General features: G+C 60.5%; 55 protein-coding genes (1 of these 55 only partly in view). 20 read left to right on the plus strand and 35 right to left on the minus strand.

Features of this window, described 5'->3' with window-relative positions; all coding sequences use genetic code 11:
• Positions 1-41: 41 nt before the first annotated feature.
• The 7 genes from RHM62_RS18005 (at position 42) to RHM62_RS18035 (ending at position 5,875) form a co-directional block, all read left to right on the plus strand.
• On the plus strand, positions 42-2,015 hold the full coding sequence (locus RHM62_RS18005) for a S9 family peptidase (protein ID WP_322123398.1): 1,974 nt from the start codon (positions 42-44) through the stop codon (positions 2,013-2,015).
• Between the two features lies 1 nt (position 2,016).
• On the plus strand, positions 2,017-2,391 hold the full coding sequence (locus RHM62_RS18010; RefSeq protein WP_322123399.1) for an MAPEG family protein: 375 nt from the start codon (positions 2,017-2,019) through the stop codon (positions 2,389-2,391).
• Between the two features lie 23 nt (positions 2,392-2,414).
• On the plus strand, positions 2,415-2,642 hold the full coding sequence (locus RHM62_RS18015) for an RNA-binding S4 domain-containing protein (protein WP_322123400.1): 228 nt from the start codon (positions 2,415-2,417) through the stop codon (positions 2,640-2,642).
• A complete protein-coding gene (locus RHM62_RS18020) occupies positions 2,639-3,262 on the plus strand; it encodes an alpha-ketoglutarate-dependent dioxygenase AlkB (protein ID WP_322123401.1) in 624 nt (207 codons plus the stop codon). Before RHM62_RS18015 ends, RHM62_RS18020 begins: the two co-directional genes overlap by 4 nt.
• A gap of 37 nt (positions 3,263-3,299) precedes the next feature.
• Positions 3,300-4,172, plus strand: coding sequence for a neutral zinc metallopeptidase (locus RHM62_RS18025; RefSeq protein ID WP_322123402.1), 873 nt, complete (start codon positions 3,300-3,302; stop codon positions 4,170-4,172).
• A 363-nt stretch (positions 4,173-4,535) separates the two neighbouring features.
• Positions 4,536-5,099, plus strand: a complete 564-nt coding sequence (locus tag RHM62_RS18030) for a hypothetical protein (RefSeq protein WP_322123403.1) — start codon at positions 4,536-4,538, stop codon at positions 5,097-5,099.
• A 77-nt stretch (positions 5,100-5,176) separates the two neighbouring features.
• The gene (locus RHM62_RS18035) at positions 5,177-5,875 is read left to right on the plus strand and encodes a hypothetical protein (RefSeq protein ID WP_322123404.1); all 699 of its coding nucleotides are present in this window, start codon (positions 5,177-5,179) and stop codon (positions 5,873-5,875) included.
• Here the strand turns inward: RHM62_RS18035 and RHM62_RS18040 are convergent.
• From RHM62_RS18040 to RHM62_RS18050, 3 genes are read right to left on the minus strand one after another with little or no spacing between them, the layout of a single operon-like run.
• Positions 5,865-6,329 carry a DoxX family protein gene (locus RHM62_RS18040; protein WP_322123405.1) on the minus strand — a complete coding sequence of 155 codons (465 nt, stop codon included), beginning with the start codon at positions 6,327-6,329 and terminating at the stop codon, positions 5,865-5,867. The two genes, RHM62_RS18035 and RHM62_RS18040, sit on opposite strands and share 11 nt — an antisense overlap.
• Before the next feature lie 25 nt (positions 6,330-6,354).
• On the minus strand, positions 6,355-7,980 hold the full coding sequence (locus RHM62_RS18045) for a DUF692 family multinuclear iron-containing protein (protein ID WP_322123406.1): 1,626 nt from the start codon (positions 7,978-7,980) through the stop codon (positions 6,355-6,357).
• 13 nt (positions 7,981-7,993) lie between these two features.
• Positions 7,994-8,257, minus strand: a complete 264-nt coding sequence (locus RHM62_RS18050) for a DUF2282 domain-containing protein (protein ID WP_322125444.1) — start codon at positions 8,255-8,257, stop codon at positions 7,994-7,996.
• A 279-nt stretch (positions 8,258-8,536) separates the two neighbouring features.
• Here RHM62_RS18050 and RHM62_RS18055 point away from each other — a divergent pair, with 279 nt between their 5' ends.
• Positions 8,537-9,181, plus strand: a complete 645-nt coding sequence (locus RHM62_RS18055; RefSeq protein ID WP_322123407.1) for a DsbA family protein — start codon at positions 8,537-8,539, stop codon at positions 9,179-9,181.
• 64 nt (positions 9,182-9,245) lie between these two features.
• Here RHM62_RS18055 and phbB read toward each other — a convergent pair whose 3' ends face one another.
• Both phbB and RHM62_RS18065 read right to left on the minus strand, forming a co-directional pair.
• Positions 9,246-9,986 carry an acetoacetyl-CoA reductase gene (phbB, locus tag RHM62_RS18060; protein WP_322123408.1) on the minus strand — a complete coding sequence of 247 codons (741 nt, stop codon included), beginning with the start codon at positions 9,984-9,986 and terminating at the stop codon, positions 9,246-9,248.
• A gap of 63 nt (positions 9,987-10,049) precedes the next feature.
• Positions 10,050-11,225, minus strand: coding sequence for an acetyl-CoA C-acetyltransferase (locus RHM62_RS18065; RefSeq protein WP_322123409.1), 1,176 nt, complete (start codon positions 11,223-11,225; stop codon positions 10,050-10,052).
• Positions 11,226-11,708: 483 nt separating this feature from the next.
• Between RHM62_RS18065 and RHM62_RS18070 the strand changes: the two genes are divergently transcribed.
• Complete coding sequence (locus RHM62_RS18070) at positions 11,709-11,888, plus strand: hypothetical protein (protein WP_322123410.1); 180 nt, start codon at positions 11,709-11,711, stop codon at positions 11,886-11,888.
• Positions 11,889-11,909: 21 nt separating this feature from the next.
• Here RHM62_RS18070 and RHM62_RS18075 read toward each other — a convergent pair whose 3' ends face one another.
• From RHM62_RS18075 to RHM62_RS18100, 6 genes are all read right to left on the minus strand, one after another.
• Entirely contained in the window at positions 11,910-12,887 is a 978-nt protein-coding gene (locus RHM62_RS18075; protein ID WP_322123411.1) for a peptide ABC transporter ATP-binding protein, read from the minus strand.
• Complete coding sequence (locus RHM62_RS18080) at positions 12,884-13,891, minus strand: oligopeptide/dipeptide ABC transporter ATP-binding protein (protein WP_322123412.1); 1,008 nt, start codon at positions 13,889-13,891, stop codon at positions 12,884-12,886. The genes RHM62_RS18075 and RHM62_RS18080 overlap by 4 nt, the downstream gene beginning before the upstream one ends.
• A 5-nt stretch (positions 13,892-13,896) precedes the next feature.
• Positions 13,897-14,775, minus strand: a complete 879-nt coding sequence (locus RHM62_RS18085) for an ABC transporter permease subunit (protein WP_322123413.1) — start codon at positions 14,773-14,775, stop codon at positions 13,897-13,899.
• Positions 14,772-15,782, minus strand: a complete 1,011-nt coding sequence (locus RHM62_RS18090) for an ABC transporter permease subunit (RefSeq protein WP_009665801.1) — start codon at positions 15,780-15,782, stop codon at positions 14,772-14,774. The genes RHM62_RS18085 and RHM62_RS18090 overlap by 4 nt, the downstream gene beginning before the upstream one ends.
• 202 nt (positions 15,783-15,984) lie before the next feature.
• Complete coding sequence (gene can / locus RHM62_RS18095) at positions 15,985-16,656, minus strand: carbonate dehydratase (protein ID WP_322123414.1); 672 nt, start codon at positions 16,654-16,656, stop codon at positions 15,985-15,987.
• 38 nt (positions 16,657-16,694) lie between these two features.
• On the minus strand, positions 16,695-17,858 hold the full coding sequence (locus RHM62_RS18100; RefSeq protein ID WP_322123415.1) for an FAD-dependent oxidoreductase: 1,164 nt from the start codon (positions 17,856-17,858) through the stop codon (positions 16,695-16,697).
• A 249-nt stretch (positions 17,859-18,107) separates the two neighbouring features.
• Between RHM62_RS18100 and RHM62_RS18105 the strand changes: the two genes are divergently transcribed.
• Positions 18,108-19,028 carry a crotonase/enoyl-CoA hydratase family protein gene (locus RHM62_RS18105; protein ID WP_322123416.1) on the plus strand — a complete coding sequence of 307 codons (921 nt, stop codon included), beginning with the start codon at positions 18,108-18,110 and terminating at the stop codon, positions 19,026-19,028.
• A 9-nt stretch (positions 19,029-19,037) separates the two neighbouring features.
• On the opposite strand, the gene RHM62_RS18110 is transcribed toward RHM62_RS18105, so the two are convergent.
• From RHM62_RS18110 to RHM62_RS18150, 9 genes are all read right to left on the minus strand, one after another.
• Entirely contained in the window at positions 19,038-21,158 is a 2,121-nt protein-coding gene (locus RHM62_RS18110; protein WP_322123417.1) for an ATP-binding protein, read from the minus strand.
• Positions 21,159-21,164: 6 nt separating this feature from the next.
• Positions 21,165-22,271 carry an HD-GYP domain-containing protein gene (locus RHM62_RS18115; protein WP_322123418.1) on the minus strand — a complete coding sequence of 369 codons (1,107 nt, stop codon included), beginning with the start codon at positions 22,269-22,271 and terminating at the stop codon, positions 21,165-21,167.
• A 132-nt stretch (positions 22,272-22,403) separates the two neighbouring features.
• The gene (locus RHM62_RS18120) at positions 22,404-23,024 is read right to left on the minus strand and encodes a chalcone isomerase family protein (protein ID WP_322123419.1); all 621 of its coding nucleotides are present in this window, start codon (positions 23,022-23,024) and stop codon (positions 22,404-22,406) included.
• A gap of 88 nt (positions 23,025-23,112) precedes the next feature.
• Positions 23,113-24,267, minus strand: a complete 1,155-nt coding sequence (gene dnaJ / locus RHM62_RS18125; RefSeq protein ID WP_322123420.1) for a molecular chaperone DnaJ — start codon at positions 24,265-24,267, stop codon at positions 23,113-23,115.
• Between the two features lie 104 nt (positions 24,268-24,371).
• A complete protein-coding gene (dnaK, locus tag RHM62_RS18130; RefSeq protein WP_322123421.1) occupies positions 24,372-26,312 on the minus strand; it encodes a molecular chaperone DnaK in 1,941 nt (646 codons plus the stop codon).
• A 113-nt stretch (positions 26,313-26,425) separates the two neighbouring features.
• Positions 26,426-26,962 carry a nucleotide exchange factor GrpE gene (gene grpE / locus RHM62_RS18135; protein WP_322123422.1) on the minus strand — a complete coding sequence of 179 codons (537 nt, stop codon included), beginning with the start codon at positions 26,960-26,962 and terminating at the stop codon, positions 26,426-26,428.
• Positions 26,963-27,098: 136 nt separating this feature from the next.
• Complete coding sequence (gene hemH, locus RHM62_RS18140) at positions 27,099-28,205, minus strand: ferrochelatase (protein ID WP_322123423.1); 1,107 nt, start codon at positions 28,203-28,205, stop codon at positions 27,099-27,101.
• Positions 28,206-28,257: 52 nt separating this feature from the next.
• Complete coding sequence (gene recN, locus RHM62_RS18145; protein ID WP_322123424.1) at positions 28,258-29,913, minus strand: DNA repair protein RecN; 1,656 nt, start codon at positions 29,911-29,913, stop codon at positions 28,258-28,260.
• Between the two features lie 52 nt (positions 29,914-29,965).
• Positions 29,966-30,886 carry an NAD kinase gene (locus tag RHM62_RS18150; protein ID WP_322123425.1) on the minus strand — a complete coding sequence of 307 codons (921 nt, stop codon included), beginning with the start codon at positions 30,884-30,886 and terminating at the stop codon, positions 29,966-29,968.
• A gap of 88 nt (positions 30,887-30,974) precedes the next feature.
• Here RHM62_RS18150 and RHM62_RS18155 point away from each other — a divergent pair, with 88 nt between their 5' ends.
• Both RHM62_RS18155 and hrcA read left to right on the plus strand, forming a co-directional pair.
• On the plus strand, positions 30,975-31,697 hold the full coding sequence (locus RHM62_RS18155; RefSeq protein ID WP_322123426.1) for an HAD family hydrolase: 723 nt from the start codon (positions 30,975-30,977) through the stop codon (positions 31,695-31,697).
• A gap of 9 nt (positions 31,698-31,706) precedes the next feature.
• On the plus strand, positions 31,707-32,729 hold the full coding sequence (gene hrcA, locus RHM62_RS18160; protein ID WP_322123427.1) for a heat-inducible transcriptional repressor HrcA: 1,023 nt from the start codon (positions 31,707-31,709) through the stop codon (positions 32,727-32,729).
• Positions 32,730-32,814: 85 nt separating this feature from the next.
• Here hrcA and fur read toward each other — a convergent pair whose 3' ends face one another.
• Entirely contained in the window at positions 32,815-33,246 is a 432-nt protein-coding gene (fur, locus tag RHM62_RS18165; RefSeq protein WP_322123428.1) for a ferric iron uptake transcriptional regulator, read from the minus strand.
• Positions 33,247-33,322: 76 nt separating this feature from the next.
• Here fur and RHM62_RS18170 point away from each other — a divergent pair, with 76 nt between their 5' ends.
• Both RHM62_RS18170 and dapB read left to right on the plus strand, forming a co-directional pair.
• A complete protein-coding gene (locus tag RHM62_RS18170; protein ID WP_322123429.1) occupies positions 33,323-33,946 on the plus strand; it encodes an outer membrane protein assembly factor BamE in 624 nt (207 codons plus the stop codon).
• 19 nt (positions 33,947-33,965) lie between these two features.
• Positions 33,966-34,772 carry a 4-hydroxy-tetrahydrodipicolinate reductase gene (dapB, locus tag RHM62_RS18175; RefSeq protein WP_322123430.1) on the plus strand — a complete coding sequence of 269 codons (807 nt, stop codon included), beginning with the start codon at positions 33,966-33,968 and terminating at the stop codon, positions 34,770-34,772.
• Positions 34,773-34,791: 19 nt separating this feature from the next.
• Here the strand turns inward: dapB and uraH are convergent, their stop codons facing one another.
• Entirely contained in the window at positions 34,792-35,145 is a 354-nt protein-coding gene (gene uraH / locus RHM62_RS18180; protein WP_322125445.1) for a hydroxyisourate hydrolase, read from the minus strand.
• A gap of 133 nt (positions 35,146-35,278) precedes the next feature.
• On the opposite strand from uraH, the gene puuE reads away from it, so the two are divergent.
• The 3 genes from puuE to RHM62_RS18195 are packed head-to-tail and all read left to right on the plus strand — an operon-like array spanning position 35,279 to position 39,329.
• The gene (gene puuE / locus RHM62_RS18185) at positions 35,279-36,241 is read left to right on the plus strand and encodes an allantoinase PuuE (protein WP_322123431.1); all 963 of its coding nucleotides are present in this window, start codon (positions 35,279-35,281) and stop codon (positions 36,239-36,241) included.
• On the plus strand, positions 36,238-37,983 hold the full coding sequence (locus RHM62_RS18190) for an allantoate amidohydrolase (RefSeq protein WP_322123432.1): 1,746 nt from the start codon (positions 36,238-36,240) through the stop codon (positions 37,981-37,983). The genes puuE and RHM62_RS18190 overlap by 4 nt, the downstream gene beginning before the upstream one ends.
• A complete protein-coding gene (locus tag RHM62_RS18195; RefSeq protein ID WP_322123433.1) occupies positions 37,980-39,329 on the plus strand; it encodes an 8-oxoguanine deaminase in 1,350 nt (449 codons plus the stop codon). Before RHM62_RS18190 ends, RHM62_RS18195 begins: the two co-directional genes overlap by 4 nt.
• 193 nt (positions 39,330-39,522) lie before the next feature.
• Here RHM62_RS18195 and RHM62_RS18200 read toward each other — a convergent pair whose 3' ends face one another.
• From RHM62_RS18200 to RHM62_RS18215, 4 genes are all read right to left on the minus strand, one after another.
• Positions 39,523-40,593: a BMP family ABC transporter substrate-binding protein gene (locus RHM62_RS18200; protein ID WP_322123434.1), complete on the minus strand. Its 1,071-nt coding sequence runs from the start codon at positions 40,591-40,593 to the stop codon at positions 39,523-39,525.
• Positions 40,594-40,731: 138 nt separating this feature from the next.
• Complete coding sequence (locus tag RHM62_RS18205; protein ID WP_322123435.1) at positions 40,732-41,649, minus strand: ABC transporter permease; 918 nt, start codon at positions 41,647-41,649, stop codon at positions 40,732-40,734.
• Positions 41,649-42,710, minus strand: coding sequence for an ABC transporter permease (locus RHM62_RS18210; RefSeq protein WP_322123436.1), 1,062 nt, complete (start codon positions 42,708-42,710; stop codon positions 41,649-41,651). Before RHM62_RS18210 ends, RHM62_RS18205 begins: the two co-directional genes overlap by 1 nt.
• Complete coding sequence (locus RHM62_RS18215; protein WP_416172338.1) at positions 42,697-44,226, minus strand: ABC transporter ATP-binding protein; 1,530 nt, start codon at positions 44,224-44,226, stop codon at positions 42,697-42,699. The genes RHM62_RS18210 and RHM62_RS18215 overlap by 14 nt, the downstream gene beginning before the upstream one ends.
• Before the next feature lie 295 nt (positions 44,227-44,521).
• On the opposite strand from RHM62_RS18215, the gene RHM62_RS18220 reads away from it, so the two are divergent.
• Both RHM62_RS18220 and RHM62_RS18225 read left to right on the plus strand, forming a co-directional pair.
• Positions 44,522-45,049: a DUF4164 family protein gene (locus RHM62_RS18220; RefSeq protein ID WP_322123438.1), complete on the plus strand. Its 528-nt coding sequence runs from the start codon at positions 44,522-44,524 to the stop codon at positions 45,047-45,049.
• 292 nt (positions 45,050-45,341) lie between these two features.
• Positions 45,342-46,193: an outer envelope protein gene (locus RHM62_RS18225; protein WP_322123439.1), complete on the plus strand. Its 852-nt coding sequence runs from the start codon at positions 45,342-45,344 to the stop codon at positions 46,191-46,193.
• Positions 46,194-46,316: 123 nt separating this feature from the next.
• Here the strand turns inward: RHM62_RS18225 and RHM62_RS18230 are convergent, their stop codons facing one another.
• From RHM62_RS18230 to RHM62_RS18240, 3 genes are all read right to left on the minus strand, one after another.
• Complete coding sequence (locus RHM62_RS18230) at positions 46,317-47,204, minus strand: dienelactone hydrolase family protein (RefSeq protein WP_322123440.1); 888 nt, start codon at positions 47,202-47,204, stop codon at positions 46,317-46,319.
• 78 nt (positions 47,205-47,282) lie between these two features.
• Positions 47,283-50,027, minus strand: coding sequence for a DNA polymerase I (polA, locus tag RHM62_RS18235; RefSeq protein WP_322123441.1), 2,745 nt, complete (start codon positions 50,025-50,027; stop codon positions 47,283-47,285).
• Between the two features lie 386 nt (positions 50,028-50,413).
• Positions 50,414-51,916, minus strand: a complete 1,503-nt coding sequence (locus RHM62_RS18240) for a M48 family metalloprotease (protein WP_322125446.1) — start codon at positions 51,914-51,916, stop codon at positions 50,414-50,416.
• A 134-nt stretch (positions 51,917-52,050) separates the two neighbouring features.
• Between RHM62_RS18240 and moaC the strand changes: the two genes are divergently transcribed.
• A complete protein-coding gene (gene moaC / locus RHM62_RS18245; protein WP_322123442.1) occupies positions 52,051-52,563 on the plus strand; it encodes a cyclic pyranopterin monophosphate synthase MoaC in 513 nt (170 codons plus the stop codon).
• A gap of 24 nt (positions 52,564-52,587) precedes the next feature.
• Here moaC and tfpZ read toward each other — a convergent pair whose 3' ends face one another.
• The 6 genes from tfpZ to sucD all read right to left on the minus strand — a co-directional run.
• A complete protein-coding gene (tfpZ, locus tag RHM62_RS18250) occupies positions 52,588-53,349 on the minus strand; it encodes a TfpX/TfpZ family type IV pilin accessory protein (RefSeq protein WP_322123443.1) in 762 nt (253 codons plus the stop codon).
• 192 nt (positions 53,350-53,541) lie between these two features.
• On the minus strand, positions 53,542-54,075 hold the full coding sequence (locus tag RHM62_RS18255; protein ID WP_416172339.1) for a pilin: 534 nt from the start codon (positions 54,073-54,075) through the stop codon (positions 53,542-53,544).
• 205 nt (positions 54,076-54,280) lie between these two features.
• Positions 54,281-54,961 (minus strand): FHA domain-containing protein, encoded by a 681-nt coding sequence (locus tag RHM62_RS18260; RefSeq protein WP_322123445.1) that lies wholly within the window; start codon positions 54,959-54,961, stop codon positions 54,281-54,283.
• Positions 54,962-54,997: 36 nt separating this feature from the next.
• The gene (locus RHM62_RS18265; RefSeq protein WP_322123446.1) at positions 54,998-55,816 is read right to left on the minus strand and encodes a Stp1/IreP family PP2C-type Ser/Thr phosphatase; all 819 of its coding nucleotides are present in this window, start codon (positions 55,814-55,816) and stop codon (positions 54,998-55,000) included.
• Between the two features lie 18 nt (positions 55,817-55,834).
• Complete coding sequence (locus RHM62_RS18270) at positions 55,835-56,569, minus strand: TerC family protein (protein ID WP_322125447.1); 735 nt, start codon at positions 56,567-56,569, stop codon at positions 55,835-55,837.
• A 125-nt stretch (positions 56,570-56,694) separates the two neighbouring features.
• A protein-coding gene (sucD, locus tag RHM62_RS18275; RefSeq protein WP_322123447.1) for a succinate--CoA ligase subunit alpha crosses the window boundary here: on the minus strand, positions 56,695-57,048 show its 3' portion. It continues 528 nt past the right edge of the window; 354 of the gene's 882 nt are visible here — the last part of the coding sequence; its start codon lies off the right edge, out of view; it ends in the stop codon at positions 56,695-56,697.

The raw sequence follows: 57,048 nt of genomic DNA on the forward strand, positions 1-57,048 counted from the left end.
CGCAGTCCAACAAAAAACCGACCCAGTCACAGGAAACCCCGATGAGCACAGCACCGCACAACAGCCAGCACACCATCACACCGTACGGTGCCTGGCTTTCGCCGATCACCTCGGCCGCCATCGTCGCTGAATCGGTCGGGCTGGACCAGCCGGCCATCGCCGGCAATGCAATTTACTGGATCGAAGGACGCGCGCGCGAGCAGGGCCGCAGCGTCATCGTCCGGCATGCCGCCGATGGCAGCACGGCCGATCTGACTGCGGCCGGGTTCAATGTCCGCAGTCGCGTCCATGAGTACGGCGGCGGTGCCGTGTGCATCGATGGTGACGTGCTGTACTTTTCGAATCACGCCGACCAGCGCTTGTACCGGCAGCAAGGTAACGATGCCCCGCAAGCGCTGACTACCAGCGGCGCAATGCGCTTCGCCGATGCGGTCCTCGATCGCTCCCGCCATCGCCTGATCGCGATCCGCGAAGACCACGGCGATACCACCCGCGAAGCCATCAATACCCTCGTCGCGATCAGCCTCGCCAATGGCAGCGAAACCGTGCTGCTGGAAGGTCATGATTTTTACGCATCGCCACGCCTCAGTCCCGATGGCAGCCAGCTGGCATGGCTGAGCTGGGATCATCCGAACATGCCGTGGGATGGCACTGATTTATGGTGCGCCAGCGTGGCCGTCGACGGCAGCCTCGGCACGCCGCGCAAGATCGCCGGCGGCATCGATGACCCGATCTTCCAGCCGGCCTGGTCACCGTCGGGCGAACTGCATTTCGTCTCCGAGCAAAGCCGCTGGTGGAACCTGTATCGCCTGCACGATGACACGGTGCAGGCACTGTGTCCGATGGCCGCCGAATTCGGCCGGCCCTTGTGGAATGTCGGTATCTCGACCTATGGCTTTGATGGCAGCGGCCGGATTGTCTGCAGCTATGTCCAGGACGGTGACTGGCAACTGGCCGTGCTGGATCCGGATAGCGGCATATTGACCAACATCGCCACGCCGTTTCGCAAGATCAGCGACTTGCAGGTTGGTCCCGATTTTGTGGTCTTCATCGGCGGCGCACCGGACCGGTCGGATGCCATCGTGCGGCTTGATCTGCAGACCGGCGAGCACCGGATTCTCAAGCGCGCAATTTCTCTCGATGTCGATGCCGGCTATCTGTCGGTGCCGCGCGCCATCACGTTCCCGACCACCGGCGGGCGCCACGCCCACGCGTTTTACTACGCGCCGGCCAACCGCGATTACGCCGCACCGGCCGGCCGCAAGCCGCCGCTGCTGGTGTTCAACCACGGTGGTCCCACCTCGGCAGCGGGTGCCACGCTAAACCTCGCGATCCAGTTCTGGACCAGCCGCGGCTTCGCGGTAGTCGATGTCAATTACGGCGGCAGCACCGGTTATGGCCGCGCCTACCGTCACCGGCTCAATGGCAACTGGGGCGTGGTCGATGTCGACGATGCCCTCAATGCCGCGCGCTTCCTGGTCGCCGACGGCGCGGCCGACGAACAGCAACTCGCCATTCGCGGTGGCAGTGCCGGCGGCTATACCGCGCTGGCAGCGCTGACCTTCCATGAGCTCTTCAAGGCCGGTGCCAGCTATTACGGCGTCAGCGATCTCGAAACGCTGGCGCGCGATTGTCACAAGTTCGAATCGCGCTACCTCGACAGCCTGGTCGGTCCGTATCCGGCACGTCAGGATATTTATGTGGCGCGCTCCCCTATCCATTTCACGGACCGGCTGACCAGTCCGCTGATTCTGTTTCAGGGCATGGAAGACCGTGTAGTCCCGCCGGCACAAGCACAACTGATGTTCGATGCCGTGCGCGAGAAGGGCTTGCCGGTCGCCTATATCCGCTTCGAAGGCGAAGCCCACGGATTCCGGCGCGCCGAGAATATCCGCCGTGCGCTCGAAGCCGAACTGTATTTTTATGGCCGCCTGTTCGGCTTTGTGCCGGCCGATGAGTTGGTGCCGGTAGCCATCGAGAATTTACCTGATTCACCTTCCACAAAAAAAGGCTGACATGACTATCGCTTACTGGTGTGTACTGATTGCCGGCCTGATGCCGGTGCTGACCACGGCCATCGCCAAGGCCGGACTGCGCGGCTACGACAATGCCGAGCCGCGCGCCTTCATGGAAAAGCAGACCGGCTTTCATCGCCGCGCCGATTACGCCCATCGCAATCACTTCGAAGCGTTCCCGTTTTTCGCCGTCGCGGTGCTGATCGCCGAGCAGCTCGATGCCAATCCACTGCAGGTCGACGGCTTAGCGATGGCCTTCATTGCCGCGCGCATCCTGTACACGGTGCTCTACCTTGCTAACAAGCCGACCCTGCGCTCGCTGGCCTGGGTGGTCGGCTATGGCTGCGTGATCGCGCTGTTCGTGATCGCTGCCTGACTCTCACGTTTGATGGAAACACGATGCAAAAAATTGATTTTGAACTGAACGATGAATTCGTCGAACTGAACCAGCTGCTGAAACTGGTAGGTATTTGCGACAGCGGCGGTGCCGGCAAGATGGTCGTCGCCGGCGGCAATGTCTCGGTCGATGGCCAGCAGGAATTGCGCAAGACCTGCAAGATCCGCGCAGGCCAGGTGGTCAGTCTCAGCGGCGTACGCATCCACGTGAAGCCCGGCCAATCGGAATGAACGATCTGTTTGCACAGGCCGGTCGCGGCCTTGAGCAACTGCCCTTACCGGATGCGGATGTGCGCTTCCAGCGCGATCTGTATCCGGCCGCGCACTGCAACTTGCTGCTGCGCGAACTGATCGATAGCACCGACTGGCGCCACGAACAGATCACGCTGTTTGGCCGGCAGCACTGGCAGCCGCGACTGGTCGCCGCGCACGGGGATGCCGGACTGGCCTACACGTATTCCGGACTGACCTTGCCGATGCAGCCATGGACACCGCTCCTGGCGCAGCTCCGGCAAGACATCGAACACCTCGCCGGCGTGCGCTTCAATAGCGTGCTGCTGAACTGGTATCGCGATGCGCAGGACAGCATGGGCTGGCATAGCGATGATGAAGCCAGTCTCGGTCCGGCACCGGTGATTGCATCATTGAGCCTAGGTGCAACGCGGGTCTTCAAGCTCAAGCACAAGACCCGGCCGGAACTGAAGACCACGCTGCTGGCACTGACCGATGGCAGCCTGCTGCTGATGGCGGGGGCAACACAGCGCTGCTGGAAACACGCTGTCGACAAATCACGCGCGGCGTGCAGCGCACGCGTGAACCTGACGTTCCGGCGGATCATGCCGGCGTCGTGACCCGTACCATCACACAATCACCCGGAAGGATATCGTCATGAAATGGGATGGCAATCGCGAGAGCGACAATGTGGAAGACCGCCGTGGCGACAGCGGCGGTGGCGGCTTCGGCGGACGCTCGGTCGGCATCGGCACCATTGCCATTGCACTGGTGGCGTCCTATTTTTTTGGCATCAATCCGGCCACCGTGATCAACCTGCTCAGTGGTGGCGGCGGTGGCGGCAGTGCGCCCAGCCAGCAGGCACCTGCCAAAGCACCACCTGCCAACGACGAAGCCGCGCGTTTCGTGAAGGTCGTGCTGGCCGATACCGAAGACGTCTGGACGGCGCAGTTCCGCGCGCAGGGCGGCAACTATGTCAAACCCAAACTGGTCCTCTTCAGTGGCAGGACATCGACCAGTTGCGGCCAGGGGGAAAGTGCTACCGGTCCGTTCTATTGTCCTGCTGACCAGAAGGTCTACATCGACCTGAGCTTTTACAAGCTGATGCGCGAGCGCTTCAAGGTCGAAGGCGAATTCGCCCAAGCCTATGTCATTGCCCATGAGGTCGGCCATCACGTCCAGAACCTGATGGGGATTTCAGGCAAGGTCGATGCGGCCCGCCGCAAGGCGACCCAGACCCGCGCCAATGCGCTATCGGTCCGCATGGAATTGCAGGCCGACTGCTTCGCCGGCGTCTGGGCCTTCCATGCCAACGAGGCACGCGGCATTCTCGAACGCGGCGATGTCGAGACCGCGCTCAATGCCGCCACCGCCATCGGCGACGATGCGCTGCAACGCCAGGCGCAGGGACAAGTCGTCCCCGATTCGTTCACGCACGGCACCTCGGCACAGCGGGTACGTTGGTTCAAGCGCGGCATCGCTACCGGTATCGTGAACGATTGCGATACCTTCAAGGCGCGCCAGCTGTAATTGCTCTATTTGCATTCACCGGCGGAACAGGCCCCGATTGACACCGATCAATCCCCTGTTCTGGCTGCAGAAAAATTGCACAACCGACCGAACCAACCCGGCAACATCGCCACCTAAAGCTGCAACTAGCACTTACGGCTTGAATCCAACCATTCCACATGCGCTGATTGCGGTTTATCAAAATAAGTTCTGCCTAATTTACTTATAAATAAGCAATCGTTCGAACCAATAGTTGGCGGTGACCGGAAAAGGAGTCGTGCTCCGAACCCTGCCGGTGTCGTCACTGAAAATGCAATCACACGTCGCACGTCACCTTCTTTCAGGCGGCAGCGATCATCCTTTATATTTTTCGATGGGAATGTCATGTCAATTAAGGTCGGTGAAGAGATGGATTCTTCCACCAGCAAGGCACGTGTCGTGGTGTCGGCACGCGAAGGAATCATAGAAATCGAAGGCAGCGAATCATTCGTCGCTGACCAGTTGAACCGGCTGAAAACCGTGATTTGCCAAGTCGTCGCCACGGGTGCCAAATGGCGTAACGGCATCGACACCATCGGTACGACCAGCCCGGCTAGCGCGACGCTGGCACCGCAAGCGCTGGAAAAATTCGCCAACCTGTACACGCAGGCCGATGGCAAATTGCAGCTACTAAAAAATCTTCCAGGTAACAACATGGCCAACAAGACCGTCAATGCAGCGCTGCTGGTGGCCCATGCTCATGCGCTGATGGGTGCCGACCACACGACGCTCGATACCATACGCGCAGTCTGCAAGGAACAAGCTTGCCATGACTCGAACAATTTTTCGGCAACACTAAAACGTGAAAAAACCTTGTTCGTCCATAGCGGCAGCCTGCACATCACGCTCAGCCCGGCAGGCCGGGAGCGCGCCGCCTCGCTGGCCAATCAGCTCAATGGTGGTAACTAAACAGACCGGATGACACATTGTGGTTTCAGGAATGTCTCCTAGACTGACTCATCGAAACCCTCTTTTTGGAGTCGTTGATGAAACCCGAAGCTGCCCGGAAATCTGCACCTGAGCTCGAAGAATTAAACGAAAAATTACGTCGCGACGTGATGCGTGCACTGGAACCATACGGCACGCAAGCGCTGTCCGCATTGGCGCACATGTCGGACGCGGAACGCACGCGATGGCTGTTCTGGAATCTGCATGAAAACCTCGATACCGTGCGCGCCCACGAGCCATCGCTGGTGGGGCAGATTATCCGTACCCAGTTGACCGTCAGCGATGGTCTGTCCATGTGGAGCGAAAAATACGGACTCGAAAAACGCGCCGAATTCAGCTGCAAATGGCAACTGTTGCTCAAGCCATCGAGCTATGAAAGCGAACAGGCGTACCCGCTCAACGATGGCTGGATCGACCTGTCTATCGGCGATGGGCCGCCGCCCCATCCCGCGTTGCAGGCCGGCCAGAAAGGCTATCTCGATTCGGATAGCGCGCTATATCCGAACCAGTTGTTCCTGTACGGATGGGTCAGCGAAGCGGTCTGGCAGGAAATCAAACCGCAGTTGTACAACGCCAGTGCGAACTGCCACACCGATATTTACCTGCGCGATAATTTTTTATTCCCGGTCAAACCTGGCCTTGCTTTTCTGACCGGTCCGGCCGGTGCGCTGGGCATCACCAACCTGGAATTTCGTACCTCGACCCAGCCACGCCTGACCTCCTGGGTCAGGTCTTGACACGACCATCGAGCCAGCCATCGACCGATGCCTTACCGGGACCATACGCAATCAGCACCAGCAATAGCGCACCCCAGTAAGCGTGGTCGTTCACCGCGGCAGGACATTCAAACATGAAAAGTTGTGGATACGACAGAACGGCCATCAGGTTCACCACGAACAATCCGATGGCAGCCGGTCTCGAAAACAGCCCTAGTAACAAGAGCACCGGAAAGACCAGCTCGCCGCCTGCCCCCATCACGGCGGCCAGTTCGGGTGGCAGCAAGGGCACGTGGTACTCATCCCGGAACAGCGCTAGCGTGGCATCCCAGTCACCGATTTTCACGAGACCGGATTTAAAGAACTGCCAGCCGACATACAGGCGGATGGCCAGTGCGATCAGCGCGCCGCCAAGCGTAACAAGGACCTGATCAAAACTCGCGATACGGCGATGCAGACGAAAGAAACTTTCCATGATTCATGACTCCATTGAAAAGGGATTAGGGATCGATGGCCACCAGCACTGCCTGTTGCAGCCATTGCTGCAAGTGCGCGCCCAGATCAAAACCAGCGTCAATCTCCAGCGCCGCATCCACTGCTGCACCCAGCGTGGCGCCTTGCTGCAACAGACTTAATGCAGCGTGGGCAGCCGGACTGAGTGGCAGCAACACCACGCGCCACTGCGGCCGCGCGACCAGCATCAAGCAAGGCACATCGAGCGCCTCCGGAAACGGCGTTGCACTGTCGGGTTGATGGGCCTGCCACAGATCGGCAATCGCCCAGCGCGACGCCAGCAAACGGCAGGCCGGATGCAAGTGGCAACGGGCCTGATCGAACTGATCGGGTGTCCAGGTCGCCAGCACGACAGGATCGAAGGGGGCCGCGGTTGCGGCGTAATGGGCGCGATGCACCGCCCATTCGGTACGTGCCATATCGGGAAAATACGGGTAAGCGGCAACATGCTCAAAATCCGCAAGGAAATCGGCAAAGCCTTCACCGACCTGATTCAGATCACCGCTGGTGGACGGTTGCTGCTTGCCATAGGCACGCGCGAGCGCCGCAAAAAATTCTTCGCCGACGAGTGCCTGCAAGACCGGGTACGCCGCAGCGAGCGCCTTGTCCCAGGTCGCTGTGAGATTGCCACGGTACAACGCAAGACGCTGTCTCACCAGTTGGGCATCTCCATTGAACAGCGAAATGGCGTCGGCTTCGACCGTATGGTCCAGCAAAGCGGCTGCCATCCGGCCCTGGCTGACGGAGAGCGACGGATACGGCGGTGGCAAGTGCATCTCTGCAACGATGTCCTGCGCGCGTCGGGCTTCATCCAGCAGCACGGTAATGTCCGGAATGTCGGTGTCCCATTCGATCAAGGTGGCGATCGGGCCGAAGCGCTGCAGTGCCGCGCGGTACAACGCCCAGACCGGTGCCGCAACGCGATCACCATGGTGGTCGATCACGGCATCCGGCGTCACCAGATGTCCGGCCAGATGAAATTCGCCAATGCTGCCGGCCGACACCTCGGCCAGCGCCGCCAGCGCATCTTCGCCGTGGTTGCACTGGTTGACGTAGAGATTATTGAGGTCCAGCAGAATGCCGCAACCGGTGCGACTGACCAGTGCGGCAAGGAATTCGGTCTCGGTCATCGTATCGGCGCGAAAGCGCAAATACGTCGAGACGTTTTCAATGAGCAGGCGGCGACCGAGCGCTTGCTGGATCCGGTCGACCCGCTCCGACACCAGCTGCAATGCGGCAGGCGTCAGCGGCATCGGCAGCAAGTCATTGAGATGCCGGTCATCGACGGCACCCCAGCACAGATGCTCGGACACCAGCACCGGGTCGACGCGGCGCACCGTGTCGCAGACCCGCTGCAAATGCTGCTCCGAAAAGCCCGCTGCCGACCCGATACCCAGGCCGACACCATGCAAACTGATCGGATAATCCTGCCGCAGCTGGTCCAGTACATGCGCATCCCAGCTGCCGGCATCAAGATAATTTTCGGTGTGGACTTCCAGCCAGTCGACCTTGGGACGCTGCGCCAGAAAATCCCGGTAGTGCGGTGCCCGCAATCCGATCCCGACACCGGACGCGCCAAACAGGGCCTGGCCCGGAGCAGGATAGGATGACATCGGAACGGGGGGATTACTTGGGAGCAGCGAGTGTACCGCCGGCTTTTTCGCAGGTGCCCTTGGCGACGTATTTCCACTCACTGGCGTCCATATCCTTCTTGGCCTGGCCTGCGCAGGAATGGCTACCGGTGACGGAGGCGCAATCGTTTTGGCCGGCTTTGGCGATACCAAAACATTTTTCCTTGTCAGCCGCAGCAGTGGCGGCGTGAACGGTAGAAAGGCCGGCAACACACATTGCGGACAGGGCAGTAGCGAACAGGGCTTGACGAGCATTCATGATTATTTCCTTTAAAAGTGAAGTGGAGTAATTCAACAGGGCTTGCGGTGAAACTGAAGCGTAGTCGCGGAGCATGATGGATTGCTTACACCTGAAACCCATCATTTTTCCGGATTTTTAATGCTAGTCGAACCAGAGACCAAAAATCAATACCGGGTAGCCGCAGCACAACGGTGCACCACGTACCATCAGCCACAGGTTAACCTGCCTCAAATTATTCTGCCGGCAGAGGCACCGTCCCGTACACTTCGCTGACCTCCCTTCTGAAAGAGCATGTCGATGCCCAACCTTATTTATATCGCTGATCCGATGTGTTCCTGGTGTTACGGATTCGGTCCTGAACTGACCGCCCTGCTCGACGGTTTGCCTGGCCTGCCGGTCGAGATTGTGCTCGGCGGACTGCGCGCTTATAACAGCGACCGCATGGATGCGCCCATGAAAGCCGAGCTGATGACGCACTGGAAAAAAGTCCACGAGACCAGCGGCTTGCCGTTTTCCGACCATGCCATCGAGCAGCCCGGTTTTGTCTACAACACGGAACCTGCTTGCCGCGCCGTCGTCGCCGCCCGCACGCTGGCACCGCAGGTAACGCTAGCCGTATTCACGGCCATCCAGCAGGCGTTTTATGTCGACGGGCGCGATGTGACACAGAGCGCCGTACTGGCCGACATTGCCAGCACTGCGCTAACAAACGCCGGTGTACCAACCGACACCGACGCCTTCGAAACCCTGTGGGCATCGGAAAAAATCGTGCTCGCCACACATGCCGATTTTGTCCAGACCAAGGCCTGGAAAATCGATGGCTTCCCAATGCTGGTACTGGAACGCAATGGCCAGCTCGACATGGTCACCGCCGGCTATCTGCGCATGCCGGCACTGGTCGAACAATTGCAGGCGCTGGTCGACAATCCCCGTCAGGCCTGATCCGGGCCATAAAAAAAGGCGTCACCCCGTTCAGGGTGACGCCTTTTTTATGTCTGCTCAGCCATCAACACATGTGCTGTCCGCCATTGATCGCGATATTCGCACCGGTCAAAAATGCGGCTTCATCCGACGCCAGATAAGCCACCAGTCCGGCAACTTCTTCGGGCTTGCCCAGGCGCGCCATTGGAATTTGCGGAATGATCTTGCTGTCGAGGACTTCCTGCGGAATCGCCATCACCATCTTGGTACCGATATAGCCCGGCGAGATCGTGTTGACGGTGACGCCCTTGCGCGCCACTTCCAGCGCCAGCGCCTTCGTAAAACCATGCATGCCGGCTTTGGCGGCCGAATAGTTGGTTTGCCCGAATGCGCCCTTCTGACCATTGACCGACGAGATATTGATGATGCGACCCCAACCGCGATCGACCATGCCATCACACACCGGCTTGGTCATATTGAACACGGAATCGAGGTTGGTGCCGATCACCGCATCCCAGTTCGGCTTGTCCATTTTCTTGAAGGTCATGTCACGCGTAATGCCGGCATTATTGACCAGCACATCAATCGGCCCGATCTCGGCCGCGACCTTCGCTGCACAGGCTGCCGCCGAATCATAATCGGCGACATCACACGAATAGGCACGGAAGTTGTAGCCCAGCTTTTCCATTTCTGCCAACCAGGCAGCCGACTTGTTATTGCCAGGTGAATAGGTCGTCACGACCTGATATCCAAGTGCCGCGAGCTTGACGCAAACGGCCTCGCCCAACCCCCCCATACCGCCAGTAACCAGTGCTACACGTGCCATTTTTTGTCTCCTGTTGTTTTACGTTTAAAACCATTAGGTTTTGGATTGTAACTGACTGAAGTCTTAGCGCTCGATGGCCAGTGCCACGCCCATGCCGCCGCCGATACACAGGCTGGCCAGTCCACGCCTGGCATCGCGACGGATCATTTCGTGGATCAGCGTCACCAGGATGCGGCAACCTGATGCGCCAATCGGATGACCCAGGGCAATCGCGCCACCGTTGACATTGATCTTGCTGGTATCCCAACCCATCTGCTTGTTGACCGCAATGGCCTGGGCAGCGAAGGCTTCGTTGATTTCCATCAAGTCGAGGTCGGCGTGCGTCCAGCCGGCTTTTTTGAGACACAGCTGCGCGGCAGGGACCGGACCCATGCCCATGATGCTCGGGTCGAGACCAGCCGACGAATACGCCTTGATGCGGGCCAACGGCGTGAGGCCAAGTTCCTTGGCCTTGGCGGCCGACATCATCATCACGGCGGCCGCGCCGTCATTGAGGCCGGAGGCATTGCCGGCGGTAACCGTACCGTCTTTGGCAAAGGCAGGACGCAAGGCAGCCAGCGATTCGAGCGTGGCACCGGCCTTGATGTATTCATCGGCATCAAACTGGAAATTACCTTTTTTGCTGGCGATCTCGAGGGACAGGATTTCATCCTTGAACTTGCCGGCTTTCTGTGCGGCTTCGGCCTTGTTTTGAGAAGCCACCGCGAAGGCATCCTGCTCGGCGCGCGTAATTTCGTATTTCTTGGCGACGTTCTCGGCAGTGGTGCCCATGTGATACTGATTGAAGGCATCCCACAAGCCATCGACGATCATCGTGTCGACCAACTTTGCATCACCCATGCGGAAACCGTCGCGCGAACCGTTGAGCACATGCGGCGACGCGCTCATGTTTTCCTGGCCACCGGCGATGATGATGTCGGCGTCGCCGCAGAAGATCGCCTGGGCGGCAAGATGCGTGGCCTTGAGGCCGCTACCGCAGACCTTGTTGATGGTCATGCCCGGCACCATGTCCGGCAGGCCGGCATGGATCAGCGCCTGACGCGCCGGGTTCTGTCCGCAACCGGCGGCCAGCACTTGTCCCATGATGACTTCGCTGACCAGCCGCGGATCGATGCCGGTCTGTGCCAGCAAACCCTTGATGACATGCGCGCCCAGATTGACGGCAGGAACTTTGGCCAACGTGCCGCCGAATTTACCAACCGCTGTTCTGAGGGCTGCGACGATGACGACTTCATTCATTGAGTTCTCCAAAAGGGGTAATGGGGGCGATGCATGCCGGATGAACGCGCCGAAAAGGGCACTTGTGTCGCGCCAACCGGACTTTGCCTGTCTTTACGCAAACGCGACGAGTATTACGCATTTTATAATCTTCGCATAGGGGGTCGGCGTTGACGCAGCAGAAGATCGCGTGCAATTGTTTTGCCTGCAATTCATTGCGACGCAATCTATTTGCACTGAAAAGAAAATTAACACGCGCAATGGCACGGATAACGGCGGTGCCGCAGCGCGGTAATTTCAGGCGCGGCCTGAAGGCCGGCGCGGATGGCGGGCCACCAGTCGTCACACTGCAATGGCGCAGTATTGGTGCTGTTCTTTGTGGCAGAATAGGCCTGTCCAAGAAATTCCCTGGCCAATGCAGGCAAACGGACAGGCTGACGAAGTGACTCCCGCTGCAGCCTCGCGGGCAATTATTGCAGATCGACTTTCAATGGAGTCTTTGAATTGAACCATCTCAATAAGAACAACTACATCAACACCGCGCAGCTCAAGGAAATCATGACTGCGCCGCCGATGACCGCCGAACAGCATGCGATCATTATCCGCAAACGTATCAAGGACCGCCGCATGATCGAAGAAGCGCGCGAAAAAAGAACCGGTGAAGACGACCTGTTCGGCGACTGACGCCGGTTTGGCCGCAACGCGCTAGCTGATCTCGGCAACCCGATGACAAGCCACCAGCCGGCCATCGAACGGTACCAGCGCAGGGACTTCGACGCGGCAGCGCTCCTGCGCAAACGGACAGCGGGTGTTGAAGGCGCAGCCGGGCGGCGGCGCTATCGGTGACGGCAACTCTCCGGTAAGAATAATTTTTTCCTGACGCTGCGCCGGATCGATGCGCGGTGTGCTGGCCAGCAAAGCGCGCGTGTACGGATGCAGCGGACGGGCAAAAATGGTTTCCTTGCTGCCGTGTTCCACGGCCTTGCCCAGATACATCACCATCACGTCGTCGGCGATATGTTCGACCACTGCCAGATTGTGGGAAATGAACAGATACGCCACGCCGCTGGCTTGCTGCAAATCCATCAGCAGGTTCAGCACCTGCGCCTGGATCGAGACATCCAGCGCCGACACCGGCTCATCGGCAACAATCACTTTCGGATCCAGCATCAGGGCGCGCGCAATCGCAATGCGTTGGCGCTGGCCGCCGGAAAACATGTGCGGATAACGGTTGATGTGCTCGGGCCGCAAGCCAACCTGCGCCATCATCGATAGCGCCCTGGCTGTCCGTTCGGCCTTGTTCAGACGGGTATTGATCTCGAGCGGTTCGGCCAGCATCGCGCCGACTTTCTTGCGCGGATTGAGGCTGGCATACGGATTCTGGAACACCATCTGCACTAGCGGACGCACGCGCTTGAGCGTGGCGCGATCGGCCGTGGCGACGTTGGCGCCATCCATCCACAACTCGCCGCCGCTGGGCGGTTCGATCATCGTGATCTGGCGCGCCAGCGTCGACTTGCCACAACCGGACTCGCCCACCACGGCCAGCGTCTTGCCGGCCACCAGCGTGAACGACACGCCGTCGAGCGCACGCGCCCAGGCTTTCGGCCTCAGGAAACCCTGCGATACCGGGTAATGTCTGGCCAGATTTTTTGCTTCGAGCAGTGCCACGGCATCTGTCATGGTGCGACCTCTTCCTTGTGCCAGTTGTTGGTGGGCTGGCCGCTGGCGTCCAACGGAAAATGGCAGCGCACTTGCGCCTCAGCCGGACCCGTTAGCTCCGGCCGCTGGTTGCGGCATAACGCGGTTGCATAGGCGCAGCGCGGGCTGAGCAGGCAGCCGTCGGGCCGGTCGTACTGACCCGGCACGACACCGGGAATGGTCTGCAGGCGCGCACGGCCGATATTGTGTTCGGGCAGCGCTGCCAGCAAAGCCTGCGTGTAAGGATGGCGCGGCGCACTGAAAATGTCGGGCACGCGGCCGGTCTCGAACACCTGTCCGGCATACATCACGACGACCCGCTGCGCGGTCTGGGCGATCACGCTCAGGTCATGCGTGATCAGCATCAATGCCATGCCACGGTCACGCTGCAATTGCAGCAGCAATTCCAGCATCTGCGATTGCACGGTGACGTCGAGTGCCGTGGTTGGCTCGTCGGCGATCAGCAGGCGCGGATTGCAGGCAATCGCCATGGCCACCATCACGCGCTGGCTCATGCCGCCGGAGAGCTGATGCGGATACGCATCGAGGCGGCGTTCAGGGTCAGGAATATCCACTTGCTGCAACAGCGCCAGCGCCTTGGCACGCATCACTGCATTGCTGCCGCCCTGATGCACGCGCAAGGTTTCGATCAGCTGATAGGCCACCGTGAAGCACGGATTGAGGCTGGTCATCGGATCCTGAAAAATCATCGCGATATCCTTGCCGAGCAGGCTGCGCCGTTCGCGCCCGGGCATGCTCTGCAGTTCGCGACCGTCGTAGGCCATGCGCGTCGCCGTGACCCGGCCCGGATAATCGATCAGTCCCATCAGCGCCAGCGAGGTCACGCTTTTGCCGGAGCCGGACTCGCCGACGATGCCGACGACTTCGCCTTCGGCAATCGTCAGGTCGAGGCCATCGACAGCCGTGAACGGGGATTTTTCCGAGCCGAATTCGACCCGCAGGTTCTGTAGTTCAAGAAGCGCCATCGTGGTCACCGTTTCAGTTTCGGGTCGAGCGCGTCACGCAAACCGTCGCCCATCAAATTGAAGGCCAGCACCGAGACCAGGATCGCCAGGCCGGGGAAGGTCACGACCCACCACGCGCTCTGGATAAACTCAAGCGCACTGGCCAGCATCGAACCCCATTCCGGTGTCGGCGGTTGTGCGCCCAGTCCCAAAAAACCCAGCGCGGCGGCATCAAGGATCGCGCTCGAAAATCCCAGCGTAGCTTGCACGATCAGCGGTGCGGCACAATTGGGCAGCACGCAATTGAACATCAACCGGACCGTGCCGGCACCGGCGATGCGCGACGCGTTGACGTAGTCCTTCTGCATTTCGCCGATGACGGCAGCACGGGTCTGGCGCGCATAATGCGGCAGCATCACGATGGCAATTGCGTACATCGCATTCATCAGGCCCGGTCCGAGGATGGCCACCACGGCGACTGCCAGCAGCAGGCTGGGCAGCGCCAGCATGATGTCCATCAGCCGCATCAGCGCCACTTCGACGACGCCGCGAAAGAAGCCGGCGACCAAGCCGATGATCACGCCGATGGTCAGCGACAGCGTCACCGAGACCAGCCCGATAACCAGCGACAAGCGCGTGCCGTGGATCAGCCGCGACAGCATGTCGCGCCCGACCGGATCGGTGCCGAGAATGAACTTGCTGCTGCCGCCGGCCTGCCACATCGGCGGCACAAGCGTCGCATCACGGTATTGCTCGATCGGTGAATACGGCGAAATCACATCCGCCAGCAGCGCGGTCAGGACCAGTACGATCACCACCGCCAGGCCGATGACGGCACCGCGATTCTGACTGAAGTAATTCCATAGTTCGCGCAGCGGATGCGGCTGCAAGTCAGGGGCGCTCATGCACCGTGCCGTATGCGTGGATTGATGACGCCGTACAGCACATCAACGATCAGGTTGACCACGATGATGATGGTGGCCGACAGCAGGATGCCGCCCTGCACCACCGGATAATCGCGTCGCCGGATCGCCTCGACCAGCCACTTGCCGATGCCCGGCCACGAAAAAATCGTCTCGGTCAGAATCGCGCCGGCCAGCAGTGTGCCGACCTGCAGACCGATGACGGTGATGACCGGAATGAGCGCATTGCGCAGCGCATGCACGCCGACCACGCGCCAGCGCGACAAGCCCTTGGCACGCGCGGTGCGGACGTAATCTTCGCGCAGCACTTCGAGCATCGACGAGCGCGTCATGCGTGCCACGACTGCCAGCGGAATGGTGCCCAGCGCGATAGCCGGCAGGATCAGGTGCGACACGGCGGATTTGAACGCACCCGGCTCGCCCGAGAGCAGGCTATCGATCAGCATGAAGCCGGTTACCGGCGGCAGGTCGAACAGGATATCGATGCGGCCCGACACCGGCGTCCAGCCCAGCGTCACCGAGAACAACATGATCAGCAGCAGCGCCCACCAGAACACCGGCATCGAATAACCGGTCAGCGACACACCCATCACCGAATAATCGAGCACGGTATTGCGCTTGAGTGCGGCCAGCATCCCGGCCGGCACACCAATGACCAGCGCCACCAGCATCGCGCAGATCGACAGCTCGATGGTGGCCGGGAACAGCGTGAGGAATTCTCGCAGCACCGGTTCCTGCGTCGTGATCGAGCGGCCAAGGTCGCCTTGCAGCACATGCCACAGGTAATCGAAGTACTGCACATACAGCGGCCGGTCGAGACCGAACTCATGCAGCAGGCGGGCGTAGCGGGCGGCATCCATACCGCGCTCGCCGGACATCGCCTCGACCGCATCGCCGGGAATCATGTGGATCAGGGAAAACACCAGCAGCGTAATGCCGAGAAAAGTCGGTATCACCAGTCCTGCGCGGCGCAAGAGAAATCCAAACATGGGGTGCCTGTTCGTTCAAGTAAGGGGAGCGGAAACGGTCTTGTGAACCGGATGGCGAGGCATTGTAACGCGGTGGGGTGAACGGGCAATACTGCGGAGCAAATTAGGTTTTTTAACCATGTCGCGGGAGGGCCGAAGGCGAAGCTGGCTTGCACCTGACGTTGGGGGTCGATCCAGGCTCAGACGAACAGTGGGCAGACGGTCAAGCCAGTTCATACCTCACCAGACTAGCCGGCATCTTGACCGCCAGCTCTTCCGGAGAACTGACCGTAACACCAAGATCGCGCAGCAAACCATCCTTGATGCCATAAATCCAGCCGTGAATGGTCAGGTCCTGGCCGCGCTCCCACGCATCCTGCACCAGCGTGGTCTGGCACACGTTGCCGACCTGCTCGATCACATTGAGTTCGCACAGACGGTCGAGCTGCTCGCCCTTCGGGATCACGTCGCCGAAATAGCGACCGTGTTTCTGGTGCACGTCCTGCACGTGGCGCAGCCAGTTGTCGGCCAAGCCGACGCGACGGCCGGTCATGGCGGCATGCACGCCTGAACAGCCGTAATGACCGGAGACAATCACATGCTTGACCTTCAGCACATCAATGGCGAACTGCAGCACCGACAGGCAATTCAGATCCGAATGGCAGACCACGTTGGCGACATTACGATGGACGAATAATTCACCCGGCAGCAGGTCGACAATTTCATTGGCCGGCACGCGGCTGTCGGAACAGCCTATCCACAAATATTGGGGCGATTGCTGCGCTGCCAGCTTGCGGAAAAAATCCGCATCCTGCTCGATCATCGACGCAGCCCAACGACGATTTTTCTGGAACAGGTGCTCCAGTGCGTCGCTACTCTTGATGGGATTTGTCATGGAAATACTTTCTGGAAATGTCGGAAACGCGCGTGATTCTACCTTCTTGGGGGCACAGGCAGGTCGTCAGCGTCAAAAGGACGGCTGAAGCGCTGCATGAAGCGCTGGTCAATCCGGTTTTTCCACTGCCAGACCCAGCCGCCCTGCCACGACAGGCCGTACCACGATGCCACCGCATGCCGGCCACCGGCGGACATCAGCGACAGATATTGACGCTGGGCGCGATACGCCAACAGCGGCTGTCCGCTGGCATGGCGCAACAGGTTTTCGGCCAGCACCGGGCCCTGCCGGACGGCGAACACGCCGGCTTTCGGACGTCGCTGCGTCACATCGGTGGCCATGTCGCCGGCCGCAAATACATGCGGATGACTGACCGATTGCAAATGCTGGTTGATGCTGATGAAGCCGTCATCGACACAGGCCAGCCCGGCCGCTGCGGGCCATTGCTGCGCAGCCGAACCGGTCGCCCACAGCACCTGGTCACAGGCCGCGATGCTGCCATCGGCGAAGACCAGCTGGCCGCCGTCGACCCGTGCGATCGGGCTGCCGGTACGTATCGCCACACCGGCGGCGACCAGCCGGGCCGCCATCATCCGCGCGACGCGACGCGGATAGCCGGGCAGCAAATCACCGCGGCTGACCAGCGACCACTTGACCCGGTCCTTGTGAGCGCGCAAGCGATACGCCATCGCCAGCACCAGCTCGACGCCACCGGCACCACCGCCCACCATCACCATATGCACCGGCCGGACCAGCTGATCGATCCGGCTTTGCAACTCATTCCATTGCTGCAAAAAACGATCGATCGGCTTGACCGCCAGTCCGGCACCGGCAGCACCGGGAATACCCTCGACCGGCGGCGTCGAGCCGATGTCGAGCGAGACCAGATCGAACTCCCAACTGCCCTCGCCGGTGTAAGCGCGGTTGCCGGTCAGGTCGAGCCGGCTGACCGTCGCCTGCACCAGCCGCACGCCGGCGGCTGCGGCCAGTGCCCGCAGATCGACATGGCATTCCCTCGTGCGATAGTGGCCGGCGACCAGTCCGGGCAACATGCCGGAATACGGAGTGTCGAGTTCGCGGCTCAACAGGGTCACATCCAGTTGCGCCCGGGTGTCGGCGGATTGCCTGCACAAGGCCTCCAGCACGAACAGATGCGCATGGCCGCCACCGATCAACAACAGGCGTTTGGGGGTTGAGGTCAAGGAAAGACTCGCTAAAAATTTGACGTCGCACGATACCACGCCCTCCGCGCCGTCAGCCCGAACCGCCGCAACCCGCAGCCAGCCTGAATACTCACGAATAGCCCTGAAAATCAATGAGCAAGAAGTTATTTATCTTAAAGAAAAGTCATTCTTTTCTGTGTTTTGATAGGCCATCCGGGTGCCTACACTCGGTTCTATCCGGCATGCGACCGCGCATTCCGCGTCCCATCACTCAAGAGGCGAACCATCATGAATGCAATGACCGAGCTGAAACACCTGCGTCTCCCGTTGACTGCGAATGGCATTCCGGTCAATCCTTTTCACCAGATCGAGCTGGAGTACGACCAGGAAAACAAGGTCCTGTGGACCTTCATGCAAGCGGCCGGCGTACCGTGTTTTAACATCGGTCTGCTCAATGAAATCCGCAGCAGTAGCAGCCTGCTTAAAGCCAACCACGGTCAGATCGAAATCGACGATGCGTTATACCCGGTCGAGTTTCATGTCGGCGCCTCGCGCACGACGGACATCTTCAGTTATGGCGGCGACCTCGCGCTATTCATGCACCTGATCGGCACGCACGATCGCGCCGGCCTGCTGCATTACGCGCGCCTGTGCATCGATACGCTGCAAGACCGTCTGACCAGTTTCGATACCAACATCACGACCATCACGCTGTTGCAAGGCGAGGCGCTGGGCGGTGGTTTTGAAAGTGCACTGGCGAGCCACGTGCTGATCGCCGAAGAACATGCGCGCATGGGTTTTCCTGAAATCCTGTTCAATCTGTTTCCCGGTATGGGTGCTTACAGCCTGCTGACGCGCCGGGTCGGCGCGCGCCTGGCCGAAGAGATCATCCTGAGCGGAAAAATTTATACGGCACAGGAAATGCGCGCGCTGGGACTGGTCGACCTGGTGGTCCCGACCGGCCAGGGTGAAGCCGCTGTCACCGATTACGCCCGTCGCAACAGCCGACGCCGCAACGGCCAGCGCGCCCTGTTCGAATGCCGTCGTCACACCACGCCGGTGTCGTATGACGAACTGGTTGGCATTACTGAAGTCTGGGTCGAGGCCGCGCTGCGTCTCGAAGACAAAGACCTGAAAATGATGGGGCGGCTGGTACGGTCACAACTGCGCCAGCAGGAAGCCGCACGGCAGGAAATCGCCCTGGCCTGACCCGACCGGTCACGCGCGGCAATGACTGCGCGTGTGGCGGTATCGGTCGAGCGCATCAAGCAACTGGTCAACCGCCTGCTGTAACTGCGTGAGCAGTGCACGCCCTTCGCGACGCAAATCGGCATCGCTGCGTTCTTCAAGCTGCGCGCAGGTAGTGCACAGCGCCTGCGCGCCGATACTCATGGCCGAGCCCTTGAGCGCATGCAGCAAATCGCGTAACGCCCCAAGCTGCTGGTTGCCAATCGCCACTGCGATCTGTGCCATCAGCACCTGCGTGTCGGCAATGAAACCGGCCACCAGCCCGTCGACAAACATCACGTCATGTCCGATCGCCTCGAGTTCGGCCAGCGCTGCCGCATCCAGTACCGTATCCAGTACCGTATCCAGGCTGACCACTGGCGGCGGCACGATGCGCAACGGTGCCCCGCCGGCATGCGGTCCCGGCGCGCCGGGACCGGCAATCAACCGGTCCAGTGCATCCAGCAAATCATCGATACGGATCGGCTTCGGTAAAAATTGATCAATACCGGCCAGGCGGCATTCTTCCCGGGTCTCGGCACTGACGTCGGCCGACAGCATGATCAGCGGCAGATGGCGACCCGGCAGCGTCGTGAAGCGGATCGCCCGGGTCGCTTCCAGACCGTTCATGTGCGGCATGTTCATGTCGAGAATGACCGCGTCGAAGCTGTGTTCTTCAAGCAAGTCGAGCACTTGTTCGCCGTCTTCGGCCAGCGTGCACTGGTGGCCGGCGCGTTCGAGCATCATGCGCAGCACGGTGCGGTTGGTGGCATTGTCGTCAGCGACCAGTACCGCATAGGCGCAGGCTGACGGCAACCGGCGCGGCGGTGCCACGACCTCGACTGCCCCGGCCGGGCCATGTGGCCGCAGCGCCAATGCGAACCAGAAGGTGCTGCCGACACCGACGCTACTGCGCAAGCCCAGCTGGCCGCCCATCGATTCGACCAGCTGGCGTGAAATCGTCGTGCCCAGCCCGGTGCCACCGTAGCGCCGCGTGGTCGATGCATCGGCCTGCGTGAAACTATCAAAGATCCTGGCCTGTGCCGCGGGAGCGATGCCGATGCCGGTGTCTTCGATATCGAAGCGCACACGCACGCACTCGCCGTCATCCGGCAGCAAGGCGATGCGCAACACGACGTGGCCCTGCTCGGTGAACTTGATCGCATTCGACATCAGGTTGACCAGCACCTGGCGTAAATGATGCGGGTCACCGTACAAGCCATGCGGCAGTGCCGGGTCAATCTCGAGACGCAGCTGCAAGTCGCGCGCAACAGCCTGATAGCGGAACAGATCGATGATGTCGCCGGCCAGCCGGTGCGGGTCAAAGGCGGTATCTTCGATGACCAGCTTGCCGGCTTCGATTTTGGAAAAATCCAGCACATCCTCGACTAACGCCAGCATCAACTGTGCGGCCGTATCGAGACTGCCCAGCATGGCTTGCTGCTCGCGATCCAGCCGGGTTCCCTGCAACAGATCGGTCATCCCGATGATCGCGTTGAGCGGCGTGCGCATCTCATGGCTGACCGACGAAATGAAATTTCGCTTGGCCTGGTTGGCCGCTTCTTCCCGCTGCAGCGCACCGGTCAGGCGCGTCACCAGCGTACTAAAATACAGCCCGAGCAACGCCAGCCCGCACCACAAACCAACCCCGAGTGCGCGATGCTGCGCCCAGTAATCGACCTGCCACAGCACCACCGACAAACCTGCCAGCGAGGCCAGCAAAGTCCCGTACAGGTATGGCTTACCGAAGCGAAAACCGTTGCCGAACGTGATCCACAAATAGAAAAGATAGATCGGCATGCCCAGCTCGCCGGCGAACAGCATGCCGCAAGTGATGCCACCGGCATCATTGAGGATAGCGATGATCCGGCGTGTCCGCACCGGCTGCGGCCGTCGCCGGACGTCGGCCAGGATCAACGCACTCAGGCATAGAAAAAAACCGATCAATGCCAGCATCAGGTCCGAGGTATGTACCCGCACGCTCTGCCACACCACCAGCAGGCAAATGAGCGACGCCATCGCCATGCGCACCAGCGCCTGTTCGTGTTCGCTATTGCGGTGACGCGCAAACAGTCTCAGTGCGACCACGACGGTGGCGAGGCGCATCAGCATGGACGGCTAGGCGGGTGACGAATCGGCCGGGCTGCGGTAAATCACCGCCGCCTCGTCGGCATGACGAAGAAAAACATCGACCAGTGCGGGATCGAAGTGCAGCCCTTTTTGCGCCACCAGAAAATCAAGTGCGACACCCCATTCCCAGGCGGCCCTGCCCGGCCGCGCCGACGTCAGCGCATCGAACACATCGGCCAGCGTGGCGATGCGCGCCTCGAGCGGAATGGCGGTACCGGCCAGACCGAACGGATAACCGCTACCGTCGAATTTTTCGTGGTGATGCAGGGCGATGCTGGCAGCCACTTGCAAAAAACGCGACGGGCTGCCTTTGAGGATGTCATGGCCGCTGCGGGGATGCGTGTGCAGGATCGCCATCCCGGCCGTATCGCGTTCCTCGTGCTGTTGCAGGACCGCATCCGGGAGGCAAAGCTTGCCGATGTCGTGCATCGGTGCGGCCAGCTCGATGGCTTCGATTTCGTCATCCGGCAGGCCGAGTCCGCGCGCAATCAGGCCTGCATAACGGGCCATGCGCTTGAGGTGCGCGCCGGTGACGGCATCGCGCAGATCGGCGGCACGGGCCAGCCGCACCAGCGTTTCGATCTCGCTCAGGCGCAGTTCACGCGTGACTGCCGCCACGCGCTCTTCGAGCGTGCGCGCGTGATTGCTGTTGATCAGGTATTGCTGGCGCAGATTGAGCAAGTTCTGGCAGCGCGCGCGGCACTCGATCGGATCAACCGGCCGGATCAGGAAGTCGGTCGCCCCGACCTCAAAAGCACGATGACGCACTTCGCGATCGCTGACGACGGTCGTCATCACGATCGGCAATTGTTCGTAGGTGTAGAGCGCGCGCAGCTGGCGGATGGTCTCGATGCCATCGAGCACCGGCATCTTGAAATCGGTCAGAACAAGGTCAACCGGATGCTGCCGCACGTAATCGATGGCCGCGACCGGATCGGCAAACATCGCGATATGAATGCCCCGGTCTATCCCCTTGATTACCTCGGCCAGGATCAGTCTCCCGGTACTCTGGTCATCGAGTACCACGACGGTAGGCGTGATGGTATCGGCGTGTGGCGCTTCGGCAGGAGCAACAGAAGAGTGAGGTTCAGACATGGTGGCTTACGGCAGATTGCATGGGCTCAAAGTATGCCGTAGTTTAAGTGCTAATGTGAAATTATCACCGGCAATAATTAACAAAATCCTGCGCCCGACGCGCGACGCCAAAGCCACCTCCTATCGCCCGGATCACTGGCGCTCTTCGAGCATGTCATCAGGGATTTCGCCCAGCATCAAACGCTTGAGCCCGGCATCCACCGGCTTGTCGCCGAGCCAGATTCGCAGTACAGCATTAAAAAAAGCCAGGTCGGGCAAGGGCTCGCCAAATGGTTGTCCATTGCGCAGGAAGGTCGTGCCGATACCCGGAACCCAGTCGGCGACGAGCACATCCCCGCTCTTCAAGTCAGCGCCTGCACTGAGCTGTTCGCTGAGCCGGATCAGGTGCAAAGCCAACCGGGTTTTTTCGCTGCGCTCGTTATTGCTCTGGATGGCCCCCAGAAAACTTTGCCGGAAATCCTCGCTGCCGATATCGCGCAGCAGCACAATGCGCACGCGCCGCGCCCCACCGACGACCAGCACTTCCGGCAAGCTGCTACATCGGCTGGTGAGATACAAGCCGGCCGCATAGACCTTGAAGACCGCCTTGAAGCGGATGCCGGCACCATTGAGTCTGAGCTCCTGGCCTGCCACCGTCGCGCGGTCGTCGAAGCGGATGCCATCGACATTGCGCGCCAATGCCGGTGTCAGTGCAAGTGCAAGTGCAAGTGTGAAACAGGCTCCCAGCAGCAGGATAAGTCGGCGTAATGTCACGTCGCATTCTCCGGAACAGGTAAATCATCTGGCAAAAAAAACCGCCGGCTCCCGGACCGGAGACGGCGGCTGGCGGAAGACATACGGATTACTCGAAGAAGCCCTTGACCTTTTCGGTCCAGGACTTCGATTGCGGGCTGTGTTTGGCACCGCTTTCGTTGGTCAGCTCCTCGAATTCGCGCAGCAGTTCGCGTTGCCGCTCGGTCAGCTTGACCGGGGTCTCGATGACAACATGGCAGAACAGATCGCCGGCATAACCGGACCGGACGCCTTTGACACCCTTGCTGCGCAGACGGAAGGTCTTGCCGGTCTGCGTTCCCTCAGGCAACGTGAACGAAGCCTTGCCACTGAGCGTGGGGACTTCGATCTCGCCGCCCAGCGCGGCCTTCGCATACGAAATCGGAATTTCGCAATGCAGGTCGTCGCCTTCGCGCTGGAATACCGGATGCTGCTTGATATGGATCTCGACATACAGATCACCTGGAGGACCACCGTTCATGCCCGGCTCGCCGTTACCCGATGACCGGATCCGCATGCCGTCGTCGATACCCGATGGGATCTTCACTTCCAGTGTTTTGTTGCGCTTGATCCGTCCCGCACCGGCGCAGGTGACACACGGCTCCGGAATCACCTTGCCGGTACCGTGGCACTTCGGACAGGTTTGCTGGATGCTGAAAAATCCCTGCTGCATGCGCACCTGACCATGGCCGGCACAAGTCGGGCAGGTAGTGGGCTGGGTACCCGGCTTGGCACCGCTACCGTGGCAGATCTCACAGCTATCCCATGACGGCACGCGGATGGTGGTGTCGAAACCGTGCGCCGCCTGCTCGAGCGTGATGTCGAGGTTGTAGCGCAAGTCGGCACCACGATAGACCTGTGGCCCGGCACTGCGAGCACCGCCACCGCCGCCACGCGCCGCATTGCCGAAGATGTCACCAAAGATGTCGCCGAACGCATCCGAGAAGCCGCCGGCTCCGGCGCCACCGAAGCCGCCACCGCCGCCGCCACCCATGTTGGGATCGACACCGGCGTGACCATAGCGGTCGAACGCTTCGCGTTTTTGCGGATCGGACAGCATCTCGTAGGCCTCTTTGGCCTCCTTGAATTTGTCTTCCGATCCCTTGCTGTCGGGATTGCGGTCAGGATGGTATTTCATGGCCAGCTTGCGATAGGACTTCTTGATTTCTTCGTCCGTCGCGTTTTTGGCCACGCCCAGTATTTCGTAAAAGTCGCGTTTTGCCATTGTTAGGCACCCTCTAGAATCTAAACAAAAAAGCCGAGTCGAGCGGTCGGCTCAACTCGGCGAGTCGACACAGCGGGCGCTGGCCGACTTGGCAGACAGCTATTTTACTTGCTGTCTTTCACTTCCTTGAAGTCGGCGTCGACGACGTCTTCTTCCTTGGCCTTGGTCTCGGCTGACGCACCGGCGTCGGCAGCACCTTCGCCCGCACCCGCTTGCTTGGCTTGCGCATCGGCGTACATTTTTTCACCGAGCGATTGCGCTGCGGTCGACAGGGCTGCCGACTTGGCATCGATCTCGGCCTTGTCGCTGCCCTTCAGGGCGGCTTCGAGATCTTTGATCGCGCCGTCGATTTTCTCTTTTTCGGCAGCGTCGAGCTTGTCACCGTATTCGGCCACGGCCTTGCGGGTCGAGTGCACCAGTGCATCGCCCTGGTTGTGCGCTTCGGCCAGTTCCTTCAGGCGCTTGTCGTCTTCGGCATTGGCTTCAGCGTCGCGCACCATCTTCTGGATTTCTTCTTCGGTCAGACCCGAGTTGGCCTTGATCGTGATCTTGTTCTCTTTGCCGGTGGCCTTGTCTTTCGCGCCGACGTGAAGGATACCGTTGGCGTCGATGTCGAAGGTAACTTCAATTTGCGGCGTGCCGCGCGACGATGGCGGAATGCCTTCGAGGTTGAATTCGCCCAGGCCCTTGTTACCGGCAGCCATTTCGCGCTCACCCTGGAATACCTTGATGGTCACTGCAGGCTGGTTGTCATCGGCCGTCGAGAAGACCTGGCTGAACTTAGTCGGGATCGTGGTGTTTTTCTGGATCATCTTGGTCATCACGCCACCCAATGTTTCGATACCGAGCGACAGCGGTGTCACGTCCAGCAACAGCAAGTCCTTGCGCTCGCCCGACAGCACGGCACCCTGAATGGCTGCACCGACGGCCACGGCTTCGTCCGGATTCACATCCTTGCGCGGATCCTTGCCGAAGAATTCCTTGACCTTTTCCTGCACCTTTGGCATCCGGGTCATGCCGCCGACCAGGATGATGTCATCGATGTCGGTGACCTTGACGCCGGCATCCTTGATGGCGGTACGGCATGGCTCGATGGTCTTCAGGATCAATTCCTCGACCAGCGATTCGAGCTTGGCGCGGGTCATCTTCAGGTTCAAGTGAACCGGTGCGCCATTGGCCATCGCGATGTACGGCTCGTTGATTTCGGTTTGCTGGGCCGACGACAATTCAATCTTGGCGCGCTCGGCCGAACCCTTGATCCGTTGCAGCGCAATCGCATCCTTGGACAGGTCGATGCCGTTGATCTTCTTGAATTCGTCGATGATGAAATCGATGATGCGCTGGTCGAAGTCTTCGCCGCCGAGGAAGGTGTCGCCATTGGTCGACAGCACTTCGAATTGCATTTCGCCATCGACGTCGGCGATTTCGATGATCGAGACGTCGAACGTACCGCCGCCCAGGTCATACACAGCAATCTTGCGATCGCCCTTGCCGGTCTTGTCGAGGCCGAAGGCCAATGCCGCTGCAGTCGGCTCGTTAATGATGCGCTTGACATCCAGACCGGCGATGCGACCGGCATCCTTGGTCGCCTGGCGCTGGGCATCATTGAAGTAGGCCGGCACCGTGATGACGGCTTCGGTGACTTCTTCGCCGAGGTAGTCTTCAGCGGTTTTTTTCATCTTGCGCAGCACTTCTGCGGAGATCTGCTGGGCTGCCAGTTTCTTGTCGCGCACCGAAATCCAGGCGTCGCCGTTGTCGGCCTTGACGATTTGGTACGGCATCAGCGCGATGTCCTTCTGGACTTCTTTTTCGTCAAACTTGCGGCCGATCAGGCGCTTGACCGCGTACAGCGTGTTCTTCGGATTGGTCACTGCCTGGCGCTTGGCCGGCGCGCCGACCAGGATTTCGCCGTCTTCAAGATACGCGATGATCGATGGCGTAGTACGTGCACCTTCGGCGTTTTCGATGACTTTAGGCTGGCCGCCTTCCATGATCGATACGCAGGAGTTGGTGGTACCGAGGTCGATGCCGATAATTTTGCCCATGATATTTTTCCTTTTAATCTTGAATGTCTGAATGACGATGACGTGTGCGTCGATTTTCTAGCTTCAATATTGGGAGCCGCCGATAACTTTCAAGCGGCATCCAAGCGGTTTTTTTACTGAGCTACCGTGACCAGCGCCGGACGCAGCAACCGGTCCGAGATCATGTAGCCCTTCTGCAGCACGCTGACGATGGTATTGGCTTCCTGCTCCGCGGGCACCATCGAAATGGCCTGGTGCTTCATCGGGTCGAGCTTCTCGCCCGGTTGCGGTGCCACGGCGATCAGGCGGTTACGCTCGAATGCCGATGCCAGCTGCTTGAGCGTCATCTCGACGCCTTCCTTCAGCGATTCGACTGATGGCGACTCGACCCGCAGCGCCATGTCCAGGCTGTCCATCACCGGCACCAGCGCTTCGGCAAAGCCTTCGATCGCAAATTTGTGGGCGCGGGCGATATCTTCCTGAGCGCGGCGGCGGAAATTTTCAGTGTCAGCCTTGGCGCGCAAGAACGCATCATGCATCTCGGCGGCGCGGGTTTCTGCTTCGGCGAGACGGCTTTCCAGCGACGGCTCGGCCCCGCTGACTTCCTGCTCCGTTACCGGAGTCTCATCGGCCTGCGGGTTCACAACGGTTTGCTTTTCCTGGTCTTGCATCTAGAAATCCTCCGACAGTCAATACTTGAATAATGGGATAAGTACTGCGGATAAATACCGCGCTTAAGTACAAAGTGTTAGGCAAATGGGGCCCTACCACACTTTTACAAGGGGGATTATCTGCGGCCTGATTTGATTATTTTGGCGCTCCCAGACGATGGGCCTCGCTCGCGGCAATGGCGTTATCGGCGCTGACGGCCACTTTTTCGGCCTCGCTCAAGCGGGTCGGCCAGCCTTGCAGGTGACGTGCAGCAATCGTTGCCAGCGCCGCCACCCAGGTCGGTGATTCATTGACGCACGGGATGTAATGGAAGGCCTTGCCGCCGGCTTCGAGGAAGTCGTGCTTGGCTTCGAGCGAAATTTCTTCCAGCGTTTCGAGGCAATCGCTGGTGAAGCCCGGGCACATGATATCGACGCGCTCGAGGCCGTCTTTCGCCAGTTGCACCAGCGTCGGTGCGGTGTATGGCTGCAGCCATTCGGCCTTGCCGAAGCGCGACTGGAAAGTCACCAGCAGTTCGTCTTTCGGCAGGCCCAGCGCATTCCCGAGCAGGCGTGCGGTCTTGTAGCACTCGCAATGGTAGGGATCGCCCAGCAGCAGCGTGCGCTTGGGCACGCCATGAAAACTCAGCACCAGCTTGTTGCCGCGGCCGTTGGCATCCCAGTGCGCCTGCACGGTGTCCTTCAATGCCGAGATGTAGGCCGGATCATCGTGGTAGTGCTTGATGAAACGCAGCTCCGGAACATTGCGTACCTGGCGATAGTGACTGGTCACCGCATCGAAGATCGAGGCGGTCGTGGTGGCCGAATATTGCGGATACGCCGGCACGATCAGGATACGGTCGCAGCCCTCGACCTGCAATTTGTTGAGCACATCGGGCAGCGACGGATTGCCGTAGCTCATGGCGTAGTCGACCTGTACTGCGTGGCCCTGCTCGCCGAGCTGACCGCGCAACAGCATCGCCTGTTTGGCCGTGTGCACTTTCAGTGGCGAGCCTTCCTTGGTCCAGATCAGCGCGTATTTGGCGGCGGATTTGCTGGCGCGGATAGGCAGGATGATGCCGTTGAGGATCAGCCACCAGATCACGCGCGGAATCTCGACGACGCGCGGATCGGACAGGAATTGCTTGAGGTAGCGGCGCACCGAGGGTGCATCGGCGTGGTCGGGCGTACCCAGATTGACTAGTACGATGGCGGTCTTAACGGCGCTGCCGTGGGTGTACTCGGGGGCTTTGTTGAATGCCATTGCGGTGTTGCCTTTGACTAGCTGAGTGGTGAAATGGAATGAATAAGCGGATTCAGGAGGCCAGCAATTCGCGCGCATGTTTGCGCGTGGTGGCGGTAATTTCGATGCCGCCCAACATGCGGGCGATTTCTTCGACGCGCGACTTGCTGTCGAGCGCCGCAATCCGCGAGACGGTCTTGCCGGCGGCATTGAACTTGCTGACCTGCAGATGCTGGTTGGCCTGGCTGGCTACTTGCGGCAGATGGGTCACGCACAGGACCTGGCGTTCCTGCCCGAGTTTTTTCAGCAGGCGGCCCACCACTTCGGCCACACCGCCACCGATGCCGCTATCGACTTCATCGAAGATCAGGGTCGGGGTCGTCGTGGCCGTCGAGGCGATGACCGAAATGGCCAGTGCAATACGCGCCAGTTCGCCACCCGACGCTACTTTGGCGAGTGGCCGCGGCACGCTGCCGGCATGGCCGGCGACCAGGAATTCGATCTGTTCGATACCGGACATCGCTGGCGCGCACGGCACCAGCGCCACCTCGAACCGGCCACCGGCCATGCTCAACTCCTGCATCGCTTTCGTCACCGCCTCGCCCAGCAGGCGCGCCGCTGTCGTGCGCGCGGCCGATAATTTTTTTGCCAGCGCAAGATACTGATCCTTCAGTTTTTCTTCTTGCGCACGCAAGGCATCGAGGTCGCTGGCATCGGCCAGCTGGCGCAACTGCGCCGACAGGGACGCACATTCCTGCGGCAGTTCTTCCGGTGTCACATGAAACTTACGCGCGCTCGAATGCAGATCACCCAGGCGCTGCTCGACTTGCTGCAAGCGGCGCGGATCGAGTTCGAGCCGGCCCAGATAATCATTGAGCGCATAGACCGCTTCCTGCAACTGGATACGCGCCGGCTCGAGCAGGTCGAGCACCGGCTTGAGCCCGTCGTCGATATCGGCCAGCTTGCCCAGCCGCAGGTTCAGCGCGGTCAATTGCGACAGCATCGGCACCGTGCCGGATTCGGACTCGGAGAGCGCGGTCAGTGCATCCTGCGCGCCATCAATCAGACTGGCCGCATGCGACAGGCGGCTGTGCTCGTTGCTGATCTCGGTCCATTCGCCCTCCTGGGCGGCCAGCTTCTCGAGTTCGCCGACCTGCCATTCAAGGCGCTCGCGTTCGAGCAGGACGTTCTTCGCATTGGTTTCGAATTCTTCACGCTGCTTGCCCACTGCGCGCCAGCTTTTGTACGCGATACCGACTGCCCTGACCTGTTCCTGCAGGCTGGCCTGGGTATCGAGCAACTGGCGTTGCGCGTCGGTTTTCAGCAGCGACTGATGCGCGTGCTGGCCGTGGATATCGACCAGCAATTCGCCCAGGTCACGCAGCTGCGTGGCGGTGGCGGCAATGCCATTGATATAGGCTTTCGAGCGACCGGCATTGTCAATCACGCGACGCAGCAGCACGCCACCATCGGGACTGGCGAAGTCATGTCCGGCCAGCCACGCATCGGCTTCGGCATGGGTCGAATAGTCCGCGCTGATGTCGGCTTTGGCAGCACCGTCGCGTACCACGCTGGCGTCACCGCGTCCGCCCAATGCCAGCGCCAGCGCATCGATCAGGATCGATTTGCCGGCACCGGTTTCTCCGGTCAGGACAGAAAACCCGGCGGAAAAATCCAGCTCGATCAGGTCAACGATAACGAAGTCACGGATGGTCAGGGTGCGCAGCATGGTGATTCTTTTCAGGTGGGCCGGAGGCAAACAGGCGGCGTGATCGGAGCAGCTATTTTAGTCGGCCTTCTACCGACGGATATTCATTCCAGTGCAACTTCTCGCGCAGGGTATCGTAATAACTCCAGCCCGGCGGATGCAAAAACGTGATCGTGTGGGCCGAGCGGCGGATCACGATGCGGTCATGCAGTTGCAGACTGGCCAGCGATTGCATATCGAAATTGACGCTGGTATCGCGCCCGCTGATGAGGGTGATGACGATCTCGCTGTAGTCCGGCAGCACGATAGGCCGGTTTGACAGTGCATGCGGCGCGATCGGTACCAGCACGATACCGCCGAGGCTCGGGTGCAGCAATGGACCACCGGCCGACAGCGAATACGCGGTCGAACCGGTCGGCGTCGCCACGATCAGGCCATCGGAGCGCTGGTTGTACATGAAGTGACCATCCACATCGACGCGCAGTTCGACCATGCCGGAACCTGCCCCGCGCGAGACCACCACATCATTGAAGGCCAGTGCATTGAAGATCGGCTTGCCATCCCGGTGAACCACCCCTTCGAGCAGACTGCGGCGCTCGGATTCGATTTTTCCGTCGAGCATGGCGGTCAGCAGCGGCATCATCCGGTCCAGCGGAATATCGGTCATGAACCCGAGCCGGCCCTGGTTAATACCGATCAGCGGAATATCGAACGGCGCGAGCTGGCGGGCGATCCCGAGCATCGTGCCGTCGCCACCGACGACGATGGCGGCATCGACACTGGTGCCGATCTGTTCGGGTGTCATTTGCGGATAGCCGGTCATGCCGGTCGACAGCGCGGTCTCGTGTTCGACTACCACTACGTGGCCGGTGGCAATCAGAAAATCAGCGATTTCGCCGAGCGATTGTGCAATACCTGGTGCCGTCGGTTTGCCAACGATGGCGATGGTTTTCAGCGGGGGAACCGGCAGGCCGGAAGGAATGGGAAGCGACATGCTCCGGATTAGACCATAATTTGCAGCCCACTTGAAGGAAGCCCGGAGTGGACCCACCTTGCATTCTTATCCTGAAGAAAATCCCACCATGCAGCCAGCACCGATCAAGGCAGTTCTGTTCGACCTCGACGATACGTTATGGCCCATCGTGCCGACCATCATTCGCGCCGAAACCCTGCTGTTCGACTGGTTGCGCGCGCATGCGCCCGCCGTCACGCAAGAGCACACGATAGAGACGCTGCGCGCACGCAGGATGGCCCTGATGGAGGCCGAACCGCGCTATCGCATCGACCTGCCCGGGCTGCGCCACGCCGGCCTGACCGAAGCGTTTCATGCCAGCGGTGCCGACCCCGTGCATATCGACGGCGCGATGACGGTGTTCAATGACGCCCGCAATGCGGTGATTCCGTATGACGACGTGCTGCCATCGCTGGCACGCCTTGGCAGCCAGCTGGCGCTGGGCACGATTTCGAATGGCTCGGCTGACCTGGAGGCGATTGGCATGGCCGGGCATTTCCGTATCTCGATTGCCGCGCACCAGTTCGGCAGCGCGAAACCCGATCCGGCGATTTTCCTGGCGGCCTGCACGGCGCTCGATGTCGATCCCGCCGAAGCCGTGTACGTCGGCGACGATCCGCTGCTCGATGTCGATGGCGCGCAAAAAGCCGGCTTGCGCGCCGTCTGGATGAACCGTTTCGACCGCGTGCTGCCAGCGCACATCCGTCCTGATGCCAGTTGCACCAGCCTGCTCGAACTGGAACACTGGCTGGCTGACCGGATAGTGCTGGCCAGTCCGGCCAGCGCTCGCTAAGATACTCCCATGCAATTAGACGCCCGTGCCCAAACCCTGCTCAAGACTCTGGTCGAACGGTATATCGCCGATGGCCAGCCGCTTGGCTCGCGCGCGCTGGCGAAGATTTCCGGCCTCGACCTGTCCCCTGCGACGATCCGCAACATCATGGCCGACCTCGAGGAAATGGGCTTTGTCTCCAGCCCGCACACCTCGGCCGGCCGCGTGCCGACACCGCGCGGCTACCGGATCTTTGTCGATACGCTGCTGACGGTCGACGCGATTGACGAAAGTCTGCTGGAGTCGCGCATGCAATCGCGCATCCAGAGCGGCTCCTCGCAGAAGGTCATCGCCAATGCGGCGCAAGTGCTGTCATCGCTATCGCAATTCGCCGGCGTGGTGCTGACGCCGCGGCGCGAATCGGTATTCCAGCAAATCGAATTTTTACGGCTGTCCGAAAAGCGTGTGCTGCTGGTTATCGTCGCGCCCAACGGCGACGTACAAAATCGCCTGCTGCTGAGCGAAGTCGACTACACCCCGGCGCAACTGGTGCAGGCAGCCAACTTCATCAACCTGCATTACGGCGGACTGAGTTTTAGCGACGTGCGCAACCGTCTGCAAAATGAGCTGCGCAAATTGCGCGACGACATGACACCGCTGATGCACGCGGCTGTCGAGGTCGGCAGCGACGCGATGGCCGACAACAGTGATGAAATCGTGATCTCGGGCGAGCGCAACCTGCTGAGCGTGAGCGACCTGTCGTCGAACATGAATTCGTTGCGTAAATTGTTTGATCTGTTCGAGCAAAAAACCAGCCTGCTGCAGTTGCTTGATTTATCGAACCGCGCGACCGGCGTACAGATTTTTATTGGCGGCGAATCGAGCCTGGTGCCGCTGGAGCAAATGAGCATCGTCACCGCGCCGTATGAAATCAACGGCCGGGTGGTAGGCACGCTGGGGGTCATCGGGCCGACGCGCATGGCCTACGAGCGGGTGATCCCGATTGTCGACATCACGGCGAAATTATTGTCGAATGCGTTGAGTCATACGTAGGCATTGGCGGGGGCGGGTTCGCGGCGGACGGTGCACCTCCCGGCATCACCCGGAAATCAGTGCACCCGCTTAAAATCCCCCGACCCTACGCAGTCCGATGCACGCAACCCTTCTTCGTGCAATTTCCGTATAGCGCCAGCGAATGTTCCGCGATCGTGAAGCCGCGCTCGAGCGCGACCTTCTGCTGACGCTGCTCAATGTCTTCGTCGTAAAACTCCTCGACTCTTCCGCAATCCAGACAAACCAGATGATCGTGGTGGCTGCCTTCATTGAGTTCGAAGACCGCCTTGTTGGTTTCAAAGTGATTGCGATTTAATAGGCCTGCTTGCTCGAACTGGGTCAGCACGCGATATACGGTGGCGAGGCCGACATCCATGTTTTCGGTCAGCAGGATCTTGTAGACATCTTCGGCGCTGAGATGACGCACCTGGCTGTTGTGGAAGATATCCAGGATTTTCAAGCGGGGCAGCGTGGCCTTGAGGCCGCTGGCGCGGAGGTCCGTCGGGTTGTTGGACATGTTCTTGGCTAGGTAATGGGTAACTGCTTTATCATATAGCGCTTTGGCGCTTCGGCTCAATCAATCGAGATCCTTCATGCAAATGCTGCCCCCTGCTTTTATCCGCACTCCCCGCGCCATCTGCCGCTCTGCCGTACTCGGCACCGCTCTCGTGAGCATCGCGTTGCTGGCCGGATGTGCCTCCAAAAATCCGCTGATGGAAGCGCCTGCGAGCATGGCAGCCGGCCCCGCCAGTCCGGCAAGCAGCGCCAGCGCAGCCGAAATCGCCAGTGCCGCCCGCGCCAACGCCGGCATGCAACGCAGCGCACCGACCAGCGCACGCCGCTTCCTTGGCGTCCTGTCGCCGTACCGTATTGATATCCCGCAAGGCAATTTCATTTCCGAAGAAATGGTCTTGCAACTCAAGGAAGGCATGACGCCGGACCAGGTCCGCTTCGCGCTGGGAACACCGCTGATCATCGATATTTTCCATGCCGACCGCTGGGACTATGTGTTCCGCATGCTCAAGCGCAACGACGAAGTACTGTCGAGTCGCGTCACGGTCTACTTCAAGGATGGCCGCGTCAGCCGCTTCGAAGGTGGCAACTTGCCGACCGAAGTGGACTATCTCGAGATGCTGGCCGGCGGCGTACCGCAAAAAGTCAAACCGCTGGCACCCACGGTACCGGTCGCTCCCTCATCGGCCCGCCAGCCGCAATAAATTTTTCCGGATCACCGACATGACTGCATTGAAAATCGCCATCGCCGGCGCCTCCGGGCGCATGGGTCGCATGCTGGCAGAGACCATTCTGGCCACCGCCGATACCCGCCTGACCGGCGCGCTCGATGTCGCCGCTGCACCGGCCATCGGCAACGATGTCACGGCGTTCCTCGGCAAGACCAGCGGCGTGGCCATCTGTGCCTCGCTCGCCGATGGCCTTGCCGATGCCGATTTCCTGATCGACTTCACCCGTCCGGAAGGCACGCTGGAACACCTGGCCTATTGCGCCGAGCACGGCATCAAGATGATCATCGGCACCACCGGCTTCGATGCCGCCGGCAAGGCCGCGATTGCCGCCGCCGCCGAGCGCACCGCGATCGTGTTTGCGCCCAACATGAGTGTCGGCGTGAACGTCACGATGAAGTTGCTGGAACTGGCCGCGAAGAGTTTTTCGGAGGGCTACGACATCGAAATCATCGAAGCCCATCACCGCATGAAAGTCGATGCGCCGTCCGGCACCGCGCTGCAGATGGGCGAAGTCATCGCCAGCACGCTGGGTCGCGACCTCGATGAAGTCGGCGTCTTTGCGCGTCATGGCGTGACCGGCGAACGTGATCCGTCGTCGATCGGCTTTGCCACCATCCGCGGCGGCGATATCGTCGGTGACCACACGGTACTGTTTGCCGGCATCGGCGAGCGCGTCGAGATTTCGCACAAGTCGTCGAGCCGCATCACCTATGCCCACGGCAGCCTGCGCGCGGCGCGCTTTCTGGCTGACAAAACTACCGGCCTGTTCGACATGCAGGACGTCCTCGGCCTGCGTTAATCACACTAGTCGCGGCGGATCAGCTGCCGCGATAGGTCGAATACGCCCACGGCGACACCAGCAGCGGCACGTGGTAATTCTCGGCCGCGCCGGCAATGCCGAAAGCCAGCGTCACGCGATCCACAAAACGCGGCAGCGGCACCACGACACCCTGCCCCTCGAAATACGCACCGGCAGCAAACACCAGTTCGTACAGCCCGGGCAGTAACTCATCGCCCGCCAACAGCGGCGCGTCGCAGCGCCCGTCACTGTTGGTGACAACACTGCGCAGCAATCGTCGGCTGCCCGATTCGATTGCGTACAATTCAATGGCGACACCGGCCGCCGGTTTGCCGCTGGTGATATCCAGCACATGGGTACTGAGCTTGCCCATTTCGTTCTCCATATCGGTTGCCTGAAACTACTTATCATCCAGATCATATAGGTGCACGGGTCAGCCGATATAGTATCTGGCGTATAGGTAGCATCGAGATCGCTTCCATTCATCATCCATTGCGAGGTAACGCGTGACCGACCCGACTCCGAATTATCCGCGTGACCTGATCGGCTACGGCGCCCGTCCGCCGCATCCGCACTGGCCGGACCAGGCCCGTATCGCGCTGCAATTCGTCCTCAATTACGAGGAAGGTAGCGAGAATTGCGTGCTGCATGGCGACCCGGCCTCTGAGACCTTTCTGTCCGAAATCATTGGCGCGCAAGCTTTTCCGATGCGCCACATGAGCATGGAATCGATGTATGAATACGGCGCGCGCGCCGGCCTGTGGCGGGTACTGCGACTGTTCGAGCAACGCGAATTGCCGCTGACGATCTTTGCCGTCGCGATGGCGCTGCAGCGTAATCCGGAAGCGGTCGCCGCCTTCGGTCAGCTCGGCCACGAAATCGCCTGTCACGGCTTGCGCTGGATCAGCTACCAGCAAGTCGATGTCGCTACCGAACGGGCGCACATGACCGAAGCGATCCGCCTCATGCGCGCACTGACCGGTGCCGCGCCGCTGGGCTGGTACACCGGCCGCGATTCGCCGGCCACCCGCCGGTTGCTGGTCGAGCACGGCGGCATGCGCTACGACGCCGACAGCTATGCCGACGATCTGCCGTTCTGGCAGCAGGTCGACATCACCGCCGCCGATGGCACTGCGCAGCGCAAATCGCACCTAGTGGTGCCGTACACGCTCGACACCAACGACATGCGCTTCGCCGCAGCACAGGGATTCAACAGCGGCACGCAGTTCTTCGATTACCTCAAGGATGCCTTCGACGTGCTGTACGAAGAAGGTGATCCGGACGGCCTGAACCAGCCAAAAATGCTGTCGGTCGGCCTGCACTGCCGCATCATCGGCCGACCCGGTCGCCTCGCCGCACTGAGTCGCTTCCTCGACTATGTGCAGGCGCATGACAAGGTGTGGATCACACGCCGCATCGATATCGCCGACCACTGGCACACCAACCATCCACCAAGGGCTGACGCATGACACCTACTTTAGCGACGCTCAACGACAGCGACAGCACGACCTTTGCCGGCACACTCGCGGGCATTTACGAACACTCGTCGTGGATACCGGAACGCACCGCAGCAGCACGTCCATTTCGCACATTAGCTGCCCTGAAACTGGCATTGCAAGCCACCGTCAGCGACGCCACCGAAGCCGAGCAACTGGGCCTGATCCGCGCCCATCCGGAGCTGGCCGGCAAGGCGGTCCTGACCACCGAATCAACCGGCGAGCAGGCCGCCGCCGGACTGCACCTGTGCAGCCCTGACGAATACGCCACGCTGCAGCAATGCAATGCCGACTACCAGGCGCGCTTCGATTTTCCATTCATCATCGCGGTCAAGGGTCCGGATGGATCGGGCTTGTCGCGCGCGGCCATCATCGCGGCCTTCACGCGCCGGCTGCGGCAACAGCGCACCGACGAGATCGCTGAAAACCTGCGTCAGATCCACCGTATCGCCGAACTGCGCCTCAACGCCCTGTTCGATTGCCAGCCGCTGCTGGGCCAGCAGATCATGCAATGGAGCGACACCCTCGGCGCCTGGTCCGATGACGCCAGCGGCCTGACCTGCGCCTACCTGACCGCCGCGCATCGCCGGACCGCCGCGCAACTGCTGCAATGGATGCAGGACGCCGGCATGGAAGCGCGCATCGACGCCGTCGGCAACGTGGTCGGCCTGTACCGCAGCCCGAACCCGCAAGCCAAAACCCTGATGACCGGTTCACATTACGACACCGTGCGCAACGGCGGCACCTACGATGGTCGCGAAGGCATCCTGCTGCCGATCGCCGTCATCGCCCACCTGCACCAGCGCGGCGAAACCCTGCCCTTCCATGTCGAGGTAATCGGCTTTGCCGAAGAAGAAGGCGTGCGCTACAAAAGCACTTTCCTGGGCAGCAATGCGATCACCGGCCACTTCGACATGTCGCTGCTGGCGCGCACCGATGCCGACGGCATCTCGATGCGCGACGCGCTCGAGCATGCCGGCCACGACTTCACGCAGATCGCCGCCATCGCCCGCCATCCGGCCGATTATCTCGGCTTCATTGAAGTCCATATCGAACAGGGACCGGTGCTCCTGCAACGCAACCTGCCGGTCGGCATCGTCACCTCGATCGCCGGCAGCTCGCGCTATCTGCTGACGCTGACCGGCGTGGCCAGCCATGCCGGCACCACGCCGATGACGATGCGCAAGGATGCTGCTGCCGCTGCGGCCGAAATCATCCTCGCGGTCGAACAGCGCTGCAGCATCGCGCCGTCGCTGGTCGGCACCGTCGGCCAGTTGCAGGTGCCGAACGGCTCGGTCAACGTGATCCCCGGCATGTGCCATCTGTCACTCGACATCCGCGCCGCCGATGATGCGGTGCGCGACGCCGCCGTAGCCGATATCCTGCGCACCGTCGATGCAATTTGCGCGCGACGTCAGATTGATGTGCAGCGCGAACTGACAATGCGTGCCGCCGCAGCACCGTGCGCGCCCTGGCTGATGCAGCAATTGTCGGCCGCCACCGAACGCGCCGGCGTACCGGCCTTTGAGCTGCTGTCGGGCGCCGGCCATGACGCGATGGCGCTGGTCACGCTGACCGATATCGCGATGCTGTTCACGCGCTGCGGCAACGGCGGCATCAGCCACAATCCGCTCGAAACAATGACCGCCGACGATGCCGAGTTGTCGGCGCAAATCCTGCTCGACTTCCTGCGCAACTTCACGCCCAAGGCATGAGCACGCTGCTGATCCGCCATGCCCGCGTGCTGGTAACGATGGATGACCAGCGCCGTGAAATCGCCGACGGTGCGGTCTTCATCCGCGACAACGTGATCGAGCAGGTCGGCCTCACTGCGGAGTTGCCCGGGCACGCCGACACCATCATCGACGCAACCGGCCAGGTCGTGCTGCCGGGCCTGGTCAACACCCATCACCACATGTTCCAGAGCCTGACCCGCGCGGTGCCGGCAGCACAGGATGCCGCGCTGTTCGACTGGCTCGGCCATCTGTATCCGATCTGGGCCGGACTGACGACGGCGATGATCCATGCATCGACCCAGACCGCGATGGCCGAACTGATGCTGTCGGGCTGCACCACCACCAGCGACCACCTGTACCTTTTTCCGAACGGTTGCCGGCTTGATGACAGCATCGATGCGGCGCAGGAAATCGGCATGCGCTTCCATGCCGCACGCGGCGCCATGAGCGTCGGCCAGTCGCAAGGCGGTTTGCCGCCGGACCGGCTGGTCGAAGACGAAGCCGCGATCCTGCGCGACACCCAGCGCCTGATCGAGACCTACCACAACAGCAGCCGCCACGCGATGCAGCGCATCGTGGTGGCACCGTGCTCGCCGTTTTCGGTCTCGCAAGACCTGATGCGCGAGTCGGCGCGGCTGGCGCGCAGCTTCGGCGTGTCGATGCACACGCATCTGGCCGAGAACAGCAGCGACGTCACCTACAGCCGTGAAAAATTCAACATGACACCGGCAGAATACGCCGAGGATTGCGGCTGGGTCGGCCACGATGTCTGGCACGCGCACTGCGTCCAGCTCGACCCGGCCGGCATCGCGCTGTTCGCCCGCACCGGCACCGGCGTCGCGCATTGCCCGTGCTCGAACATGCGACTGGCCTCGGGCATCGCGCCGGTGCGGGCCATGCTCGACCACGGCGTGCCGGTTGGTCTTGGCGTCGATGGCAGCGCCTCGAATGATGGCGCGCACATGCTGGGCGAAGTCCGGCAGGCGATGCTGCTGCAACGGGTCGGCTACGGCCCGGCCGCGATGACGGCGCGCCAGGCGCTGGAAATGGCCACGCTGGGCGGCGCGAAAGTGCTGAATCGCGACGACATCGGCGCGCTCTCACCGGGCATGTCGGCCGACGTGGTGATGTTCGATATGGAGCAGATCGGCTACGCCGGCGCGCTGCATGATCCGGTCGCGGCGCTGGTGTTTTGTACGCCGGCCAATGTGTCGAACAGCGTCATTAACGGACGCGTGGTGGTGCGGGACGGGCGCTGCGTGACGGTGGATCTGGGGCAGGTGCGGGAGCGGCATAACCGGCTGGCGGGGGAGTTGGTGGGGTGATGCAGGTGGGGTGATGCAGGTGGGGTGATGCAGGTCGGGTGAAATGCCCGGAGACAGGGCATTTGGTGCAATGCCCTGCGGTTATTGCACCCTACGCGAGGAACGGGTTTGAGCAACCGTGCGCGGAAGGTAGGGCGCAATAACCAACGGGCATTGCACCGGATGCATTGATCAACGTCGACAACGACAGCAATTACTTCGCCGGCAATTTCCCCGCCACGCCTTCAACGTAATAATCCATCTTGCTCAGCGCGTCATCACTCATCGGGCCTTTTTCCAGCCGGACCTTGCCTTCGTTATCCTTGACCGGACCGGCGAATGGCGTGAGGGTACCGGCGACGATTTCTTTCTCTTTCGTGGCAACCAGCAATTTCACATCGGCGGGTACGGCGGCGCTGATGTTTTCGAACTTGACCATGCCATCCTTGATGCCGCCCCAGACACTGGTCGGCTTCCACTTGCCATCGATGACGGCTTGCGCTTGCTGAGTGTAGTACGCACCCCAGTGATGGGTCACCGCGCCAAGCTGGGCTCTCGGGCCGAACTTTTTCATGTCGGAATGGTAGGCCACCGCGTACTTGCCTTTTTCTTCGGCTGCCTGCATCACGGCGGTCGAGTCGGTGTGGTTGGTGACGACGTCAGCGCCCTGCCCGATCAGCGTCAATGTCGCGTCGCGTTCCTTGCCCGGATCGAACCAGCTGTTGACCCAGATGACCTTGACTTCGGCTTTCGGGTCGATGCTGCGCATGCCGCGCGTGAAGGCGTTGATCCCCTGCAGCACTTCGGGAATCGGGAAGGCGGCGACGTAACCGGCCACGTGGGTGGTCGACATTTTTGCCGCCAGCACGCCAGCCAGATACCGTGCTTCATAGAAGCGCGCATTGGCGATGCCGACGTTGGCGGCGGTCTTGTAGCCGGTCAGGTGGATGAACTTGACGTCCGGATATTGTTTGGCGACTTTCAGGGTCGGGTTCATGTAACCAAACGAGGTCGTGATAATCAGCTTGTTGCCTTGCTGGGCGAGGTCGCTGATGACGCGTTCGGCGTCGGCGCCTTCGGGCACGTTCTCGACAAACTTGGTCTTGACCTTGGCACCGAGATTTTTTTCCATCTCCTTGCGGCCGATGTCGTGCTGGGTAGTCCAGCCGGCGTCGCCGATCGGGCTGACGTAGACAAACCCGACCCCGAGCGGCTCGGCGGCAAAGGCGCTGACCGACAGCAGGGCAGCGGCGGAAACAGCGCCACGGACGACATTTTTAAACATGGTTTTCCTCAAGGTATGGCTCCCGCGACAGGACGATGGACGGCGCTGCAGCACGCGGGCGAAGCACTGCAGCGACAGTTATTATGGCGATCCGCATCGTGCGCGTCATAACGAAACGGATATAGCGAGCATATGCGGCTACTGATTCGGATTGAAATTCTTCCCGAGCGATGCCGGCATGTTCAGGCGGATCCAGTTCGCATTGCGCGAGATCAGCACCAGCACGACGATGGTCGCCAGATACGGCAGCATCGACAGCAGTTGCGACGCGATCGGTACGCCCAGCCCTTGCAGGTGAAAGGTCAGGATGGTGACGCCGCCGAACAGGTAGGCACCACTGAGTACACGTGCCGGCCGCCAGGTCGCGAAGGTGGTCAGAGCCAGGGCGATCCAGCCGCGACCGGCCACCATCCCCTCGACCCACAACGGCGTGTAGACCAGCGACAAAAACGCCCCGGCCAGCCCGCAGCAGGCACCGCCAAACAGCAGCGCCGACAGCCGGATGCGGCGCACGTTGTAGCCGAGCGCATGGGCCGACGCCGGCGACTCGCCGACCGCGCGCAGGATCAGGCCGGCGCGGGTGCGGTACAAAAACCAGATGATCGCGCCGCACAGCGCCATCGACAGATACACCATCGGATGCTGGCGGAACAGCGCGGCACCGAGGAACGGGATATCACCCAGCAAGGGCACGGCGGAGCGGGTGTTGCTCAGGCTCTGGCCGACGTAGCTGATGCCGATATAGGCCGATGCGCCGGCGCCGAACAGCGACAGCGCCAGTCCGGTTGCATATTGGTTGGCACCGAGCCAGACCGTCATCAGCGCAAAGAAGCCGGCCAGCAGCGCACCGGCCAGCGCACCGGCCACGAAACCCAGCGGCACGCTGCCGGTGTGGATCGTGATCGCAAAGCCGATCACGGCGGCCATCAGCATCATGCCTTCGGCACCGAGGTTGACGACGCCGGATTTTTCATTGATCAGCAAACCGAGCGCGGCCAGCAGCAAAGGCGTGCCGGCATTGATCGATGCCGCAATCAGCGGCGCAAAGGATTCCATTATTTTCTCCAGCGCAGGTGATAGCGGATCAGGACATCGCAGGCCAGCAAGGCAAACAGCAGGATGCCCTGGAACACGCCCGTGATTGCGCTCGGCATGCCCAGACGCGATTGCGCCAGCTCGCCACCGATGTAAAACAGCGCCATGATGAAGCTCGAAAAAATCACGCCGACCGGATGCAGCCGACCGACATACGCGACGATGATGGCCGCAAAACCGTAGCCGGGCGAGACCGACGGCGTCAGTTGCCCGATCGGCCCGATGACTTCGCAGACACCGGCCAGTCCGGACAGCGCACCGCAGACCAGCATCGCTGTCCACAGCGATTTGCGCGACGAGAAACCGGCGTAGCGCGCTGCCAGCGGTGCCATGCCACCGATCTGCAGGCGCAGGCCGGCGAAGCTCTTCGACAGGAATATCCAGCCCAGCAGTGCCGCGCCCAGCGCCAGCAGGATACCGATATGCAGGCGCGTATGCGGCACCAGAATCGGCAGCAGGAAGCCGTCGGAAAACATTTTCGATTGCGGAAAATTGAAGCCGTCCGGATCTTTCAGCACGCCATGCACGAGGTAGCTCAGCAGCAGCTGCGCGACATACACCAGCATCAGCGACACCAGGATTTCGCTGGTATTGAAGCGGTCGCGCAGGAACGCGGTGATCGCCGCCCACGCCATCCCGCCCAGCATGCCGGCCACCAGCACCGCCGTGATCAGCAGCGGTCCGCCGCCGGAGCCGTCGTCAAAATACAGTGCGGCTGCGCCACCGCTGATCGCGCCGACCACCAGCTGGCCTTCGGCCCCGATATTGAATACGTTGGCCCGGAAGCACACTGCCAGCCCGATCGCAATCATCAGTAGCGGCGCGACCTTGACGCCGACTTCGGTCCAGCCGCGCACATTTTTCAGCGGCTCGATAAAAAATACCGCCAGCCCGGTCAGCGGATTCTTGCCCAGCGCGATGAACAGCAGCGCGCCGCACAGTACCGTCAGCAGCACCGCCAGCAGCGGCGAGCACCACGCCATCAGCGTCGACGGATGGGCGCGCGCCTCAAGCCGGAGCATGGGCAGCCTCCTTGCCGGCGTCGTCCCACAAGCCGCTCATCCACTGGCCGATCTGGTCGATGGTGGCATCGGCGCGCGGGATCGCGGGCGAGACCCGTCCCTTGGCAATGACGATCAGGCGGTCGGCAATTTCAAACAATTCGTCCAGCTCCTCGGAAATGACCAGCAAGGCACAACCGGCATCGCGCAGGGCCAGCAGTTCGGCGCGGATCTGCGCCGCTGCGCCGACATCGACGCCCCAGGTCGGTTGCGCCACCAGCAGCATCGTCGGCGCGCGCAGGATCTCGCGCCCGACGATGTATTTTTGCAGGTTGCCGCCGGACAGACTATTGGCAGCAGCCTGCGGACCAGCGGCTTTCACATTGAAGCGCGCGATCACCGACGCGGCGATATCGGCGATCGCCTTGAGGCGCACCATGCCACCCCGCACAGTGGTCGCCGTCTGATGCGACAACAGGACGTTGAGCGCCAGCGACAGCTCCGGCACGGCACCGCGACCAAGCCGTTCTTCGGGCACAAACCCCATTCCCAGCGCGCGCCGGCCGGCTGCATTGAGCCGGCCGACCGCTTGCTCATGCAGCACAATCATCGCCGCATCGGCACGCGGATCTTCGCCCGACAGCGCGGCCAGCAACTCTTGCTGGCCATTGCCGGACACCCCGGCGATGCCGAGGATTTCACCGGCACGGACCTCAAAACTGATGGCCGACAAGGCGGTCGCGAACGGATGATTTTTCGGCAGCGACAGCCCGTTGACCTCCAGCACCGTGGCGCCCGGCTCGCGCGCCACATGCTGCATCGCCGGCGGCTCGGTGCCGATCATCATGCGCGACAGGCTGGCGGCGGTCTCATTGCGCGGATCGCAGACGCCGGTGACTTTGCCGCCACGCATGACGGTGCAGGTGTGGCACAGCGCGCGGATTTCATCGAGCTTGTGGCTGATGTACAGGATGCTGCAGCCTTCGGCGGCCAGCTTGCGCAAGGTGCCGAAGAGTTTCTCGACTGCCTGCGGCGTGAGCACCGAGGTCGGTTCGTCGAGGATCAGTAATTGCGGTTTGGCCAGCAAGGCGCGGACAATTTCGACGCGCTGGCATTCGCCGACTGACAGCGTGTGGACATGGCGTTGCGGTTCGAGCTCCAGCCCGTATTCGGCGGCAACGGCCGTGATGCGCAGCGCCAGTTCATCGAGACGGGTGCCCTTCGGCAAACCGAGCGCAATGTTTTCGACCACGGTGAGCGTGTCGAACAGCGAAAAATGCTGGAACACCATCGCAATGCCGAGCTGGCGCGCAGCCGACGGATTATCGATCGTGGTGACTGCGCCATTCCAGCAGAGCTCGCCGGCATCGGGCTTGACGGCGCCGTAGATGATCTTCATCAGCGTCGATTTGCCGGCACCGTTTTCACCGAGCACGGCATGGATCTCGCCCGCTTGCACGGTCAGGTCGATGCGGTCATTGGCAATCACGGCCGGATAGCGTTTGGTCATCGCACGCAGCGTCAGGCGGGGCGGCATGTCTGGAGCTGATTCATCGCTCATCGTCGTAAGGCTCCGGATTTTTTTCTCCCGTTAAAGTACGCCGGATTATCCGCTTCAATATGCGGTTGCGGGGATGGGGGATATAGCGAACGCAATATAGCCGCAGAATCGATGACCGGCGGGGTTTTTTGAATACCACAGCGACATGCTTATTTTTTTGTTTTGCCTTGAGCTACGCGCCGGCACAGCAATCGGACGCGGGAACAATAGAGATCTGGGCTATCGTCCTGAAAATCCTCTGCTATCCTGCCACCAAGGAACCTGAATGATCATGAGCCATCCCTTCGATACACTCGACTATGCAAAGAGACTAGCCTCGGCCGGCTTGCCGGTCCAACAGGCTGAACTGCAAGCGCACTTGCTTGGCGATGTGCTGGGAAAGTCGGTCGCCTCACCAGATGATCTGGATGCACTGAGCCAGCATCTTTCCAGCAAAATGGACAACCAGGAACAACGCAGCGAAAGCAAAATTGACAACCTGGAACAGCGTATCGAAAGCAAAATCGATAGCCTGGAGCAGCGCATCGAAAGCAAAATCGAGAACCTGGAACAACGTATCGACAACAAAATCGACAGCCTTGAACAACGCATCGAAAGCAAAATCGACGGCCTGGAACAACGCATCGAGAGCACAGTGGACAAGCTCGAACTACGCGTCGATAACAAGATGGCCGTCTATGCCCGTAACGTCGATACCCGACTCACCGGAATGACCGGTGACATCACCCTGCTGAAATGGATGACCGGCACCACGATCGGACTGCTCTTCACCGTCCTGTTCAAGCTCTTCCAGCACTAATTCCGACCGTCATCGCGACATCGCACCCGCCCTGCCCGCCTGCACTCTCCTTCCAATAAGTGTTGTATTTTGGTATCGCGCAATCCGGTAGCAATTCCCCGGCAACCGCCCGACCCGCGCGCCTGCTGGGGCGACACCATCGCGCTTGCCGACATCTGTCTATCGATATACCCACTATTCAAAAATTTCACTGGCGTAATAGTGTGAATCCCGCATGATCGCACCGCTGCCAGCCTTTCTGGCTCCACCCAAACACCCGCCGCCCGCGCATAAAAACCAAAATGGAGTTGTCATGTCCTGTCTCAAGAAAAGCCCGCTTGTTTCCGCCGCTGCCCTCGCTACCCTGTTGCTCGCCGGTGGCGCTGCCCAGGCAGCCGACTGGAGCGATACCTATCTTGGTTACCGTTACGGCACGCAGTTCGCCGAGCCGTACAACCAGAAAGACATCAGCAAGAATATTTTTTCGCTGACCCATGCCAGCGGCTACAAATACGGCACCAACTTTCTGAACGTTGACGTGCTGCTGTCGGACAGCAAGGATCCGGCCAAAACGAGTACTTCCAGTGGTGCGCAAGAAATTTACATCGTGTATCGCCACACGCTGGACGTCGGCAAAATCACCGGATCACCGATCGCGTTCGGTCCGGTCCGCGGCGTCGGCATTACCGGCGGCTTTGATGTCAATACCAAAAACGATGCCGGCTACGGTTCCAAGAAACGCATGCTGGTACTGGGCCCGACGTTGATGATGGATGTGCCCGGCTTCCTGAACCTGAGCGTGCTGTTGCTCAAGGAAAGCAACCAGCCGTATTTCATCAACGAGCGTTATACCTACAAGCTGCATCCGATGCTCAGCGCCGCCTGGGGTATCCCGCTGCCAGTCAGCGCGGTACCGACCTCGTTCGAAGGCTATGCCAATTTCATCGCTGCCAAAGGCAAGGACGAAGTCGGCATGGGCACCTCACCGGAAACCAATATCGACATGCAAGTCATGTTCGATGTCGGTTCGCTGTCCGGCATGGGCAAGAACACGTTCCGTCTGGGCGTCGAATACCAGTATTGGAAAAACAAGTTCGGCGGTTCGGCATCGATCGCCGGCACCAAGGCCAGCACGCCGATGGTTCGACTGGAATACCATTTCTAGGAATCACAGTGCATTCGGTGCAATGCCCTGCGGTTATTGCACCCAACGACCTGCTTCATAAAAAAGGCCACCGCGCGGCAATTGCCGGGCGGTGGCCTTTTCCATTGCGCGGTGATTAACTGGCTACGCAACTCCGTGCGCAGTGAACCACGCCAGACATTTCTTCCAGCCTTCCTTCGCATCCGCCTCGACATAGCTGGCCCGGTAATCGGCATGGAATGCATGCCCTGAATTCGGGAACACGACGAACTCGGATTGGCTCTTGCCCGTGGCCAGCGCGGCCTTCATCGTCGCGATACTGTCCTGCGAAATACCGGTGTCCTTGCCGCCATACAGGCCCAGCACAGGCACGGTCAGCGCCGGTGCCAGCTCGGTCGCCGACATCGGATTGAGCGCCGACCTGGTGCCCTGCAACTGGCCGTACCACGCCACACCGGCGCGTACTTGCGGGTTGTGCGCCGAATACAGCCAGGTAATCCGTCCGCCCCAGCAGAATCCCGTGATACCCATCCGTGAGGTATCGCCACCATTGGCTTTTGCATACGCGACCACGGCATCGAGGTCGGTCATCACTTGCTGGTCCGGCACTTTCGAGACGACGCTCTTGATCAGCTCCGGGATCGATATCGCTGCCTTGGCATCGCCCTGCCGTACGAACAGGTCCGGTGCCAGCGCCAGATAACCGAGCTTGGCAAAGCGCCGCGCGACATCGGCGATGTGTTCGTGCACGCCAAAAATTTCGGAGATCACCAGGATCACCGGCAGCTTGGTTTTGCCAGCCGGTTGGGCGCGGTACACAGGGACTTGTTCGCCATTGACGGTCAGGCTGATGGTACCGGCGGTCAGGCCATCGGTATCGGTCATGATCATCGTCTGCGCGGCGACCGGCATCACGGCGGCGGCGAAGCCGGTACCGATCGAGACCTTCATGAACGTGCGCCGGTCGAAGCCGTCCGGAAAAGCGCTTGCGCCTATCAGGGAGGCGGCGTCCTGTTTTTGGTGATCATCCATGGCTATCCTTAGTTTAAGTAGTCAAACGGTCAACGAAAAATGCAGCGGCAATCATAATCAATCCGGCACGATCGCGCTTCAGTGTGCCTCGTCCCAATTCTTGCCGATACCGACTTCGGCCGTCAGCGGCACCTTCAGCTCGGCCACGCCGGCCATCAGCGCCGGCAATTTCACCCGCACCAGTTCCAGCTCTTCCTGCGGCACTTCAAGCACCAGTTCATCGTGCACCTGCATCACCATCAGCGACTTGAGTCCGTCGGCTTCGAGCCAGCCCTGCACTGCCACCATCGACAGCTTGATCAGGTCAGCCGCCGTGCCCTGCATAGGCGCGTTGATCGCGGCGCGCTCGGCACCTTGCCGGCGCGGACCGTTCGGCGAATTGATTTCGGGCAGCCACAGGCGGCGTCCGAACACCGTCTCGACATAGCCATGCGCCTTGGCTTTCAGGCGCGTCTCGTCCATGAATTGCTTGACCCCGGAAAAGCGCGCGAAGTACTTGTCGATGTAGCTCTGCGCAGCACCGCGCTCGATGCCGAGATTGCCGGCCAGCCCGAACGCGCTCATCCCGTAGATCAGGCCGAAGTTGATGACCTTGGCATAGCGACGCTGCTCAGTCGTCACGTCGGCAGCGCCAGTCGAAAAGATTTCGGCAGCGGTAGCACGATGGATGTCGATGCCGTCGGCAAACGCGCGCAGCATGTTGGCGTCGCCGGACAGGTGCGCCATGATGCGCAATTCGATCTGCGAATAATCGGCCGAGACGATCACGCTGCCGGCCGGCGCGACGAAGGCTTCGCGCACACGCCGGCCTTCGGCGGTACGGATCGGGATGTTCTGCAGGTTCGGTTCGTTCGAGGCCAGCCGGCCGGTCACGGCCACCGTCTGCGCATAGTTGGTATGGACCCGGCCGGTGGTCGGGTCGATCATCTTCGGCAGCTTGTCGGTGTAGGTCGATTTCAGTTTCGACAGGCTGCGGTATTCGAGCAGCACTTTCGGCAGCGGGTAATCTTCGGCCAGCTTGGCGAGCACTTCTTCATCGGTCGAGGGTGCGCCGGACGGCGTCTTCTTGACCACCGGCAGCTGCAGTTTTTCAAAGAAGATTTCACCGATCTGCTTCGGTGAATTCAGGTTGAAGGGCTGGCCGGCGAGCTCAAAGGCCGAGGTCTCGATTTCCAGCATCCGCTTGCCGAGTTCATGCGACTGAACCTGCAAAATGCCGGTATCGATCAGCACGCCGTTGCGCTCGATCTTCTGCAGCACGACCGCAGTCGGCACTTCGATTTTTTCGTAGACGAACAGCAGCCCCTCGTCGCTGGTCACTTGCGGCAGCATGGCCTGATGCAGTTGCAGCGTGATGTCGGCATCCTCGGCGGCGTATTCGGTGGCGCGGGCGATGTCGACCTGGTCGAAGCAGATTTGCGAGGCGCCCTTGCCGCAGACTTCCTGGAAGGTGATCGTGGTGCGGCCCAGATGACGCAGCGCGAGGCTGTCCATGTCATGGCTGCGGTGCGATTCAAAGACATACGATTCGAGCATCGTGTCATGCGCGATGCCGCGCAAGGTGATGCCGTGGTTGGCAAAAATATGGCTGTCGTACTTCAGGTTCTGGCCGACCTTGGGCTTGGCCGGATCTTCGAGCCAGGCCTGCAATTTACCGAGCACCAGTTCGCGCGACAACTGCACAGGCGCATCGGCATAGCGATGCGCGACCGGAATATACGCCGCGACACCCGGCTCGCAGCACAACGAGATACCGACCAATTGCGCCTGCAGCGGCACCAGCGAGGTGGTTTCAGTATCGATGGAAGTCAGCGCGGCGGCATCGATGACGGCCAGCCAGCGATCGAGGTCGGCTTCGGTCAGGATGGTGTCGTAGCGCTGTTCGGCCGGGGCAGCAGGCGCATCGAACAAGCCGCTTTGTGCGTCGGCGGGTGCGGCAGTCGCAACGACCTCTTCTGCACTGGCCGCCGTCGCTTCCCGCAGCCAGGTCTTGAACCCGAAGCGCGCATACAGGTCGATCATCTTCGCCGGGTCCTGCTCCTTGGCCTGCAGCGATTCCGGGATCGACACCATATGGTCCACCAGATCGCAATCGGTCTTCACAGTAATCAGCACCTTGGCTTGCGGCAGCCAGTCCAGCGCCTTGCGCAAGTTCTCGCCAACCGCGCCGCCGATGGTCGCCGCATTCTCGACGATGCCATCGAGCGTGCCGTATTGCGTGAGCCATTTGACGGCGGTCTTCGGACCGACCTTGGAGACGCCCGGCACGTTGTCGACGGTGTCGCCGATCAGGGTCAGGTAATCGACGATGCGCTCGGGCGGCACGCCGAATTTGGCCAGCACGCCATCGCGATCGAGCCGTTCGTTGCTCATCGTGTTGATCAGCATGACGTCGTCATTGACCAGTTGCGCGAGGTCCTTGTCGCCGGTCGAGATCACCGCCTTCATGCCATGCCTGACCGCGTCGACGGCCAGCGTGCCGATGACGTCATCGGCTTCGACACCCTCGACCATGATCAGCGGCCAACCCATCGCCCGCACTGCTTCGTGGATCGGATCGACCTGACGCGCCAGATCCTCAGGCATCGACGCGCGCTGCGCCTTGTATTCGGCATACAGGTCATCGCGGAAGGTCTTGCCCTTGGCATCGAAGACGCAGGCAATGTAGGCCGCCGGAAAATCGCTGCGCAAGCGGCGCAGCATGTTGATGATCCCGTACAGCGCACCGGTGGGCGCGCCCTCCTTGTTGCGCAGATCGGGCAGCGCATGGAAAGCGCGGTACAGGTAGCTGGAACCATCGACTAACAGCAGGGTATTTTGCATGGGGAACGGACCGGAAATTGAGGGGTGTGGACGCGCGCGGGCGGCGTCGTGATGCGCCCGATTATCGCAGACTTGCAGCGCGCGGTAACGCTCCGCACCCGTCACCAAGCAGGGGGTAAGAACCGCAGGGCATTGCACCCTACGTTCTGCAAACGCGAGTTCACGGGGTCAGAGTTTTTTTCGCAGGCCGTATCGCGAAAATTACTCTGACCCCGTGAACGGATCACGAAGCGCGGCCGGTCGCGTCGTGTTGCACTCCGAATCCGCAAGCAGGGTCAGAGTAATTTTCGCGGTGAAGCGTCGCGAAAAAAAACTCTGACCCTGGTTGCTGCTGATGTCGTTTGCTACGCTTGGAAAAACCACAGGATGCACCGGCACCACCGCCATCACTTCTCCCGCTTGCTATTAGCCAGCTCTTCCTTCCAGCGCACCTCCAGATCACGCTCGCGCGCATCCACCAGCGCCTGGTCATAAAACGTCGCATCCGGCGCAGTGCGGGCAATCCGCAGCTGATCCATCGCGGCTTGCAGGCTACCTCTCAACGCATACGATTCGGCCAGTGCCAGATGCTGCAGCACGCGCTTGCCCTGCGTCGAATACACCTTGGCCAACTGGTCCTGCACGTCGGGGTCGGCCCGGTACAACTGCGCCTGGTCACGCAGATACGCCAGCGCCTCGTCGGTGCGCCCGACCGCCAGCAACACGTCGGCATACCGCCGCGCCAGCCCGCGCGACAACGGAAAACGATGCCGCGCGGCGTCGGCCAGGCTGACTGCTTCGGTGGCTTTTCCGGACGCCAGTAACAGCTCGATACCCAGATAATCCAGCACGCTGCTCTCGCCGCCATTGCGCGGTGCGCCACTGCGCAAGGCAGTGCGGGCATCCTGCAGCAAGGCCAGCGCCGTAGCGAACTCGCTGCGCCGGAAGGCCACCAGCGCCAGCCCGTATTTGCCGGCGACCGTCTGGGTGCGGGTTTGCTGCAGCAATTGCGCGCGGTAGATGTCGCTGGCATCGCGCCAGCCTTGCGAGGTGTCGTCCTGCAGCACGCGCATGCGCGCCCGGATCAGCTGGAAATCCACGTTGTCGGCATGTTGCCGGTAGCGCTGGTCACGGATGCGCGCCTCGATATCGGCGATGCGTTCGGTGGTCAGCGGATGCGAGCGCAAATAGGCCGGCAGGTAATCCGAATACCCGCTCGAGGCGCTTTGCATGCGCCCGAAAAAAGTCACCATGCCGGCGGTTTCGAAACCGGCATCGCGCAGGATCTGCAAGCCGACGCGATCGGCTTCGCGCTCGGCATCGCGGCTGAAATTGAGCTGGCGCTGCAATGCCACGCCTTGCGATCCGATCAGCAACGCCGCCGACGCATCCGTATTCGAGCGCGCCGCCAGCACCGCCAGAATCGCCCCGGCCAGCGGGATCAGCATGTCCTGCTTTTGCTGGCCGAGCATGCGCGCGATGTGGCGCTGGGCGACATGGCCGATCTCGTGCGCGACCACCGAGGCCAGTTCGGATTCGGACTGCGCCGCGATCAGCAGCGCCGAGTGCACGGCAATGAAACCGCCCGGCAGCGCAAAGGCATTGAGCATCGGATCGCGCACCGCAAAAAAGAAAAAATCGTAGCCCGCCTCGCCGCGCGCTTCCGGCCGCGCGGCCAGCAACTGGTTGCCGAAATTATTGAGGTAGTCGAGCGTCGGCGCATCGTCGAGATAATCGCGATCGCGCCGGATGTCACGCATGATGTACTCGCCCAGCTTGCGTTCGGTCAGTGGCGACAGCGACTCGCGTTCGGAGTCGCCGAGGCTGGGCAGGCGGACGTCATCGTTGAGATTGGCGGCGGCGCGAACCGGTTGGAGCGGCAATGCAAAGCACGCGATCGCGGCGACCACCGCCAGGACACGGCGGGCGGCGGACAGGCAGATCGGGGAGGTGGGCAGGCATCCGGCAAGTGATTTCACGGTGCTATGATACCCGCTCGCCGGCCTTGCGCGCCGCTCCAGCCACCCTGCTTTTTCGACTCCTGATGACCATCAAAACTACCCCGCACGATCCTGTTCCTGTTCACGACGGGCTGACCCATTTCGATAGCGCCGGCCAGGCCCACATGGTCGACGTCGGCAACAAAGCTGAAACCCACCGCCTCGCGATTGCCAGCGGCACCATCCGCATGAAACCCGAGACCCTCGCGCTGATCCAGTCCGGCACCGCAAAAAAAGGCGACGTCCTCGGCATCGCCCGGATCGCAGCGATCATGGCCACCAAACGCACCAGCGAACTGGTGCCGCTGTGTCATCCGCTGGCGCTGACGCGGGTGGTGGTGGATTTCAGTGTGGATGCGGCATCAAGCAGTATTGGCTGTACGGCGCAGGTGGAGACGTTTGGTAAGACGGGGGTGGAGATCGAGGCGCTGTTTGCGGTGCAGGTGGGGTTGCTGACTGTTTATGACATGTGCAAGGCGGTGGATAGGGGGATGGTGATTGAGGGCGTGAAGGTGATGGAGAAGCATGGGGGGCGGTCGGGGGATTGGGTGGCGTGATCGCAAACCACCCGACGAGAACTGTTATTGCCCCCAAGGATCGATTGGTAACAACTCGACGATACTGGCATCGGAAAGGCGCACCATCATCGTCAGATCCTGTACTTTCCCGCGAACTGGAACGAAACCAACTTCGTGCATTTTCAAGTCTGCTTTACCGAGAGCATCGCTAATTGTTTTTGCCCCGTCTGCCCGTTTAGCTTTTGCAATACGGCTGTTTAATGAATCCATCGTCAGGAGTCTGGCCTTTACATCTGCAGCAACCTCTTGATAGCCCAAATAAAACTGCGGCATTTGTGGCAAATCAGGGCCACCATTCAGCGCCGAAAACAAGACGGTCTTTCGCCCAGCAGAATCCTCGGGCAAACGTGCGCCGACAATGAGAGGCCCAGCCATTGGCAAGGTCTTTTTCATTGCCTTATCAAGCTCCGCGTCGGGAATATCCGCTGCGGTAACGATCGTAAACATATCGATGTTGTAAACCAGATAAACCGGTCGACCTGAGAATATCGTGTGTATGCCGAACAGCAATGCAGCCAACTGGAGCACTGCGATGATTGCTAGATCCATTTTCAGCGACTTCTTCAATGGATTAAAGATAATCAACGTTATTAACGGACCTATTGTTATATCTACCGCGGCAAGAACAAACAATATGTTTTGCACACCTAAAGCTGAAAAATAGTAGCCGGGATACCAAAGAAAAATAACGAACGCGACTACCGACACTACCAGTAAAAAACTGATTAGCAAGTGAAAAAGGCTAGCGTAAATTCTCTTTGGCATAAGTATAATTTCAGATAGAAATAATAAAAAATGGTCAACTAACTACAGAAAATTCGAAAACTAAGAATTTACGTGCAATAAAAATAAAAAAAGCACATTAACTCCGGAAAGAGCTACTGTGCTTTATTAAATCAGATTTTCCTATTGGCAGCAAACTGAGTTCACTTCGCTGCAACCATCATCGCGGAAATATTAACGGCAGTTTGAAGGCGAGTACTTCGCCAACAAAGTACCGGCTCCAGCAGCAGTCATACCGCCTGCTGTTGCAGCAGTACCGCCAACCCCACGGCATGCCCAATCAATTGCACCAGTCGTACCGGCAAGCACCGCTGCAGCTAAAGTAATTGCGCCACCAGCAGCAGCAGGCTTCACGAAAGGAGAGACAACCAGAGTACCAGCGGCACCAACGTTGGTAACGTTATAGGTCGCTGTAATTACACCGGTCGCTACATCTGCCGCAATGGATGTTAGATATTTCGTAGGATTTGCTGCATTTACTGAAACATTTGCTGCTAAAGCATTAGCACCTAATTCAACAACAGTAGTCGACTCAGCGATCAATGTTTTGAAACCTTCCGCCATTACCATTCCTTCTGATACTTTTGAGCGAATTGTGTAATCGGTATAAGCAGGCAATGCAATCGCAGCCAAAATACCAATAATCGCCACCACAATCATCAATTCAATCAGCGTGAAACCCGCTTGTGCTTTCTTAACCATTGTCATCGTTTTCATTTTGCGTATCCCCGTTGGAAGTAGACAGAGGTTTCTGCCATGAACACATCTTCGCAAGCGGCGTGCCAGCCGAAAACAGGGGTAAATACGGGCCAATTCCGGCATTTGACAGCGGCAGGTGACCAGAATCATCACTCCGGCCTGACAATTTACGTCAGGCAACAAAAAAGCGTCGCGTACGCATCGCCGACATTGCCTACCGTACGACGAATTCCACCTCGGTCCCCGACAAATCCACGACATTCCCGGACACAAGCGGATGCGCAGTCGCGCCGATCGATACACCATCGACCAGCGGAAACCCCTCGCCTTCTACGTGGGTGATCGTGAATCCTTGCGGTCGCCGCGTGATCAGCGCGACCTGCACGCCGGGGCGGCCGATGGTGGTCAGGGACTTGGTGATGATCATTTCCTTGCCGGCACCGGATCCGGTGCGGATCCGCAAGACCGCCTGGGGAGCGGGCCGGCTATTGGTCGACGTGGCGATCTCGGTTTCACCGCGCTGCGCGGCGATCGCGGAATCGACGTCGAATACCGTGCGCGGAAAATCCACCTCGCTACTGGTGGCCGGCTCGGCAACCCGCCGCACCCCCGGATTGAAATAACGGATGTCGTAATTGGCGACGCGGATGACGTCGTGGTTTTGCAGGTAATGCTTGCTGACCGGTTCGCCGTTGACGAGGATGCCGTTGGTGCTGTTGAGGTCTTCGACGAACGAGTCCTGGCGGATCGTGACGATGGCTGCGTGCGAGGCGCTGACCGAGCGGGTGTCGAGCACGATGTCGTTTTGCGGTCGCCGGCCTATGGTGATGCGTTCCTGGTCTAGCGGCATTTCGTGCAACAGCTGGCCATCTCTGGACACGATGATCTTTGCCATGGTCGTTATTCCTTTCGGTCGGGCGGTGTGCGCCTGTTATTTGATCCAGCCAAAAAGTCGATTGATCAGGCCCTGCTTTTTTTCATCCGGCTCCTGAACTTGCACAAGAATAACGGAAATATTGTCCCTGCCGCCCTGTTCATTGGCACTGCTCACCAGATTGTCGGCGGCGCGTTGCATGTCTTCCGGCCAGGCTTGCAGGATGCCGGCGATGTGCTGCGCGGGCAGCATGTCGGACAAGCCATCCGAACAGAACAGGTAGAGGTCGCCTGCGCGCACCGGATAATCGTGCACTTCGACGTCGACGACATCATCGACACCCACCGCGCGCGTGATCAGGTTGCGATTGCTGGCGCACCAGGCCTGCTCCTCGCTGACCAGGCCGGCGTCGATCTGTTCCTGCAGGAGCGAATGATCGTGCGTCAGTTGTTCGAGTTGCCCGTCGCGCTGGCGGTAGCATCGCGAGTCTCCGACATGCGCCAGCGTGATCGTTTGCCGATGAAAAAGTGCCATCACCAGCGTCGTACCCATGCCGGCGTAGAGCGGTTCCGACAAGGCGGCCGTGAGAATGGCGGTATTGGCTTCGTTGATGGCGTGGCTGAGCAAGGCCGGCATGTGATCGAGTGTCGTGCCGGACGGCTGGTCGGCGATGGCCTGCAACTCGGTTTCCATGACTTGTCGCGCCGTCGTGATGGCGATGCTGCTGGCGACTTCGCCGGCGTTATAGCCGCCCATGCCGTCGGCCAGGATCACCAGACCAAAATCGGGACTGAGCGCGATGGCGTCTTCGTTGTGCGGTCGCAGCAGGCCGGTATCGGTGAGTGCGACGAATTCAAGTTGCAGCGGAATCGACATGGGTAGGCAGACGAAAAATCAGTGAAGCGCAGCCGGTGCGCTGGTGCGACGTACCAGCCACTTACCGACCAGTACAACGCCGAGCGCCCCCACCAGACCGGGCACGCTGGGCATCAAGCCGAACAGATCAAACCGCAAGGCCTGCGGCGGCAGTGTGGCCTCGAACCAACCCGCCAGCGCGATATCGCTGGTGATCATTTCACCGGCCAGATAACCGAGCAAGGCCGCACCCAGTGTGATGATGATCGGCAATAGTTCCATCAGTTTCAGGACCAGCGTGCTGCCCCACACGACGATGGGTACGCTGACCAGTATGCCGAAGGTCACCAGCATCAACTGGTGTTCGCCAGCGGCCTGTTCGGCGGCGCTGGCGACTGCGATTACGTTGTCGATGCTCATCACGAGGTCGGCAATGATGATGGTCCGGATGGCACTGACGAGCCGGTCGCTGCCGTGCAGGTCGGCGTGGCTATCGCCCTGTTCGGACAGCAACTTGATGCCTATCCAGAGCAGCAGCAAGCCGCCTGCCAGTTTCAGGAATGGCACTTGCAACAGCGTGACGGCGAAGGCAATGAGCGCGATGCGGATCAGGATGGCACCGGCAGTGCCCCACAGGATGCCTTTCATGCGCAGCTTGGCCGGCAGGTTGCGGCAGGCCAGGGCAATGACGATGGCATTGTCGCCGCCTAGCAGCAGGTCGATCAGGATGATCTGGCCGACCGCGATCCAGTTCAGATTCAGCAAGAGATCCATCATGTCCAATAGCCTCTACGCGGACCAAGTGGTCCGCGGTATAAATTCGGTCCTGCAGAAATGCAGCGGGGAGCCTAGGCTCCCCGCAGGTCGCCGTACTGGCGACCGTGTACGGCAACAGCGAATTACAACATGGATTTCAGCAAGCGCGCCATTTCTGACGGGTTCTTGGTGACCGTGATGCCGCAGGCTTCCATGATGTCGAGCTTGGCTTGCGCCGTGTCGGCACCGCCGGAGATCAGCGCGCCGGCATGGCCCATGCGCTTGCCCGGAGGCGCGGTGACGCCGGCGATGAAGCCGACCACCGGTTTTTTCATGTTGTCCTTGATCCAGTAAGCTGCATTGGCTTCATCCGGACCGCCGATTTCACCGATCATGATGACGGCGTCCGTATCCGGATCGTCATTGAACATGCGCATGATGTCGATGTGCTTGAGACCGTTGATCGGATCGCCACCGATACCGACGGCCGACGATTG

The sequence above is a fragment of the Actimicrobium sp. CCC2.4 genome (assembly GCF_034347385.1).
In the GTDB taxonomy this organism is placed as follows: domain Bacteria; phylum Pseudomonadota; class Gammaproteobacteria; order Burkholderiales; family Burkholderiaceae_D; genus Actimicrobium.

Bases quoted from the DNA above. Each gene is read 5' to 3' on its own strand.
- RHM62_RS18155 (WP_322123426.1), top strand. From the start codon at position 30,975: ATGCAGCCAGCACCGATCAAGGCAGTTCTGTTCGACCTCGACGATACG.
- RHM62_RS18220 (WP_322123438.1), top strand. From the start codon at position 44,522: ATGAGCCATCCCTTCGATACACTCGACTATGCAAAGAGACTAGCCTCG.
- RHM62_RS18215 (WP_416172338.1), bottom strand. From the start codon at position 44,226: ATGCCGCCCCGCCTGACGCTGCGTGCGATGACCAAACGCTATCCGGCC.
- hemH (WP_322123423.1), bottom strand. From the start codon at position 28,205: ATGGCATTCAACAAAGCCCCCGAGTACACCCACGGCAGCGCCGTTAAG.
- can (WP_322123414.1), bottom strand. From the start codon at position 16,656: ATGACAAATCCCATCAAGAGTAGCGACGCACTGGAGCACCTGTTCCAG.
- RHM62_RS18035 (WP_322123404.1), top strand. From the start codon at position 5,177: ATGAAACCCGAAGCTGCCCGGAAATCTGCACCTGAGCTCGAAGAATTA.
- dnaJ (WP_322123420.1), bottom strand. From the start codon at position 24,267: ATGGCAAAACGCGACTTTTACGAAATACTGGGCGTGGCCAAAAACGCG.
- RHM62_RS18260 (WP_322123445.1), bottom strand. From the start codon at position 54,961: ATGGCAAAGATCATCGTGTCCAGAGATGGCCAGCTGTTGCACGAAATG.
- RHM62_RS18005 (WP_322123398.1), top strand. From the start codon at position 42: ATGAGCACAGCACCGCACAACAGCCAGCACACCATCACACCGTACGGT.
- RHM62_RS18055 (WP_322123407.1), top strand. From the start codon at position 8,537: ATGCCCAACCTTATTTATATCGCTGATCCGATGTGTTCCTGGTGTTAC.
- RHM62_RS18170 (WP_322123429.1), top strand. From the start codon at position 33,323: ATGCAAATGCTGCCCCCTGCTTTTATCCGCACTCCCCGCGCCATCTGC.
- RHM62_RS18105 (WP_322123416.1), top strand. From the start codon at position 18,108: ATGAATGCAATGACCGAGCTGAAACACCTGCGTCTCCCGTTGACTGCG.
- RHM62_RS18080 (WP_322123412.1), bottom strand. From the start codon at position 13,891: ATGGCGCTTCTTGAACTACAGAACCTGCGGGTCGAATTCGGCTCGGAA.
- phbB (WP_322123408.1), bottom strand. From the start codon at position 9,986: ATGGCACGTGTAGCACTGGTTACTGGCGGTATGGGGGGGTTGGGCGAG.
- RHM62_RS18225 (WP_322123439.1), top strand. From the start codon at position 45,342: ATGTCCTGTCTCAAGAAAAGCCCGCTTGTTTCCGCCGCTGCCCTCGCT.
- fur (WP_322123428.1), bottom strand. From the start codon at position 33,246: ATGTCCAACAACCCGACGGACCTCCGCGCCAGCGGCCTCAAGGCCACG.
- tfpZ (WP_322123443.1), bottom strand. From the start codon at position 53,349: ATGCCAAAGAGAATTTACGCTAGCCTTTTTCACTTGCTAATCAGTTTT.
- RHM62_RS18200 (WP_322123434.1), bottom strand. From the start codon at position 40,593: ATGTTTAAAAATGTCGTCCGTGGCGCTGTTTCCGCCGCTGCCCTGCTG.
- dnaK (WP_322123421.1), bottom strand. From the start codon at position 26,312: ATGGGCAAAATTATCGGCATCGACCTCGGTACCACCAACTCCTGCGTA.
- grpE (WP_322123422.1), bottom strand. From the start codon at position 26,962: ATGCAAGACCAGGAAAAGCAAACCGTTGTGAACCCGCAGGCCGATGAG.
- RHM62_RS18190 (WP_322123432.1), top strand. From the start codon at position 36,238: ATGACACCTACTTTAGCGACGCTCAACGACAGCGACAGCACGACCTTT.
- polA (WP_322123441.1), bottom strand. From the start codon at position 50,027: ATGCAAAATACCCTGCTGTTAGTCGATGGTTCCAGCTACCTGTACCGC.
- RHM62_RS18045 (WP_322123406.1), bottom strand. From the start codon at position 7,980: ATGTCATCCTATCCTGCTCCGGGCCAGGCCCTGTTTGGCGCGTCCGGT.
- RHM62_RS18030 (WP_322123403.1), top strand. From the start codon at position 4,536: ATGTCAATTAAGGTCGGTGAAGAGATGGATTCTTCCACCAGCAAGGCA.
- RHM62_RS18115 (WP_322123418.1), bottom strand. From the start codon at position 22,271: ATGTCTGAACCTCACTCTTCTGTTGCTCCTGCCGAAGCGCCACACGCC.
- RHM62_RS18010 (WP_322123399.1), top strand. From the start codon at position 2,017: ATGACTATCGCTTACTGGTGTGTACTGATTGCCGGCCTGATGCCGGTG.
- RHM62_RS18025 (WP_322123402.1), top strand. From the start codon at position 3,300: ATGAAATGGGATGGCAATCGCGAGAGCGACAATGTGGAAGACCGCCGT.
- RHM62_RS18255 (WP_416172339.1), bottom strand. From the start codon at position 54,075: ATGACAATGGTTAAGAAAGCACAAGCGGGTTTCACGCTGATTGAATTG.
- RHM62_RS18205 (WP_322123435.1), bottom strand. From the start codon at position 41,649: ATGGAATCCTTTGCGCCGCTGATTGCGGCATCGATCAATGCCGGCACG.
- RHM62_RS18020 (WP_322123401.1), top strand. From the start codon at position 2,639: ATGAACGATCTGTTTGCACAGGCCGGTCGCGGCCTTGAGCAACTGCCC.
- RHM62_RS18265 (WP_322123446.1), bottom strand. From the start codon at position 55,816: ATGTCGATTCCGCTGCAACTTGAATTCGTCGCACTCACCGATACCGGC.
- dapB (WP_322123430.1), top strand. From the start codon at position 33,966: ATGACTGCATTGAAAATCGCCATCGCCGGCGCCTCCGGGCGCATGGGT.
- RHM62_RS18015 (WP_322123400.1), top strand. From the start codon at position 2,415: ATGCAAAAAATTGATTTTGAACTGAACGATGAATTCGTCGAACTGAAC.
- RHM62_RS18075 (WP_322123411.1), bottom strand. From the start codon at position 12,887: ATGACAGATGCCGTGGCACTGCTCGAAGCAAAAAATCTGGCCAGACAT.
- hrcA (WP_322123427.1), top strand. From the start codon at position 31,707: ATGCAATTAGACGCCCGTGCCCAAACCCTGCTCAAGACTCTGGTCGAA.
- RHM62_RS18090 (WP_009665801.1), bottom strand. From the start codon at position 15,782: ATGTTTGGATTTCTCTTGCGCCGCGCAGGACTGGTGATACCGACTTTT.
- RHM62_RS18195 (WP_322123433.1), top strand. From the start codon at position 37,980: ATGAGCACGCTGCTGATCCGCCATGCCCGCGTGCTGGTAACGATGGAT.
- RHM62_RS18065 (WP_322123409.1), bottom strand. From the start codon at position 11,225: ATGAATGAAGTCGTCATCGTCGCAGCCCTCAGAACAGCGGTTGGTAAA.
- RHM62_RS18230 (WP_322123440.1), bottom strand. From the start codon at position 47,204: ATGGATGATCACCAAAAACAGGACGCCGCCTCCCTGATAGGCGCAAGC.
- recN (WP_322123424.1), bottom strand. From the start codon at position 29,913: ATGCTGCGCACCCTGACCATCCGTGACTTCGTTATCGTTGACCTGATC.
- RHM62_RS18050 (WP_322125444.1), bottom strand. From the start codon at position 8,257: ATGAATGCTCGTCAAGCCCTGTTCGCTACTGCCCTGTCCGCAATGTGT.
- RHM62_RS18270 (WP_322125447.1), bottom strand. From the start codon at position 56,569: ATGGATCTCTTGCTGAATCTGAACTGGATCGCGGTCGGCCAGATCATC.
- RHM62_RS18085 (WP_322123413.1), bottom strand. From the start codon at position 14,775: ATGAGCGCCCCTGACTTGCAGCCGCATCCGCTGCGCGAACTATGGAAT.
- RHM62_RS18210 (WP_322123436.1), bottom strand. From the start codon at position 42,710: ATGCTCCGGCTTGAGGCGCGCGCCCATCCGTCGACGCTGATGGCGTGG.
- RHM62_RS18040 (WP_322123405.1), bottom strand. From the start codon at position 6,329: ATGGAAAGTTTCTTTCGTCTGCATCGCCGTATCGCGAGTTTTGATCAG.
- uraH (WP_322125445.1), bottom strand. From the start codon at position 35,145: ATGGGCAAGCTCAGTACCCATGTGCTGGATATCACCAGCGGCAAACCG.
- moaC (WP_322123442.1), top strand. From the start codon at position 52,051: ATGACCATCAAAACTACCCCGCACGATCCTGTTCCTGTTCACGACGGG.
- RHM62_RS18110 (WP_322123417.1), bottom strand. From the start codon at position 21,158: ATGCTGATGCGCCTCGCCACCGTCGTGGTCGCACTGAGACTGTTTGCG.
- RHM62_RS18150 (WP_322123425.1), bottom strand. From the start codon at position 30,886: ATGTCGCTTCCCATTCCTTCCGGCCTGCCGGTTCCCCCGCTGAAAACC.